This window comes from Nocardia sp. NPDC050718 (assembly GCF_040654235.1).
GTDB lineage: Bacteria > Actinomycetota > Actinomycetes > Mycobacteriales > Mycobacteriaceae > Nocardia.
This window is the reverse complement of sequence record NZ_JBFAHQ010000003.1, coordinates 36,541-92,897: the sequence shown is the minus strand read 5'-3', so window position 1 is coordinate 92,897 and position 56,357 is coordinate 36,541. Positions and strand designations below refer to the sequence as shown.

The window sequence follows — 56,357 nt, the reverse complement described above, 5'->3', positions numbered from 1 at the left end:
GCGACGGAACGCCTGCACCGCGCGCATGCCGCTCATCGACTCGACGAACTGCACGACGACCCGCGCGATCGCGCCGCGCGTGCGCCGGTAGCCCGCGCGCTGCCGCCGCTGCGCCCACCGGGTCACCAGGACCAGCGGCACGAAGCCGAGCAGCACGATCGAGGCCAGCATCGGATCCAGCCAGACCAGCAGCACCGCGATGGTGACCACCGAGAGCACCGCGCTGAACGCCTGGTTGAGCGCGCCTTCCAGCAGTTCCTGGAGGGTCTCGATATCGCTGGTGAGCCGGGTGACGACCTTGCCCGAGGTGTACTTCTCGTGGAACGACACGCTCAGCCGCTGGGTGTGCCGGAACGCGCGCACCCGCAGGTCGAACAGCACCCGCTGACTCAGCGAACCGGAGGCCCGCAGGAAGAAGTACGTGGTCAGGCCCGCGAGCACGGTGACCGCGACGAACCCGGCCACCGTGGCCAGCATCGGCGTCCAATTGCCCTGCCTGCCCTGGCTGATGCCGTGATCGAGGCCGTAGGCGATGAACAGCGGCATCGACACCTTGGCCGCGTTGTCGAGCAGGATCAGCACGAAGGTGAGCACCGCCTGCTTGCGGTAGGGCCGCACCAGGTCGAGCAGCAGCCGCCGGGATCGCCCGGCCAGCACCAGGTTTCCGGTGCCGGTGACGGCGTCGTCCTCCTTGGCGATGCCGCGCCAGTCCGCCGCCCGATCGGCCTGCTCGGGCGGGGTCTGGATCTCGGTGTCGGTGGTCATGATTCACCTCCCATCAGTTCGCGGTAGCGGCTGTTGGTGCGCAGCAGCTTCTCGTGGCTGCCCTCGGCGACGATCCGGCCGTCGGCCAGCAGGGCGACGCGGTCGGCCAGTGCCGCCGTCGACGGCCGGTGCGCGACCAGCAGCGTGGTGGCGCCCGCGAGCACCGTGCGCAGCCGATCCTGCACGCGCTCTTCGGTTTCCACGTCCAGCGCCGAGAGCGGATCGTCGAGCACCATGATCCGGCCCTGCTCGGCCGCGGCCTCGCCGATCAGCACCGCCCTGGCCAGCGCGAGCCGCTGCCGCTGCCCACCGGACAGGCTCATGCCCTGCTCACCGATCCTGGTGTCCAGGCCCCAGGGCAGCGCGTCGACGAACTCACTCGCCTGGGCGATATCGAGCGCCTGGCGCACATCGGCGTCGGTGGCACGCGGATCGCCCAGCGCCACGTTCTCGCGCACGCTGGCCGAGAACAGCACCGGCTCCTCGAACGCCACCGTCACCACCCGGCGCAGGTCGGCCAGGCGCAGGGTCGAGATGTCGACGCCGTCGATGGTGATGCTGCCGTCGTCAACGTCGTAGAGGCGCGGGATCAGTTCGAGCAGCGCGGTCTTGCCGCTGCCCGTCGCGCCGACGAGCGCGACCGTCTCCCCCGGCCGGACCCGCAGCGAGATGTCTTCCAGCACCGCCTTGTCCGCGCCGTCGGCCCCGGTCGGGTAGGCGAAGCGCACGTGGTCGATGACCAGCTCGCCACGCAACCCGGTGGGCAGACTCACCGGCCGCGCCGGGTCGGTGATGTCGAGCGGGGTGTCGATGATCTCCCAGTACCGGTCGGCGGCGGTGCGCGCCTCGAACAGCTCCGAGAGCAGGAAACCCAGCCAGATGATCGGCCACTGCAAGAAGGTCGCCAGCGTGATGCTCGCGATCAGTGTGCCCATCGTCATCGAGCCGTGCACCACCGAGTACCCACCGACACCGAGCGACACGGCGATCGCGACCGTCGGCAGGGTGACCAGCGCGGCCCACAGGGTCGCGTCCAGGCGCACCTTCTCCAGCTCGGTCTTCTGCAGCTCGCGTGAGAGCGCGGTGAAGCGGGCGCCGAAGAACCCGCCGCGACCGAGCGCCTTGAGCACGCGCACGCCCTGCGCGGATTCCTGGGCGATGGTCGCCAGGTCACCGGACTGGTCCTGCGAGCGCCGCGAGGCCACCTCGAACCGGCGCACGAAGCGCACGCAGAACAGCGTCAGCGGCAGCGAGATCACCGTGAAGATCAGTCCCACTTGCCAGTTCATCGCGAACAGCGCGATCAACCCGATCGGCAGCAGGATGCTGTTGACGATCAGGAACGGTCCGGCGAACGCGACGAAGCGCCGCAGCACCGACAGATCGTCGATGGCGCGCGAGAGCAGCTGACCCGATTGCCAGCCGTCGTGGCGCCCGATCGAGAGCGCCTGGAGCTGGGCGAAAAGCTTGGCCCGCATCCGGATCTCGAACAGCGTCGACGGCTTGGACACCAGCCAGCGGCGGCCCCACATGCCGAAGGACTCGAGCCCGCCGAGGACGAAGATCAGCGCGACGGGCAGCAGCAGCCCGACGAAATCGCGCCGCGCGATCGGCCCGTCGATGACCCGCGCGATCACCAGCGGGATCACGATGGCGGTGCTGGCGGTGACGATCGCGAGCACGTTGGCCACGATCAGCGGCACCCGGTAGGGCCGCAGGTACGGCAGAAATCGGCGCAGCGACCGCAATCTACCGCTCGGCGACGGCGACGGCCGCCCCGATCTGTCGGCCTCCGATTCGGTGGCCGCCAGCTCCAAAGTGACAGACAAGACTCTCCCCCTTGATGTCCGGTTGGATGGTTGGTTTCCGGAACGGACGCCTGGTGATGTTCGCACCGGGGTCCGACAAGTCGGCCTATCAAGAGTGGCACCGGAGCACCGTCGCGAGCCACTGATTTTCCGCCGGAGCTCGCGCTTCGCCCGGCCCGATACAATGCGCCGCAGGCGCGAGCACGGGTCGTCGGACGGCGAGCCCGCCAGACACAGGGAGGGTCGTTGACGCGGATGGTCGGGCTGTTCGCCGGGATCGGCGGGCTCGAACTCGGCCTCGGCAGCAACGGCTGGTCGACCGAGTTGCTCTGTGAGATCGATCCCGGCGCGCAGGGCGTGCTCGCGGCCCGCTTCCCCGACACTCCCCTGCACGGCGACATCACCCGGCTGCGCTCCCTGCCCGCCCGCACCGAACTGGTCGCCGCGGGTTTCCCGTGCCAGGACCTCTCGCAGGCCGGGCGCACAGCGGGCATCACCGGCCGCCGTTCCGGCCTGGTCGACGAGGTGTTCCGGCTGGTCCGGCGGCAACGCGGACCGCGCTGGCTGCTGATCGAGAACGTCCCGTTCATGCTGCAACTGGGCCGGGGCGCGGCGATGCGGCACATCACCGGCGCGCTGGAGGAGCTCGGCTACACCTGGGCCTATCGCGTCGTCGACGGCCGCGCGTTCGGGTTGCCGCAGCGGCGTCAGCGGGTGCTGATGCTGGCCTCGCGCACCGAGGACCCGCGCGAGGTGCTCTTCGGCGACGACGCGGGCCCGCGCGAATACGGCGACCCCGACCGCGATCCGTGCGGCTTCTACTGGACCGAGGGTGTGCGCGGTCTCGGCTGGGCGGTGAACGCCGTGCCGACGCTCAAGGGTGGTTCGGGTCTGGGCATCGCGAGTCCGCCCGCGGTCCGGCTGCCCGCGGGCGAGATCGTCACGCCGGGCATCGTCGACGGTGAGCGGTTGCAGGGCTTCGACGCCGACTGGACCGCGCCCGCGCTCGATGTGCCGGGCGTGCGGCAGGGCCATCGCTGGAAGCTGGTGGGCAACGCGGTCAGCGTGCGGATGGCGAACTGGGTCGGTCAGCGGCTGGCCGCGCCCTCGGAGCCGCTGACCGTCGGCGAACCGCTGCGGCCCGGCGCACCGTGGCCGACCGCGGCGTGGGGCCGGGCCGGGGTCGTGCACCGGGTTCCGCTGTCGACGTGGCCGGTGCACGAACCGTACGAGGATCTGAAGAACTTCCTCACCGAGCCTCGGCTGCTGTCGCCGCGCGCCACGGCCGGTTTCCTGCGCCGTACCGAGATGGGCAACCTGCGCTTCCCGCCCGGCTTCCTCGACGATGTCCGCGATCATCTCGACCGGATGGGCGGCTGGGCGGCATGACCGGGCGGCGCGCGCGGACCGGGGACGATCCCGCCGCGCCGACGCCTGCCGGGAAACCGGTCACCGACGCGGCGACCAGTGCCCGCATGTCGCGCCAGCGGCGCGCGAACACCGCGCCGGAACTGGCCTTACGCCGCGAACTGCATCGCGCGGGACTGCGGTATTTCGTCGACCGCCCGCCGATCAAGGGCCAGCGGCGGCGCGCCGATGTGGTGTTCCCGCGCCTGCGGGTCGCCGTCTACGTGGACGGCTGCTTCTGGCATCGGTGCCCGGTCCACGCGACCGACCCGAAGAACAATGCCCAGTGGTGGGCCGACAAATTGGCGGGCAATGTGGCGCGCGATCGCGCCACCGACGCCGCGCTGCGGGCGGCGGGCTGGCAGGTCGTGCGGGTGTGGGAACACGAGGACCCGCACGTCGCGGCCCAGCGGATCTCTGCCCTGATCCGCGAGCGGACGCAGGACTGAACTACCAGGTCAGCGGCGACGCGGATCGCTGTGCACGCGCACCCGGACCAGCGATCGCGGCGCGTTGGCCGCGGCGAAACCGGAGACAGCCATCGCCAGGAACATGGCAAAACCCGCCAGCGCTATCACGTAGCTCATGGAAATCCTCCTGGTTGGTTACGACACCCACCCTGCCCGGTGAACCTGACAACAACCTGTGCGCGCTGTGATGAAACCACGTGCGCGGCGTGCGACGCGCCCGATCGAGTGGATGAACCAGGCGGTTTGTCCGGGGCAGCACAATGGTCGATGTGCCCGAGTCCACCCGGATACCCCGCGGCTACCCGCTGCTGATCGCCCTGGCGATCGCGGTCGCCGGACTCTGCTATTCGTCCTGGGTGCTGGAGTTCTTCCTGCCGATCGACGCCGATCCGGTCAACTCGTTCCTCAGCGAACTCGACGCGGAAGGCAAGCCCTATCGGGAGGTGTTCGCCACCGCGGACAAGCTGGTCGGCCTGCTGCTGATCCCCGCCGCGATCGGCGGCCTGCTGGTCTTCCACCGGCGCAGGCTGACCACCGTCGGCTGGGTGGCGCTGCTGTGCTTCGGCGCGGCGACGATCGCCGACGCCATGCTCCCGCTGCGCGACTGCGACCCGTCGGTCAGCGCGTGCGGTGGCAACAGCGAGCTGTTCCCGCAGCTGCATCAGCCGCACGCGCTGACCAGTTCCCTGGCGGTCACCTCGATCGCGGTGGCGGCGTTCGCGTTCAGCGCCGCCGCCTACCGCTATCACCGCTGGCGGATCCTGCGCGAGTTCGGCGTGGTCGTGCTCGTCGTCGGCTCGGTGGCGACCGTCTGGATGCTGATCGCCGACAACCTGTCCGGCTCCTACGCCCTCGGCATCGCCCAGCGCATCCAGGTCGGGTCGATGTCGCTGTGGCTGGTGGCGCTGGCCGCCGCCGTCCTCGTCGAGGCCCGCGAGTGGACTAGCTGACCGAGATCCGCACCGTGTAGCCGTCGACCTTCGCCGGCAGCTTGGTGGTGTCGACCGCGAGCACCTCACCGGTGTCCTGCACACCGTTGGGCAGCGTCTTGGGCTTCAGCCCGAACGGCGGCTGCTCCCCCTGGCTGGCGGCCAGGCCGAAGTCGCTGTCGTTGGCGATGTAGATCGTCTTGCCGCTGTCGGTGGTGGCGATGCCCTCGATCTTGTCGTGGCCGAAGAACCGGCCCTTCTCGTCCAGCCCGGCGACCAGGGCCGACAGGTCCAGATTGCTCTTCTTCGCGACCGGGGTGATGCCGGCCTTGGTCAGCGCGGCGACCGCGTCGGTGGTCGCGGTGACGCCGACGAAGGTCTCCAGCGGCTTGCCGTCGATCAGCAGGCCGCCCTTGTCCGCGTCGTAGGTCGCGCCGGGAACCGTCGACTGCGGGCCGACATCGGTGGCGCCGGCGATATCGATGGTCCAGATCTTCTTGTCCGCCTTGGGGGCCAGGTTGCCGTCGCGCTCGTCGACCAGGAAGGTGGTCGGGCTCAGCGCGGTGATCTCCGAGACGGCGACCTTGGTCTGCTTCGGGTTCTCCAGCGGGTACAGGAATTCCTTCTGCGCCTTGGTCTTCAGATCGACGGTGACGATCCGCGCGAACGGCACCTCCTTGGCCGAACCACTCAGGCCGGGGGTGTTGAGCGCGCTCTGCACGACGCCGACGAGGGTGCTGCCGTCGGGCGTGATGGTCAGGCCCTCCATGCCCTGGTTTGGCGTGCGCAGGGCGATCTCCTTCGGCAGCCCGCTGCCGGGCGCGAGCCGCTCGAGCTCGGTGCCCTTCGCGTCGAAATGCACCAGGAACGGGCCGTATTCGTCGGAGACCCAGAAGGTGCCGTCGGCGAGCGCGACCAGACCCTCGGGGTCGAGGCCGTGATCGGTGGGCGGCAGGACGGTGCCCTGCAGGTCCTTGATGGTCTCGCCGGTGCTGGCGGAGATGTCGACCTGACCGTTGAACGGCACGCCCGACTTGCTGCGCAGCTCGATGGTCGACTGGAGCACCGCCCTGTTGTCGACCCGCTTGAACCGGCCGATCTTGGGCACGAATGCCGGGGTGGGCGAGAGCTTTTCGTTCTTCGCCGGGCCGTCCACATTCGGGCCGCGGTCGGTCAGACCGTAGAACTCGTCGGTGCTGCCCGGCACCGCGGTCCACGCCGAACCGAAGCCGCTGCCCTGCACCGTGGCGCCGCCGTACTCGCCGAGCACCGGAATGTCGGTGGTGTACAACCGAACCGCGTCGGTGGTGGTGATCTTGAACTGGTCGAGGCCCTGGTAACCCGCGATCGGGGTGTAGACGTAGGAGCCGTCGGTGCGACGGGCCAGGTGGCCGTGCTCGGGTTCCAGATCCACCCCGAGCACCGCGCTCCCGCCAGACTTGGCGACCAGCTCGTCGAGCGTGATGACCACCGACTGGTCCTTGCCCACCGTGAAGTCGGCGTCGGACCCGGGCGTGGAGCAGCCGGCGGTGACGGCGGCCGCGCACAGGGCGGCGGTGAGCGGGAGGAGGCGGATACCTGGACGTGCGTTCATCTGCCATGCGTACCGCGTCGAGCCGACCGGCAGCCGACCGGCAAATGAATTGTCATCCACCAGGCGGTGGATCATTCTGGCTGCCATGACCACAACTCGGGTGAACATCTCTTCCGCCTCCGATTTCGAAGATGTCGTCGGTTACTCGCGGGCCGTACGCGTCGGCGACCACGTCGTGGTGAGCGGCACCACCGCCGCCGTGCCCGGTGGTGGTGCCGTCGGCGGCGACGACATCGGCGCGCAGACCACCGAGGTCCTCGCCCGCATCGCCACCGCGCTGGAACAGGCGGGCGCGAGCCTGCGGGATGTGGTGCGCACCCGCATCTTCGTCACCGATATCGCCCGCTGGTCCGAAGTCGCCGCCGCGCATTCGGCCGTCTTCGACACCATCCGCCCCGCCGCCTCGATGTACGAGGTGACCGCGCTGATCGCGCCCGAGCTCCTGATCGAGATCGAGGCCGACGCGATCGTCGCCGGCTGAATCGTGACACGCGGCGGTTCGCCGCCGCGGTCGTCGAGCGCGAAATCTCCCCAGTTGTCCACAGGCTCAGGGTTATCCACAGGGGTCGCCGACACCGCGATGAACGGCGGTGCGCGCGGACCCGGGCAACTACGCTCGGACCCGTGACCAGCGAAACGGCTACTCCCCTCGACCTGCTCACCCAGGTCGCCGCCTCCACCGCCCGCTTCGACGCGGCGATCGGCGCGCTCACCGATGCGCAGTTGAGCGAACCGTCCCGGCTCCCCGGCTGGACGCGCGGGCACGTCGTCGCGCACATGTCGCGCAATGCCGACAGTCTGCTGAACCTGCTGCTGTGGGCGCGCACCGGCATCGAGATCCCCCAGTACGCCAGTGTCGCGACCCGCGACGCCGACATCGAGGCGGGCGCGCCGCGGCACCTCGACGTCCAGCACGCCGACTTCACCGCCTCGGCGCATCGCTGGCAGGCCGTGGCCACCACGATGCCCGCTGAGGACTGGCAGGCCGTCGTCCGCAACCGGCAGGGCGGTTCGCTCACGGCCGACCAGATTCCGTGGATGCGCCTGCGCGAGACCGAGATCCATCACGTCGACCTCGGCGTCGACTACACCCCCGCCGACTGGCCAGCGGCCTTCGTGGCCCGCCTGCTCCCCGAAGCCGTCGCCGACGTGTCCGCCAACCTCCTCCCCGACGCGACCCCCACCTTCGACCTCCAGGCCACCGACTCCGACTTCATCGCCACCGTCGGCCCCGGCCGCCCCCACCACACGGTCCTCGGCCCCTCCTCGGCCCTGCTCGCCTGGCTCCTCGGCCGCTCCCCCGGCCACGACCTCACCGGCCCGCTGCCCCCACTGCCCGCCTGGAAGTAGCGGCCCCGCCCGAACACGAGAAAGGCCCCCGGCTGATGCCGGGGGCCTTTCTTTGTGCGCCCGAAGGGATTCGAACCCCTAACCTCTTGATCCGTAGTCAAGTGCTCTATCCGTTGAGCTACGGGCGCATGGTCTTCAGTTGTACCCGGCGAACCGGGTGTGGCGGAGGCGAGAGGATTTGAACCTCCGGTCCCCGTGAAGGGACAACTCATTAGCAGTGAGTCCCATTCGGCCGCTCTGGCACGCCTCCTGGAGCCTTCTCTTTCGAGGGCACCGGTCCTTGTCGAACCGCCGGGAATGAAGATTACACGAGCAGTTCATGTAGTCCAAAACGCCTGGTCAACTACCGTAAGTTGCTGTCGAACCAGTCGTAGATGCGGGTCTGGGAGTCGATCCGGATGGCGTTGGCAGCGTCGTCGTCCGGATCGGGGCGATCGGCGCGGTGGCTGAGGCCCGGATAGGTGATGGTGAGACTGGCCACATTCGCCCTGGCGGCCTCGTCGCGGAGCCGGTCGACCGCGTCGGGTGGGGTGGCCGGGTCGTCGGCGCCGAACAGGCCGAGCCACGGCGCCTGCAACGCGGCGGCGATCTCGACCAGGGCGGCGTCCTGATCCGGGAGCGGATCGGTGATGCCGGGGGCGGCCACGCTCACCGCGGCGCCGATCGGGCGGGTGGTGGCGACCAGGAAGGCGGCGGTGCCCGCGGTGTCGAAGCCGAGCACGCCGATGGTGTCGGGGAAGACGCCGCGCCGGGTGAGCCAGTCGAAGCCGGCGTCGAAGTCGTCGAAGAGTTCGTCGCCGAAGACCTCGTTGACCTGGTCGTCGGCGATCCGGTCGAACAGATGTGGCGCGACGACGATCCAGCCCTCGAAGGCCAGGGACCGCATCAGATCGAGCAGCTGCGGCGAGAACTCCCTGGATTCGTGCAGGACCACGATGCCGCCGCGGGCGATGCGCTCCGGCTCGACGACCGTGATGGGCACAGCGGTGCGCGTGGCGACGGCTGCCGTTTCGGCGCCACCCGCCACGGCGGTGGGCTCCACCGACCTGAGTGGGGCGACATCGTCGTAGGTCCCCGACATAAACCCAGCGTAGGCGGCGAAACTGCGGTTGGGTAGGCCTGACCGGCGGCGGCGCGCATCGATATGACGTGTCACCGTAGGGTGGAGGCGTGACAGCGCACATCCGGCCCGACCTCGCGACGATCCCGGCCTATGTTCCCGGCAAGAACCACCCCGATGCGGTGAAGCTCGCGTCGAACGAGACGACCTTCGGGCCGCTGCCGAGCGCGGCGAAGGCGATCGCGGAATCGGCCGAGCAGGCCAACCGGTACCCGGACAACCAGGTCACCGAGCTGCGGGCCGCGCTGGCCTACTTCCTCGGCGTCACGGTCGCGAATGTGGCCGTCGGCTGCGGCAGCGTCGCGCTGTGCCAGGAGCTCGTGCAGATCACCTGTGACGCGCCGACCGACGAGGTGGTCTTCGCCTGGCGCTCGTTCGAGGCGTACCCGATCGTCACCCAGGTGGGCAATGCCACCGCCGTGCCGGTGCCGCTCGCCGCGGGCCACCTGCACGACCTGGACGCGATGGCCGACGCGGTCACCGAGCGCACCAAGCTGATCTTCGTCTGCAACCCGAACAACCCCACCGGCACCGCGCACGGGCGCGCGGAGCTGGAGCGGTTCCTGGACCGGGTGCCCGCGCACGTGCTCGTCGTGCTGGACGAGGCCTACTACGAGTACCTCCGGCTGACCCCGGAGAACCGTCCCGACGGCGTCGAGATCGGGCGCACGCGGCCGAATGTGGTGGTGCTGCGGACCTTCTCGAAGGCCTACGGCCTGGCCGGGCTGCGCGTGGGCTACGCCGTCGGCGATCCCGAGGTGATCACCGCGCTGCTGAAGGTGCACATCCCGTTCAGCGTGAACCGGGTGGCGCAGGCGGCGGCGATCGCCTCGCTGGAGGCCCGTGGCGAACTCCTCGACCGGACCGATGTCCTGGTCGCGCAGCGCCACCAGGTGCGGGACGCGCTGCTGGCGGCCGGGTACGAGGTGCCGTCGAGCGAGGCCAACTTCGTCTGGCTGCCGCTGGGCGAGCGGACCACCGCCTTCGCCGAGGCGAGTGCCGCCGCCGGCGTGCTGGTGCGGCCGTTCGCCGGTGACGGCGTGCGCGTGACGATCGGCGATCCGCACGAGAACGAGCAATTCCTGGCGTTCGCCACGGCACCGGAGACCGCCGCCCGATTCCGTTAGGTCAGCGCACGGTCAGCATGTCTTGACGCCAGTCGCGGTGGGATTACCGCGATTTCGAGCACACCGCCAGCACACCGGTCGTAGGCTGGCTCGCAGCGAATCTCGGTGTTCGAACAGGACGACTATGCATGCGGCGACGCTCGACCGATTACCTGGTCGGCGCGCGCCACCGGTCGGGCAGTGTGTTCTCGGCGGGCGAATACCCCGCATCCCCGGGTACGCCCGCACGGCCCTGCACCCTGCTGCCCGACCGGAGATGTACCGTGAACCAACGTTCTCGCCCTGCTGTCTGCGAAAAAGGCTCCACCCCAGTCACTTCGGCCGGTGACATCGTCGTCGCCGCACCGCCCGCCACCGACCTCGATCGTCGGCTGCGCGAATGCGACGAGTTCTTCCGCAATCCCGAATTGGGTCATCTACCCACCCAGCGTCGTCTCGGCGCGCTCGCCGAACTACGCGAAACCGGCACCTATCGACAGACCGCCGAGGAGATCCTGATCGGCGCCAAACTGGCCTGGCGCAATCACGCGCGCTGCGTCGGCCGCAAACACTGGCGTTCGCTCAAACTCCTGGACGCCCGCCGAGTTACTTCCGCGCGAGAGCTTTCCGAGGCGTGCTGGCAGCATCTGCGCCTGGCCACCAACGGCGGCGCGATCCAGTCGATGATCACGGTCGGCCCGCAGCTCGAACCCGGCGGTGGCGAGTACCGGATCGTGAGTTCCCAGCTGATCCGCTACGCGGGCTATCCCAACGGCGACGGCACCGTCACCGGCGATCCGGCCAACATCGCCGCCACCGAGCAGGCGATGGCGCTGGGCTGGCGCGGCGCGCGCACCCCCTTCGACGTCCTGCCCGTCCTCATCAGCACGCCCGACGAGGATCTGCGGTACTTCGACGTGCCGCGCGAGCTGGTCCGCGAGGTCGATCTGACCCACCCCGACTACCCGTGGTTCGCCACCCTCGGGCTGAAATGGCATGCGCTACCGGCGGTGTCGAACATGGATCTGGAGGTGGGCGGCGTCACCTACCCGTTCGCCCCGTTCAACGGCTGGTACGTCGGCACCGAGATCGGCGCGCGCAATCTCAGCGACACCGATCGCTACAACATGCTGCCGCTGATCGCCGACATGATGGAACTCGACACCTCCTCGGTGCGCACGCTGTGGCGCGACAAGGCGCTTATCGAGCTGAATCACGCGGTGCTGCACAGCTTCCGGACCTCGGGTGTGCACATGGTCGATCACCACACGGTCGCCAAGCAGTTCTGCGATCACGTCCAGCGCGAGGAGGCGGCGGGCAGGCGCTGCCCCACCGACTGGAGCTGGATCAACCCGCCGATCTCCTCGGGCCTGACCCCCACCTTCCACCGCTACTACGACGAACCCGACCTGGACATCCGGCCCAACTTCGTCAAGCGCGCCGACAGCTGAACGGCGCCGGTGGCCCATAGCGCCACCGTGAGGAAGACGAGCTGTTCGGGAATCCGGAACCACAGCGGCGTGGGCGGTTCCCCGTTGAGCGGGATGTCCTCCAGTGCCGCGTACACATTGGCGGGCAGGAGCAGTACGAACAGCACGGCCAGGGCGATGCCGGTCGCGGCGCGGGTGGACGCGACGATCAGGCCGAGCGCGCCGAGCAGTTCCAGGACGCCGGTGAGGTAGACCATGGCGTGCGGGAACGGCACCGCCGACGGCACCATCGCGACGAGATCGTCGTGGCTCGGCATCACCGTCACGCTGTCGGGGACGAAATGCGCTGTGCCGGTGGCGACGAGCATGAACGCGAGCCCGTGCGCGGCGCACACCCGCCAGGTCGCGAACCGGGTGACGCCGACCGCCCCGAGCAGGCGCAGGAGCAGGGTGGGGACGAACAGCAGCAGCAGGGTGGTGAACATGGTGGGTCCTCAGGCGGTGAAGAAGAGACCGGCGCCGTAGGCGTCAGCGGCGGAGACGAAGAAGCCGTCGGCGGTCGCGACGGTCGGGGTGCCCGCGTCGTCGACGAGGTCGCGGGCCGCCATGACGTCGTCGACACGGATGGTCAGGGCGGCCGGGTAGGAGGCGGCGGGAGCGGGCTCGCCGGGCAGGAGCTGGTCGGTGTCGCTCGCCCGGACGAATTCGAGCCGCGCCGAGCCGACACCGAACATGACGAGCGGGCCTTCGTGCTCCGGCGCGCGGTCAAGGATGCGCTGGTAGCGGTCGACGACCGCGGCGAAGTCGGTGTCGGCGACGACGTACAGCACCGAGCCGAGGCCGCGGGCGCCGTTCGGGTGCCGCAGGTAGCGGGGCTGGTGGACGTATTCGCGGGTCAGGTGCTGGGCGACGCCGAGGTAGGTCTCGGGGGTGGCGCGCGGGTCGACGTGGACGGCGCGGGCCCGCAGGGTGCGTTGTCCGTCGACGGTGTCGACCGGGCGCTCGAGGTCGAGGACCCCGGAGGTCCGCAACCCGGCCTCGGTCAGCAGCCGGTCGGCCTTCTCCGCGTCCGAGGTTTCCAGATTGAGCAGGCGCAGCCCCTCGAACCGGTCGGCCATCGCCTTCGTATGCCACGGGTCGGGCGCGGCTTCGTCGACGATGCCGAGCAGCTCGAGATAGGAGTCCTGGAAGACCGCGCACAGATTGGCGGTGCAGCCGGCGACTGGCGGCTCCCCCGGTGCGGCGGCGAGGAGGTGGCGCGAGCGCGGGGTGAGGGTGAAGCCGAGGGAACGGTAGCGGCGCTCCAGGCCGTCGAGATCGCGGGTGAGGATGCCGACGTGGTGGATGCCGTCGATGTCTGCTGTCATGCCTCGATCGTTGGTCCGGCCTCGGTCGATGTCGCCGATCCGCGGCCGCTGCGCCGGAATCCGACACGTCCTACGCTGATCTGGTGGATTCGGTCAGGCTGGACGCGGTCGATCTGGGGTTGCTGCACGCCCTGCAGGTCGACGGCCGGGCCTCGTTCAGCCGGATCGGCGAGGTGCTCGACGTCGCCGATCGGACGGTGGCGCGCCGGTTCGCGCGGTTGCGCGAGCACGGGCTGGCGCGGGTCACCGGGATCGCCGCCAGCGGACTGGTCGGGCACGCGGAGTGGCTGGTCCGGATCCGGGTCCGGCCCGGCGGCGCGGCGACCCTCGCGCGAGCGCTGGCGCGCAGGCCGGACACGTCGTGGGTGAGCGTGCTCGCCGGTGGCGCCGAGATCAGCAGCTTCTTCCAGGTCGGCGCCGAGGCCGCGGTCCCGCTGGACGCGCTGGCCAGGCATCCCCAGGTCGAGACGGTGCAGGTGCAGCGGCTGCTGCGGCACCTGACCGATCGGCGCTGGCAGGGCCGCACGTCGGCGCTGTCGCCCGAGCAGGTCGACGCGCTGGCCCCGCCGCTGCTCGAACGCCCGGATCCGGTCACGATGACCGACCTCGACCGGCGGCTGCTGCCCGCCCTCGCCGTCGACGGCCGCGCCGACTACGCGCGGCTGGCGCGCGCGGTCGACTGGTCGGAGTCGGCGGTGCGGCGCCGGGTGGACGAACTGCGCAGGCAGCGCGTGCTGCGCTTCGATGTGGAGATCGATGCCGCGGTGCTCGGTTTCCCGGTGCAGGCCGCCCTGTGGCTGACGGTCGCGCCCGCTCGGCTCGTCGCCGTCGCCCGCGCCATGTCGGCGCACCCGGAGACCGCGTTCGTCGGCGGCACCACCGGCACCGCCAACCTGGTCGCGATCGTGGTGTGCCGCGACGCCGACGCCCTGTTCGACTACCTCACCGAGCGGATCGGCGCGCTCGACGGCATCGAACGCGTCGAGCCGGTCCCGATCACGGCCATCGCCAAACGGGCCGCTCCGGTCCGCTGAATTCGGGCGTTCCGTCGACGGGTTCGCGGGCGTAATGTGCTGGAGTACGGGCCGAATCGCCCTGGTCCGGCTCGTTGGGCGACGAGCGAGGGAGACCGAGATGAGCACCGCATCCAGTTCGGGATTCGATGCCGAAGCACTGCGCCGTGGCATCGAAGGCCGCGACGCGACCACACTGCTGGCACTGTACGGCGACGACGCCGAGATCCGGATGGTCGACCACAACGACCAGCCCAGCCATCCCCGTGTGCTGCACGGACGTTCGGCGATCGGCGAGATGTTCGACGACGTCTGCTCACGGGAGATGACCCACAAACTCGAGAGCGTCCTGATGGACGGCGACCACGTCGCCTTCGTCGAGTCCTGCCGCTACCCCGACGGAACCCGGGTCCTGGTCCACTCCATGGCCGACGTCCGCGACGGCCGCATAGTCGACCAGACCTCCATCCAAGCCTGGGACGAGGCCAACTGACCACGCGAGAACATGGGTAACTCCCCGACAACAGCCAAGGCAACCACCCGACAAACCCCCGGCCGCGTCCCCACCTCCCCACGCACCTAGGTCTGGCCAAGAATCGCGGGGAGGCGGAACAGCCTTGCGGAGACGGAGGGATTTGAACCCCCGGTCGCTCTCGCGACGCTCGCTTTCAAGGCGAGTGCATTCGGCCGCTCTGCCACGTCTCCCTAGAGTGAGATGTTAGCGGACGCATCCGTGACCGCGGCGACCCGGAGAGGCGGCCAGGCCTGATGCAGGCGATCGAATTGAACGGGTTCGGCGGGCCCGAGGTGATGGAGTGGACCGTCACGGTCGATCCCGAGCCGGGGCCGGGCGAGGTGTTGGTCGAGGTCGCCGCGGCCGGGGTGAACCGGGCGGATGTGTTGCAGCGGCGGGGGTTCTACCCGCCGCCCGCCGACGCGAGTTCGGTGCCGGGACTGGAGTGTTCGGGGACGATCGTCGCGCTCGGCGACGGCGTGCGGGACTGGCGGATCGGGGATCGGGTGTGCGCGCTGCTGTCCGGCGGCGGCTACGCCGAGCTGGTCGCGGTGCCCGCCACCCAGCTGCTGCCGGTTCCGGACGGGCTCGACCTGGTCGCGGCGGCGGGGTTGCCCGAGGTGGCGACGACGGTGTGGTCGAACCTGGTGCTGACGGCCGGGCTGCGGGCGGGGCAGCTGGTGCTGATCCACGGTGGCGGCGGTGGGATCGGGACGCACGCGATCCAGGTGGCGCGGCGACTCGGGGCGCGGGTGGCGGTGACGGCCGGATCGGCCGCGAAGCTGACCAAGTGCGCCGAGCTGGGCGCCGAACTGCTGATCGACTACAAGACGCAGGACTTCGTCGCTGTGGTCGCGGCCGAGCCGTCGCCCGCGGGCGGCTTCGGTGCGGATGTCATCCTCGACAACATGGGCGCGCTGTACCTGGAGCGCAATGTGGAGGCGCTGGCCCCGCACGGGCAGCTGGTCGTCATCGGGATGCAGGGCGGTGTCGCCGGGAAGCTGAATCTGGGCACGCTGCTGGGCAAGTGGGGCACGGTGCACGCGACGAACGTGCGCAACCGGCCGCGCGTCGGCGCGGGCAGCAAGGCCGAGGTCGTGGCGGCGGTGCGCGAACGGCTCTGGCCGCTGATCGCCGCGGGCGAGGTGGTGCCGGTGATCTCCGCCGAGCTGCCGATCACCGAGGCCGGGCGCGCGCACGAACTGCTCGATTCGCCGGAGACCTTCGGCAAGGTCGTGCTCCGCGTCCGGTGACTATTCGAGCGAGCTGAGGGCGCGCCCGAGCTGGTCGATCTCGTAGCGGGTCGTGTAGGGCGCCAGGCCGATGGTGACGGCGCCACCCTCGTCGTTGACGCCGAGCGCGTCGAGCAGCCTGCTGCCGCCGTGCACGCCGCTGACCGTGCCGATCCGGTTGTCGGCCAGCTTGGCCGCCACCTTCTCCGCCTGCATCCCGGCCATGGTGAAACTGACGGTGGGGATGCGGGTGGAGGCGCGGCCGATCACGGTGAGGTTGTCGATCTTGTCGAGCACCTGCATGAGGTGGTCGAAGAGCTGGTCGTGATAGTCCTGCAGCGAGGTGATCGACATCTCGAGCCGTTCGCGCCGGGTACCGCGCGCCCGCTCGTCGAGTCCGGCGAGGAAGTCGATCGACTGGGTGAGCCCGGCCAGCAGCGCGTACTGATGGCCGCCGACCTCGAGCCGTTCAGCACCCTTGGCATAGGGATTGAGCGACATCGACGGGATGCGGTCGAGGAAGGCCGGATCGCGGAACACCAGGGCGCCCACCTGCGGGCCGCCCCACGACGGCGCGCTCAGGGCGACCACGTCGGCGTTGAGTTCGTCGATGTCGATCAGGGCGTAGGGCGCCGCGCCGAACGCGTCGGCGACCAGCAGGCCACCCACGTCGTGCACCCGGTCGGCGGCCACCCGGACCGCGGGCGCCGAGCCGACGATCGGGGACGCCGCGGTGAGCGCCACCAGCCGCGCGGTCGGGCCGATCAGCTCCTCGAACTGCCAGGACGGCATCTCGCAGGTCTCGATCTCGACCTCGGCCCAGCGCACGTGCGCGCCGTAGCGGTTGGCGATGCGCAGCCAGGGGGCCACATTGGCCTCGTCGTCGAGCCGGGACAGCACGATGCCGGTACCGAGACCGAGCCGGGAACTCAGCGATTCCGCCAGCCAGGCCAGCAGGACCGCGCGATCGGGTCCGAGCACGACGCCGGCCGGATCTCCCCCGACCAGATCGGCGACCGCCTCACGCGCGGCGTCGAGGATCGCACCGCTGCGGGTCGCCGCACCGTGGCGGCCGATATGGGAAAACGAGGAGGTGCGGAAACCTGTTGAGACGGCACGCGATACCGAGTCGGGAACGAGCATCCCCGCCTGCGGGTCCAGGTGGATCCAGCCGTCGCCCAGGGACGGTATCAGGCCCCGAACCCTCGCGACGTCATAAGTCATGCCCGCCACTTTAAGGGCAGCGGGCGTCCCGGTGTAACCGCGTCGGGGTTTTAGCGCGAACCTGCCACACACGCAATGATGGGGATATGACGCACTCCGAGGATGTACCGGAATCCATCGTCGTGATCGGCCCCGACGGCCGTCCGCTCACCGTGCCCGCCGATCAGAACGGCGGCGCCACGTTCACCGGGCAGGTCGTGCCCGACGACGAGCGCAGCGCCACCGACGACGCCGATTCGGGTGAGTCGCTGGCCGACATGGTCGAGCAGCCCGCCAAGGTGATGCGCATCGGCACCATGATCAAACAGCTGCTCGAGGAGGTGCGGGCGGCTCCGCTCGACGACGCCAGCCGGTCCCGGCTCAAGGAGATCCACAAGTCCTCGGTGCGCGAGCTCGAGCAGGGCCTCGCGCCCGAGCTGCGGGAGGAGCTGGAGCGACTGACCCTCCCGTTCACCGACGAGTCGGTGCCGTCGGACGCCGAGCTGCGGATCGCCCAGGCCCAGCTGGTCGGCTGGCTCGAGGGCCTGTTCCACGGCATCCAGACCGCGCTGTTCGCCCAGCAGATGGCCGCCCGCGCCCAGCTGGAACAGATGCGTCAGGGCGCCTTGCCGCCGGGCATGCACGCGGGTGATCAAAAGGCCGGTGGCCACGTGGGCGGCGGGCAGTACCTGTAGCCCGGGACCGGCCGAACACGCCGTACCGGCCACCGATCCACCCTGTAAGGTCGGGGACCGTGCCCGCAGCTGCCGCTCGTCCCGATTCGGTCTCCGACCAGAGTGACGCGCGTACCGAAGAGAGCCCCGTGCATTCCGACGACAATCCCCCGGTGACCGAGGCCGAGATCGCCGAGATCGCCGACGCCGAGCACACCACGGATTCGCCCCTGCTGGTCGCGGAGCCGATGGTGTCGGACTCGCAGACCTTCCGGCGCGCGTTCAAGGACATGCGGGACGGCTTCGGACAACGCGAGCTATGGCTGTCGCTGGGCTGGCAGGACATCAAGCAGCGCTACCGCCGCTCGGTGCTCGGCCCGTTCTGGATCACCATCGCGACCGGCCTGCAGGCGCTGGCGATGGGTCTGCTGTATTCGACGCTGCTCGATCAGCCGATCAGCGAGTACCTGCCGTATGTGACGATCGGACTGATCGTCTGGAACGTCATCAGCGCCTCGATCCTCGAGGGCTCCGATGTCTTCATCGCCAACGAGGGCCTGATCAAACAGCTGCCGTCGGCGCTCAGCGTGCACGTGTATCGCCTGGTCTGGCGGCAGTTCCTGTTCTTCATCCACAACGCCGCGATCTACGCGGTCCTGCTGGTCGGGTTCGCGCTCTGGCGTGATCTGAACTGGTCGGTCCTGCTGGCCGTGCCCGCGATCGTGCTGCTGTTCCTCAACGCCATGTGGGTGTCGATCGTGTTCGGCATCTTCTCCACCCGCTACCGCGACATCGCCCCGATCCTCGGCTCGATGACGCTGATGCTGTTCGTGCTGACCCCGGTCATGTGGTCGACCAAGGCGCTGGAGAACTCGGTCGGCGGGATGAGCGACCGGGCCAAGCTGATCGAGATCGTGCCCACCTTCCACTACCTGGAGATCGTGCGCGCGCCACTGCTCGGCGAGCCGTCGGAATGGCACCACTGGGCGATCGTCGGCGCCATCACGGTGGTCGGCTGGATCGTCGCGATCCTGGCGCTCAAGCAGTACCGTGCCCGCGTCCCGTACTGGGTTTAGGAGCAGTCCCCGATGAGCCGTGTGAGTATCGAAACCCAGCAGGCGTGGGTCGAGTTCCCCATCTTCGACGCCAAGTCGCGGTCGCTGAAGAAGGCGTTCCTCGGTAAGGCGGGCGGCGCGATCGGGCGCAACAGCTCCGATGTGGTGGTCGTCGAGGCGCTGCGCGACATCAACCTCTCGCTCAAGGAAGGCGACCGGGTCGGCCTGGTCGGCCACAACGGCGCGGGCAAGTCGACCCTGCTGCGGCTGCTGTCGGGCATCTACGAGCCCTCGCGCGGCAGCGCGCGCATCCGCGGCCGGGTGGCGCCGGTGTTCGATCTCGGTGTCGGCATGGACCCGGAGATCTCCGGCTACGAGAACATCATCATCCGCGGCCTGTTCCTCGGTCAGACCCGCAAGCAGATGATGTCCAAGATCGACGAGATCGCCGACTTCACCGAGCTCGGCGAGTACCTGTCGATGCCGCTGCGCACCTACTCCACCGGCATGCGGGTCCGCCTGGCGATGGGCGTCGTCACCTCCATCGACCCCGAGATCCTGCTGCTGGACGAGGGCATCGGCGCGGTCGACGCGGAGTTCATGAAGAAGGCGCGCACGCGGCTGCAGTCGCTGGTGGCGCGCTCGGGCATCCTCGTCTTCGCCAGCCATTCCAACGAATTCCTCGCCCAGCTGTGCGACACCGCGATGTGGGTCGACCACGGTCAGATCCGCTTGCAGGGCGGCATCGAAGAAGTCGTGCGAGCGTACGAGGGTCCCGACGCGGGTAACCACGTGGCACAGGTGCTGCGTGAGCTGGAGACCGAGAGCGCGGACGGCGCGGACGGCGAACGAGAACTGGAGCAGAACAAGGCATGAGTGCGGACGACGGTAAACCGGCGGTGCCCGGCGGGTTCAGCATGACCGATCGGCTGGAGGCCGACACCACCGTGCTGCCCGACGACGCCGAGCTGCCGCCGGGGGCCGAGCCGGCCGACCTGCACACCGAGACCGGGCCGCAGGCGCGGATCATCGGCGTCGTCGTCACGCACAAGCGCCGCGAGCTGCTCGCCGAGTCGCTGAAGGTGCTGGCCTCGCAGTCGCGGCCGATCGATCATCTGATCGTCGTCGACAACGCCAACGAGGACGAGGTCGCCGAGCTGGTCGCCCAGCAGCCGATCGAGGCCACCTACCTGGGCTCGCGGCACAATCTCGGCGGCGCGGGCGGCTTCGCGCTCGGCATGCTGCACGCGCTCACCATGGGCGCGGACTGGGTGTGGCTGGCCGACGACGACGGCCGCCCGGACGGTCCCGAGGTGCTGGCGACACTGCTCGATTGCGCGCGCAGGCACAACCTCGTCGAGGTGTCGCCGGTGGTGTGCGATATCGACGAACCCGACCGGCTCGCCTTCCCGCTGCGTCGCGGCGTGGTGTGGCGGCGGCTGCGCTCGGAACTCGGTGACGAGGACTTCCTGCCCGGCATCGCCTCGCTGTTCAACGGCGCGCTGATCTCGGCCAAGGCCGTCGACCTGATCGGCGTGCCCGACCTGCGGCTGTTCGTGCGCGGCGACGAGGTGGAGGTGCATCGCCGCCTGGTCCGCTCGGGTCTGCCGTTCGGCACCTGTCTGCAGACGGCGTACCTGCACCCCAACGGCGCCGAGGAGTTCAAGCCGATCCTCGGCGGCCGGATGCACACCCAGTACCCGGACGACCCGGTCAAGCGCTACTTCACCTACCGCAACCGCGGCTATCTGATGTCGCAGCCGGGCATGCGCAAACTGCTGCCACAGGAGTGGATCCGGTTCTCCTGGTTCTTCCTGGTGACCCGGCGCGACCCGGCCGGCCTGCGCGAATGGTTCCGGCTGCGCTCGCTCGGGCGCAACGAGCAGTTCGGTAAGCCCGAGCCGAAATAAATCGGTTGCCGCGGTTCGCGGCGATGTGTCATCGTCTGGGGACCAGCGAGAAGAGACGAGGAGGTGGATGTCCGTGGTCGTGAGGATTGCCGTGCCCCGGCGGGCTGTGCGTGCGCACACCGCCGACGTGGACTCCACCCCGAACTCTTCTCGCTGAGCCCGCCGTCGGGCTCGGCCCCGACGAAGGACCTTCCCTCATGGTCGATCACGACCGTCTCGTCCCTTACGGCTGGACCGAAGCCGTAGCTTCCGAATACCTTCCCCTGCTCGGCGACCTGGTGCCCGCGCGCATCGTCCGGATGGACCGCAGCGAATGCGATGTGGTGACCCCGTTCGGGCCCGCCAGGGCCGCCTGCCCACGCGACCTGGCCGGGCTGTGCACCGGCGACTGGGTCGGTCTCGATGCCGACAACACGGTGCGGCGGCTGTTGCCGCGGCGTTCGGCGATCACCCGCTCCTCGGTGTCGGGGCGTTCGGTCGCCCAGGTGCTGGCGACCAATGTCGACACCGTGCTGATCTGCACGGCCGCCGACGGTGACGTCGATCTGGGCCGGATCGAGCGGATGCTCGCGCTGGCCTGGGAGAGCAATGCCCAGCCGATCGTGGTACTCACCAAAGCCGATGCGGCGGTGGATATCCCGCTCGACGAGGTGCGCGCGGTCGCACCGGGTGCGACGGTGCTCGCGGTGAGCTCCACCGCCGAGGTGGGGCTCGATGTGCTCACCGCGCTGCTGTCCGGCACGGTCGCGCTGATCGGGCCGTCCGGCGCGGGCAAGTCGACCCTCGCCAACGCCCTGCTCGGCGCGGAGGTGTTCGCCACCAACGCCGTTCGCGCGGTCGACGGCAAGGGCCGCCACACCACGGTGCATCGGGAGTTGCGTCCGCTGCCCGGCGGCGGCACCCTCATCGACACTCCGGGGCTGCGCGGCATCGGGCTGTTCGACGCGGCCGAGGGCATCGGCAAGACCTTCAGCGATATCGAATCGCTCGCCGCCGAATGCCGTTTCGCCGATTGCGTGCACGAGACCGAACCGGGGTGCGCGGTGCTGGCCGCGCTCGCCGACGGTTCGCTGCCCGAACGCCGCCTGGCGAGCTACCGCAAACTCGCCAAGGAGAACGAGTGGATCGCGGCCCGCACCGACAAGCGCCTGGCCGCCGAACGCGCCCAGGTCTGGCGCACCATCGCCAAGGAGCAACGTCGCCAGTATCGCGAACGCGGGCGACGCTGAGCTACCTGGACAAATGATCACTACGCTCCGGTGCGGGCCTCTGCCTGCACCGGAGCGCGGTGTCCTCGTCCGCGGATCCGGTCCGCCGACGAAGGCCGATCCGCCCGTCCTCGCCCGGCCGGGGACGCGACGCCGGGGTAGGGTTCGGGCGCACGGTTCGCTATCCGGGAGGGATAAATGAATAGCCCCGGCGACTTTCCACCACCAGCACACCGCCCCGACGAGCCGGGATCCACGGATTCCAGCGAATCCGGCAGCGGCACATCGCGGCCCGATCCGAGCCGCCCGCCGACCGGCGAGCCGTGGTCGGTGAGCGGGCCGGAGTTCCCCCAGCCCGGCCACGCCAGGCCCGGACCTCCCCCACCGGGTTTCGGTGGACCGGCAACTCCCCCACCTGGATTCGGTGGCCCCGGAACTCCGCCGCCGGGATTCGGTCAGCCGGGTGGGCCCGGCGCTCCCGGATTCGGCCAGCCGCCTGGCCCGGGTGCCCCGAACTTCGGCCAACCTTCCACGGGCCCAGGCACTCCCCACTTCGGCCAGCCTCCCGCCGGCCCCAGCCAACCTTCCGGTGGCCCCGGCTTCGGCCGACCACCCACAGGCCCCGGGAGCCAACCACCGTCGGGACCCGGAGTGCCCGGATTCGGCCCGGCACCCACCGGTCCCGGCGCCCCCGGCTTCGACCGATCTCCCGCCGATCCGCCCGCCGGATTCGGGCAGTCGTCGGCCACCGGTCCCAGCGCTTCGACACCTGGACACCCCTTGGTGCCCCCACCGGCCGGGTTCGGCGGACCGCCGCCGAGCTTCGGCGAACCGGCCGGTGCTGGGCGACCACACGATGCGGGCGTCGGGCACCCGCAGACGCCGCCCGGGTTCGGCGCGCTGCCGAGTCGAGCGCCCGGTGGAGCCAGGCAGCCGGAATTCCCACCGCCGCACCGCCCTTCGGCCACCGTCTCGTTCGACGGTTTCGCCAGCCCGCCCAATGATGAGCCGCCGGCCGGCGAAGCGAGCGGACCGCTGGGGGCACCGGGCCGATTCGGCCCCGGCGGCAACCCACCGCCGGGCGCACCCGGCCAGCTGGGCGGACCGCCGCCCCAGGGTGGACCCGGCCGGTTCGTCCCGGGTGCCCAGCCACCCCACGGCGCGCCCAGCCACTTCGCTCCGGGTGGTCCACCCCCACACAGCAGTCCGGGCCAGTTCGGTCCCGGTAGCCAGCCACCACCGCACGGCGGCCCCAGCCAACCCGGCCTCGGCGGCCAACCGCCACACGGTGAACCGGGCCAACCCGGCCCCGGCGGACAACCACCGCACGGCGCGCCCGGCTACTTCGGCCCCGCCGGCGGACAACCACCCGGTGAGGCTGGTCGATTCGGGACAGGTGATCACCAGGTCGCGGGAGCACCTGGGCTACTCGGCGGACCGTCACCGCATACGGCCGGCCCTTTCGGCACCGGCGACCATCAGTCCCCAGGAGCACCAGGGCAATTCGGCGGGACGCCACCGCACCCAGCCAGCCCTTTCGGCACCGGCGACCACCAGGTTGCGGGAGCACCCGGGCTACTCGGCGGCCCTGGCCAACCCAGCTTCGGTGGCCAACCACTCGGCGAACCCGGCCAACCTGGCCTCGGCAGCCAACCACACGGTGGCCCCGGCCAAGCCGGCCCAGGCGGCCAACCACCGCACGGCGCGCCCGGCCACTTCGGACCCGGTGGACAACCACCAGGTGAGCCTGGCCGATTCGGGACGGGTGATCACCAGGTCGCGGGAGCACCAGGGCAATTCGGCGGGACGCCACCGCACGGTGCCGCCCCGTTCGGTCCCGATGGTCAACCACCGCACGGGCATTCGCCTGAGGGAGCACCGGGTCGGTTCGGGCAGCCGCCGCAGGGCGGGCCGGGGCAGTTCGGTGGGCCTGCGGTGAGCGGGGCGCAGCAGGGGACGAATCCGCCTGGGCTGACGGTGGATTCGTCGTATGTGTGGGCCTCGTTCATGCTGGCGCTGGTGAAGCCGAAGATCTTCGTCAACGGGCAGCCGGTGCCGGATGCGCGGTGGGGGCAGACGCATGTGCCGGTGGGGCCGGGGCAGTATCACGTGCGGGTGGTGACGCCGTGGCTGTTCGATATGGGGCCCGCGGAGATCCAGGTGCCGGTCGGGCCGGGGCCGGGGAGCAAGGTGTACTACCGGTCGCCGGCGGCGGTGTTCTTCCAGGGCGCGATCGGGTGGGAGCCGCAGAAGACGCCGGGGGTGATCTTCCTGTGGCTGCCGTTCGCGGTGCTCGGGGTGTTCTTCCTGCTGACGTTGTTGCTGGTCCTGCTCGGCTGATCGAAGAAGCCACGCGCGAACAGCGCGGGTGCTGTGCCCGGGCTGTCCGCGCTTTCCAGCCAGGAGAGCTGTATGCGACCATCGCAGCCATGCGGGGGATGCTAGAAGCTCGGTCCATGAACGCCTCATGGACCGAACCAATCAAGACCTGCTCTTCCGCATCTCAAGGCAGCACGCCGGATCAGCGCCAACGATTTCGCCGCAACGACTCTGATCGACCTCAGACATAGCCTGGCCGAGATGGCGCCACCATGGGTGCCGACTCCTATCCAGGCGATTGCCACACGAGCGCGCCCTTTAGCGTTCTCCGCCGCGGCCTAACGGCGACCAGCACACACGTCGCCCTGCGCCTCTGATCGCCAACACAGCTTGCACAGGCGGGGCGGTAGCGGACATCCGCCTCAGCCAGAAGAATCTAGGTATGGCGGCCGGTCCAACCAGGCCAGAGCGGCTACATGGTCGTCAACCCCACGCTGCAACCATGACCGACCTACAGCACGACTACTCGAATCATCCTTGAGAGGCCGTCAAAGCCACGCCAACGCCAAGACACGATGACGCGACACACCGTCATCAGTTGATCTTCGACGACCTGCTGCCACCGCCTCGATCATGACAACGACCTGCGGTAATGCAGTCGCCGTATCGCTCGGTGGCGCATCAACCCGCCCGTCACGTCATCGGAGGCGTGTTGCAGATGGATTCGAACCGGTGTCAACCTAGATTCGGATAGCACAAACCAACTAAGTTGGCATCAGGGCCTTCGGGGGAAGTGGTGGACGAATCATCAAACCGCAACAGGGTCACTTGGTTGCGATCCGAAATGCGCACTGTAGCCATGGATGTAACCCCACAGCAGGCCGAAACTTGGCTCGCCAAGAACGTATCCAACCGGCCGATCAGCCGTGGATTCGTTGCGCTGCTTGCGAATGCCATAGCTAGAGGAGAGTGGCAATACACCCATCAGGGTATCGCGTTCGATGTCCATGGCAATCTGATCGACGGACAGCATCGCCTCGCCGCGATCGTAAAGGCCGGTGTCCCCGTCCGAATTCAGGTCAGTTTCGACGTCGACCCTGCGGCATTCTCAGTTGTCGACACCGGGCGGAAGCGAAATGCTAGGGATGTTCTCGCCTTGCGTGGCGAGGCTAACTCCTCTTACCTCGCATCAGCCCTCCGAGTTCACCACCTCTACACCCACAGTCCAAATTCAGTGTGGAGTGGCGCATCATCGATGATCACAAACGAGCAGATCGTCAGCTTCCTGGAAGCACACCCCGATATGAGGACGTCCGTCGAGCTGGGGCGTGCCTTCAACAAGTCTTTCCGCATACTCGTTCCAGCTGCAGCAGTCGGGCACTACCTGACAACCACACAGCGCCGTGACATCGATCAGAACGAATGGGTCGAAGGACTGATAACCGGAGCAAATCTCGAGCCATTCGACCCGCGGTTGATGCTCCGCAATGTCATGCTCCGCTTCGGAACGCGGCGGTCCCGTGTACGCGCAGATGGTTCACGCAATCAGCTACATCTGTATCTCAAGGCTTGGAACGGATGGGTACACGGGGCAGAGTTCCGCCAACTCAACATAAAGGCCGGGGAGTCCATGCCCACCGTTACCAACCGAACGTCGGTGCAACGAGGATCGTCAACAGCCTAGGCACCTCCAATTCAGCGACTTAGATTACAGGTCGACCGTCAGCAAATCGATCTTCTAGCGGGACGAGATCCTATGGACGCGGACACGGTGCTGAATGCCGTCGCAGTCCTGACCGCGGGAACCGCGACGACTAGGATTGTCCTCTACTGGCTCGCACTCCAGGGCGCAGCACCTGAAAAGCGCGCCGAAATACTTCGTGCACTTTCGGGGCTATTTCGTACGTTACCCCCAGGACCACCACAGAGCGCTGACGGCAACCAACCGGGCGGGAACAAAGACGACGAGCGGAGGACTTGAAGCCCGCCTCCAACAGAGAAGCCCTCCGCTCGACGCCCGGTTTCACCTCAGCTGGGATCGATCCCGTAGAGCCTGGCCCAGTTCTCGCGGCTGGTGAGCTCGGGCACCGCGTTCCGGTACGCGGCCTGCAGCGCGGGCAGTTCCTTGCGGAGCTTGCGCAGGGTGCGGTAGGTGCGGATGAGCAGGGCGCGGGCGCGCGCCTTGTCGCGGCGGCGCACGCGCACGCCGGACTGGGAGGCGTCGGTGACGACCACGTGGTCGAACAAGCCGACGTGCCACCAGTGCGCGTCCTCGCGGGTGACGCCGATCAGGCCGGGCTGGGTGCGCCCGGTCCACTGCGTGATCGCGCGCTTGATCAGCACCAGGGTGACCCGGCTCGGCTCACCGCTGGCGCGGCGGACCTGGATGTCGGCGGAGTTCACCGGCGGGGTCGCGGCGGGGTGCTTGATGGTCTCGGGGTAGTCGCCGCGGGTGCCGCGAGCCGCCGCCAGGGCGTCGATGCCGCCGTCGCGCAGCACCTGCGGACCCTTCATGAAGTCTTCGATGCCCTGCAGCGTGGTGTGCACCAGGCCGTACTGCATGCCGACCAGGTGCTCGGCGATGTAGCGGAAGAAGTCCTTGGTGATCGCCTTGGCGTCGAGATCGGTGTGCAGGGCGCCGACGATGAGCGAGTTACGGGTGGAGAAGTAGCGCGCCCAGTCGTCGTAGTCCTTCCAGTAGAAGTCGGCGTGCCAGACGGCGGCGTTGGGCAGGGTGACGGTGACGAAACCGTGCTCGCGCGCGCGGATGCCGTACTCGACGTCGTCCCACTGGAAGAAGATCGGCACCGGCAGACCGATCTTGGCGACCACCTCGGCCGGGATCAGGCAGGTCCACCAGGCGTTGTAGCCCGCGTCGACGCGGCGCTCCTGGTTCTTCTTGAGCATGGAGGTGTTGCGCAGCGCCTTGGGCACCTTCTGCCCGTGCTTGAGCTCGTGCAGGTGCACCTCCTCCGCGCCGACGTTGAGGTAGTCGGGGTTGAGCAGGAACAGCATCTGCGCGCCGACCAGCGTCGGTTCGACGGTCAGGTTGGCGAAGGCCTGCAGCCGCAGCACGGTCTCGGGCTCGCAGAGGATGTCGTCGTCCATCAGGATGACGTCGGCGTGCTCGTTGGCCGCCGACACCTCGTAGAGGCCGCGGGTGAAGCCGCCCGCGCCGCCGAGGTTGGGCTGGCGGATATAGCGCAGCTTGTCGCCGAAGTCGGGGCGCACCTGCTGGAACAGCGGGCGGTTCTCGACCAGGTCGGTGCCCTGGTCGACGACGTAGACGGCGTCGATCGCGGCCAGCACGGTCGCGTCGGAGGCCAGCGCGGCCACGGTGTGCGCGCAGTCCTCGGCGCGGTTGAAGGTGCAGATCGCGATCGCGACCGGGCGGACCTTCTCCGGCGCCTGCGTGGTCCAGGCGAGATCGGTGATGTCGACGGCGCCGCCGATGGCGTCGAACTCGAGCCACAGCGCGCCACCGTCGACGTACTGGTCGAGCGGGGCGCTCAGGCTGACCCGGCCGCTGCTGGTCGCCACCAGCGAGGCGATGATGCGGCGGTGGCCCGCGATGTCGGAGGCGACCAGGCGCACGTTGGCCTTGTCACCGACCTCGAGGGTCGCGTTCACGGTCACCTCGGTGACGGTGGTCCAGCGCTGCCAGTAGCTGGCCGCGAAACGGCCGAAGTAGGTATTGGTGTGCGCGGTGGCGCCCTTGGGCAGGTGCAGTGCCAGGCGCTCGCGGACCGCGGCGCCGCCCTTGACGACGGCGTAGAGCTCGTCGCTCACCCGCGCCGACGGGCCGGTGAAGATGCCCCTGGCCAGCACCAGCCGCTCCGGCGCCGCGTGTTCGCCACGCAGCGATTCCGGCGCGGCCTCGCGCCGATCGTTCGATTCGGTCACGGCTCCCGAAGCCGACTGTTCCATGAAGTCCTCGAAATTCTCGGTATCGACTGCGCCGACGCAAGCAGTCAGGTGAAGAAAAGGGGCGGCGCGGCAGGCGGGGGTGAGGATATCAATCACCCGCCGACGTCGCGCCGTCAGTGAGGCGTCGCCGCACCCCGCGCGTGTTGCTCCTCGGTTGCCGAGGAGCCGGTGAAGACGAATTTGTCGTAGGCCCAATAGCGGAAGACGACCGCGACGATCTGCCCGATCAGCGTGCCGGAAATGTTGTCCGACAGCGGGCTGGACAGTTCGAGCACATAGCGGGAAAAGCCGAGGCAGCCGAGTTGCAGCCCGATCGCGACGACATTGAAGACCGCGTACAAAAGGTATTCGCGACCCGGGTTGTCGGTCTTCTTGTGGGAGAAGGTCCACCACTTGTTGCCGAAGTAGGTAACCACCGTCGCCACCGCGATCGCGATGATCTTGGCGAGCAGCGGCGAGTGATACAGCACACCTTCGGTGAAGGTGATTCCGCCACCCCAGAAGACCAGCAGGTTGTAGGTGCCCGCGTCGACCAGGAAACCGATCGCGCCGACGACGAGGAACGCGGCGCCCTGCCGCAGCGCCGTCACCACCTTCGACATCAACGACGTGGGAACCGGCTCGGACAACTCGGGGTGGGACACGGGCCGACCGTACACCGATGGCCCGTTCGGTCCCGCGTTAAGCTCGCTGAACCGGGTGAGCGGATCGGACGTGCGCTGTGTACCCTCCCGGTGTCCCACTGCTGCCTACATCGAGGATTGACCCGGGTGGACTCCACCGAGCTTCGCATTGCCGCCGTGGTCCCCTGCCACAACGAAGAGGCCGCGGTCGCCAAGGTCGTCGCCGACCTGAAGGCCGCCGTGCCGGGGATCGTCGTCTACGTCTACGACAACCTGAGCACCGACCGCACCGCCGAATGCGCCCGCGAGGCCGGGGCGATCGTGCGCTACGAGAACACCAAGGGCAAGGGCAACGTGGTGCGCCGCGCCTTCGCCGACATCGAGGCCGACGTCTACCTGATGATCGACGGTGACGACACCTACGAGGCGTCCGCGGCGCCGCTGATGATCAAGACGCTGCTCGACGGCCCCTACGATCACGTGCTCGGTGTGCGCAAGCAGGACGACAGCGACACCAGCGCCTACCGCTCCGGCCACGAGACCGGCAACAAGGTGCTCAACGGCGTCGTCGGCAAGGTCTTCGGCGAGAACGTCGAGGACATGCTGAGCGGCTTCCGGGTGTTCTCGCGCCGCTTCGTCAAGAGCTTCCCGGCCGTGTCCCGCGAGTTCGAGATCGAGACCGAGCTGACCGTGCACTCGCTGCACCTGCGGGTGCCGCAGACCGCGGTGCAGGTCGGTTTCCGTGACCGCCCGGCGGGCAGCGAGTCCAAGCTGCGCACCTACCGCGACGGCACCAAGATCCTGGCGCTGATCCTCGGCCTGGCCCGGCACGAGCGCCCGGTGGCGTTCTACGGCCTGTTCGGCACGCTGGCCTGGCTGGTGTCGCTGATCCTGACCGTCCCGATCGTGGTCGAGTTCTACGACACCCACGAGGTGGCGCGGTTCCCGACGCTGTTCTTCGCGTTCACCCTGATGCTGCTCGGCAGCCTCGCGTGGACCGCGGGCATGATCCTCGACGGCATCCGCCGGTCCCGCCACGAGGCGGCACGCCTGGTCTACCTGCGGTATTCGGCCGCCGGTGCGCACGACGACGTCGCCGCCGGAGACCGTCGGTGACGACTTCCACCGAGCCGGACACCGCCGTCGAGCTCAGCAAGACCGCACCGCCCGCACCGAGCGCCAAGGATCGCGTCCTCGCGCCGGTCCGCACCCTGACCGCCAGGCTGGGCGCGGCCACGGTCGCCTTCGCGGTGGTCGCCACCGTGTTCGGCGCCCTGTTCGCCGTGCTCACGCCGCCGTTCTGGGGTCACGACGAGCTGACCCAGTTCGGCCGGGCCTACCAGGTTGCGCACGGCGGGGTGCTCCCGCAGCGCATCGCCGACGACCGCGGGGTCGCCTACGGCGGCCAGATCCCGGTCAGCGTGGACGCGCTGATGGGCTACGCCTTCCGCGACTACAACGACAACCCCGACGAGCCCGACGCGATGGTGGCCGACCCCGGCGCCTACGACCAGCTCGGCGCGGCCGAGATCGGCTCGGCCACCAAGCAGATGTGGTTCACCAACACCGCCGCGTACTCGCCGGTGCCGTACGTGCCCGCCGCCGTCGGCATCCGGCTCGGTGAGGCGCTCGGCCTGAACGTCGGCGGGATGTACCTGCTGACCAGGCTGGCCGGGCTGGTGGCCTACCTGGCCGTGGTCGGCTTCGCGCTGTACGCGCTGCGCGAGCGGCGCAGTCAGTGGCTGGTGTTCACCGTCGCGGTGCTGCCGATCGCGCTGTTCCAGGCGGGGACCGTCACCGCGGACACGCTCACCAACGCGCTCGCGATCATGGTGTCGGCGCTGTTGCTGAAGGCGCTGTTCATCGGTGACCGGCTGCGACCGGTGGAAACCGGCGCGCTGCTGGCCGCCACGATCGCGCTGCCGCTGAGCAAGCCGACTTATGTGCTGCTGGCGATGCTCGTCGTGGTCGTCCCGGCCGACCGGCTCGGTTTCACCGGGAAACTCAAGCTGATTCCGTGGGCATTCGCGGCGACGGGCGGCGCGCTTTTCCTCGCGTGGACCAAGATCGCCGCGCCGACTGGCGAGGGAATGGGCCTGATGCGGCCGCCGCACCAGTGGTACGAGGTGCGCCCGGGTGATCAGCTGAAGGGAATCCTCAGCGACCCGGCGCAATTCGTGCACACCTTCGGTGAGAGTATCGCGTTGCGGGATCACCGCTGGTTCAACCAGTTCTTCGGGGAACTCGGATTCGCGTATGTCGACGTGCCCGCCGTCTCCATGCTGGCGTGCCTGATCGCGTTCGCGGTGAGTTTCGGTATCGCCGACCGGATGAACACCGCGACAGCCACTTTCCGGCGCACGCTGATCGTGGCGCTGACCGTACTGGCGAGCGTCGCGATGATCTACGTGACGTTGTACATGTCTTTCACGCCGGTCGATTTCTACATCATCGACGGTGTGCAGGGCCGGTATTTCGTGCCGCTGGCGATCATGGGGCTGGCCGTCGTCGCCCGCTGGGTGCCCCTGCGGCTCACCGATTCCGAGGGTGTGATTCCCACGCGCGCGACGGCGATCACCGTCACCTGCGCGTCGGTTTTCGCGCTGATCGGCGCGGCCGCGACGTATTACACCGTCGTCTGGGGATAACTCCCCGGACGACGGCGCGGACTCAGAGCGTCTTTTCGCCCGCCGCCGCGTAGGCGCTTTCGGTGGCGGCCTTCTTGGGCCGCCACCAGTCCTCGTTCTCGCGGTACCAGGCGATGGTGTCGGCGAGCCCGGCCCGGAAGTCCGCGTACCGCGGTGACCAGCCCAGTTCCTCGCGCAGCAGGCTCGCGTCGATGGCGTAGCGCTGGTCGTGGCCGGGGCGATCGGTCACGTGGTCGAAGTCGGTGGGTTCGCGATCGAAGGCCCGCAGGATGAGCTGGACGACGCTGAGATTGTCGAGTTCGCCGTCGGCGCCGATGAGGTAGGTCTGCCCGGTCCGGCCGCGGTCGAGAATGTCCCAGACCGCGCGATTGTGGTCGTCGACGTGGATCCAATCGCGCACCTGGTGACCGGCGCCGTAGAGCCGGGGCCGCACGCCGTCGATCAGATTGGTGATCTGGCGCGGGATGAATTTCTCGACGTGCTGATACGGCCCGTAATTGTTGGAGCAGTTCGACAGGGTCGCGCGGACACCGAACGAGCGGGTCCAGGCGCGGACCAGCAGATCGCTGCCCGCTTTCGTCGCCGAATACGGGCTCGACGGGTTGTAGGCGGTGGATTCGGTGAAGGCCGGGTCGTCCGGGGTGAGATCGCCGTACACCTCGTCGGTGGAGACGTGGTGGTAGCGCACGTCGTGCCTGCGCACGGCCTGCAGCAGCGAGTAGGTGCCGACGATATTGGTCTGCACGAACGGCCACGGCTCGGCCAGCGAGTTGTCGTTGTGCGATTCGGCCGCGAAATGCACGACCGCGTCGACGCCGCTGACCAGATTGTCGACCAGGTCCAGATCGGCGATGTCGCCGTGCACGAATTCGATCCGGTCGGCGACCGAATCCAGCGACGCGCGGTTACCCGCGTAGGTGAGGGCGTCGAGGACGGTCACGTGCACATCCGGGCGCGTGGCCACGGTCTGCTGGACGAAATTCGCACCGATGAACCCGGCCCCGCCGGTTACGAGCACTCGCACCCGGCCAACGATACGTGCTCGCCGGCGCTCTTCAGGACAGGAGGTGGGCCGGAATGCGATGCTGTACAGCGTCCGACCTGTGACGTCCCAGATATATTCACTGTGACGTCCATCACTGTGGAGCGCGCCAGGTTACGACTTCGGGTCTGGTTTCCTGAGAAAAACCCCGGTCATCGCTCAGGTTTCGAGCAGCGCACTGGTACTGGGGTATCAACGGTGAACGGAATTTGAATAGACGGTCACACCGGGTTCACCGCTCGTTAGCTGCGAGGGATTTTGATCAGCGGGTCCCCTCCGAACGCTCCAACATCGAGGTTCCACAAAATGCTGATGAGGAAATTCGCCGCCACCTCGGCGCTGCTGATCGCTGCCATGGGCGTCACCGCCGGCACCGTCAACGCCGCGCCGGTCGAAGAGGCCGCTCCGATCAACTACTCCGCCGAGGTCGTCGACGAGAAGGCCGTCATCACCACCGATGCGGGCTCGCTCGTCGTCGAGGACGGCATCTTCAAGATCAAGGCCGCCAACGGCACCACCGTCGCCGGTAGCCCGCTGTCCTTCCGCCTCGACGAGTTCGAGTTCCCGATCGCGGCCGAAATCTCGGGCAACAAGGCCGTCCTGGCTCCGCAGCTGGACCCGGCTCAGGCCGTCTACAAGCCCGTCGCCCTGCCGTTCGAGAACCAGGCTCCCTGGAAGAACGAGTACGAGCGCGAGCAGGCCGCCTGGAGCCGCATGACCTCCACCATCTCCATGGGCGCCACCATCGGCACCCTGGTCGGTGGCCTCGGCGGCGCAGCCCTCGGTTGCATCGCCGGCGCCGGCGCCGGCCTGGTCGCCGGTGGCGTCCTGGGCGCGATCTTCGGTGCCGTCCCCGGCGGTATCGGTGGCTGCGTCGTCGGCGCGACCACGATCGGCGCCTTGGGCGTCATCCTGGGCCAGATCTTCGTGACTGCCCCGTTCGCGATCGGTGCCGCGATCCAGTACTTCATCACCATCACCCAGCCGGTTCCCACCCCGGCTCCCTCGCCGGCCAAGTAATTCGGCCAGCACCCCATCAGCAAGGGGCCCCGGTTCGGAGAAATCCGAACCGGGGCCCCTTGTTTCGTTTCCCGGGAGGCTCGGCCGGCCGACCGTGGTCAAGACCGTCCGAGCCGTACTCAGGCCGTGCGAGCCCGCTGCGCGGGCTCCAGCGCCACCCGCACGAACTTGGCGACCCGGCCGAGCGCCGAACGGCTCTCCGGCATGCTCGGCAGGATGCTCATGAAGGCGTGCACCTGGCCGCGCCACAGCTCGAGGATGACCGGCACGCCCGCGGCGGTCAGCCGGTGGGCCATCAGCTCGCAGTCGTAGCGCAGCAGCTCGTCCTCGGCGGCGATGAGCAGCACCGGCGGCATCCCGGTGAGCTCGGCGTTGACCGGGGACAGCGCCGGGTCGAGCGGACCGGTGGCCTCCGCGCCCAGCCGGACGACGGCCTCCAGACCCGACAGCGGGATGTAGGCGTCACGCGTGACGTTGACGTATCCCTCCTTGGCCCGGTAGTCGAGATCGAGCAGCGGGCTCAGCCCGACCAGCGCCGCGGGCAGCGGCAGGCCGATTTCCCTGGAGCGCAGCGCGGTGGCGAAGGTGAGGAAGCCACCGGCGGAGTCGCCCGCGAAGACGATCTTGGCCGGGTCGGCGCCGTGGCGCAGCAGCCAACGGTAGGCGAGCACGCAGTCGTCGATCGACTCGGTGATCGCGCGACCGGGCAGCTGCCGGTATTCGACATTGAGCACGGCCAGCCCGGTCCGCCGCGCGATCCCGGCGACGATCGCCCGGTGCGACTCCAGGCCGCCGACGGCGAAACCGCCGCCGTGCATGTACAGCACCGCGCCGTGGCGCAGCGCGCGCGATCCGCCCGCGGGCCGGACCATCTCCATCCGGAAGCCGTCCAGCTGGATCTGCTCGCGCTCGATGCCGTGCGGTTCCGGCCGCAGCCGCGACAGCAGGTCGACGGCGACGGCGCCGATCGGGATGGTCGCCCGGTTGATCGGCACGGTCCGCAGCAGCGGCCCGATGACGCCGACGCACGCGCCCATCAGCACGCGCGACGAGGTACTCGTTCGCCCGGAATTGACGATGATGCCCTGTTCGGGCCCCCGCGCCGGCTTCTTCCCCACGACAGCGGCGGCGATCCCGCCCACCACACCCGGCCCGGCGATCTTCGACGATCCCATCGCGCACCTACCTCACAGCTGGCGCGTCACCCCCCACCAGGCTGGCCCGGTACGGATGTCCACGCTGACATCTAACATAGTGATGTTTCACACATCGACGCTCACATAATCAGATAAGCGCCTTGCCTGTCCCAGTTATCGCCCGACACACCCGGATACGAAACGTTCGTGACCAATTCGTCGACGTGTCGGAACCTCCCCGACTCCGCGGCGAGGAGAGCTGGCACACTTCCCCCATGCGCGGAATCATCCTGGCGGGCGGCACCGGTTCGCGGCTGCACCCCATCACGCGCGGGGTGAGCAAGCAGCTCGTCCCGGTCTACGACAAGCCCATGGTCTACTACCCGTTGTCCACCCTCATGTTGGCAGGGATCGACGACATTCTGGTGATCACCACGCCGGAGGACGCCGACGCGTTCGCCCGGCTGCTCGGTGACGGCAGTCAGTTCGGCGTCGCCATCAGCTACGTGGTCCAGCCCGAACCCGACGGACTCGCGCGCGCGTTCGTGCTGGGTGCCGACCACATCGGCAGCGAGCCCGCGGCCCTGGTGCTCGGCGACAACATCTTCCACGGCCCCGGCCTCGGCGCCAGCCTGGAACGCTTCCACGACATCGACGGCGGCGCGGTGTTCGCCTACTGGGTCAAGGACCCGACCGCCTACGGCGTGGTGGAGTTCGAGCAGGGCCGCGCGGTCTCCATCGAGGAGAAGCCGAAGAAGCCGCGCTCGAACTACGCGATCCCCGGCCTCTACTTCTACGACAACGACGTGGTGCAGATCGCCCGCGAGCTGCGGCCGTCGGCGCGCGGCGAGTACGAGATCACCGATATCAACCGCGCCTACCTGGAGCAGGGCAAGCTCAGCGTCGACGTGCTCGCCCGCGGCACCGCCTGGCTCGACACCGGCACCTTCGACTCGCTGCTCGACGCCGCCAACTACGTGCGCACGATCGAGGAACGGCAGGGCCTCAAGATCGGCGTGCCCGAGGAGGTCGCCTGGCGACGCGGGCTGATCGGCGACGACCAGCTGTGCGAGCTGGCCGAACCGATGGTGCGCTCCGGCTACGGCCGCTATCTGCTCGATCTGATCGACCGCGGGAAAGACTGGTAACTACAGGCATGCAGATCCGTGAACTGGCCATCCCCGGCGCGTGGGAGGTGACGCCCCGCCTGCTCGGCGACGACCGCGGGATGTTCTGTGAGTCGTTCAAGGCCTCGGAGTTCGAGAAGGCCACCGGCCGTCCGTTCGAACTGCACCAGGTGAACACCTCGGTCTCGGCGGCGGGCGTGCTGCGCGGCATCCACTACACCGAGGACCCGCCCGGGCAGGCCAAGTACGTGACCTGCGTGCGCGGCGCGTTCCTGGACGTGGTGGTCGACCTGCGGCCCGGCTCGCCGACCTACGGCCGCTGGGACAGCGTCCTGCTCGACGACGTGCACCGCCGCTCGGTGTTCCTGTCCGAGGGCCTCGGCCACGCCATCCTCTCGCTGGAGGACCGCTCGACGGTCACCTACCTGTGCTCGCTCGAGTACACCCCCGAATTCGACCGGGACATGGACGCCTTCGACGCCCGCCTCGGCATCGACTGGCCGACCGAGGGCCGCGACGGCACCCCGCTCACCTATATCCGCTCCGCCAAAGACGAAGTGGCTCCGCCTTTTTCCTGATCCACGTGAAACGTCGAACGGCCCCACCTGGGAAAAGGTGGGGCCGTTCGGCGTTGTGCGGTCAGGCGACCGGCTCGAGCAGCTTCTCCTCGGCGGCGGGCGCGTCGACGACCGACGACCGGCGACGCGGCAGGAAGACCGTCAGGGCGACCAGCGCGCCGACGATGGTGACGCCCGCGGCGAACTCGAGGCCCGGCCGGTAGGTGTCGAGCATCTGCTGCGGCGTCGCGCCCGCGCCGTGCGCGCCGGAGGTGACGATCGCGGTGGTCACCGCGAGCACGATCGCCGCGCCGACCTGCATGGAGGTCTGCAGCACACCGGCCGCCAGACCCTGCTCGTCGTCGTCGATACCGCTGGTGGCCTGCACGTTGATCGCCGGGAAGCCGACCCAGCCGATGCCGATCAGCAGGATGGCGGGCAGCAGCACGGTCAGGTAGTCCGGCGCGGTGTCGACCCGCAGGAACAGCAGGTAGCCAACGGCCATCACGGACATGGTGACGGCGATGACCGGCCCGGTGCCGAAGCGGTCGATCAGCTTCTCCGAGAAGAACGCCGACCCGACGACCAGGATGCCGACCGGCAGCAGTGCCATCGCCAGCTTCAGCGCGGACCAGTCCAGCGAGTCCTGCAGGTACAGGGTGACGATGAACTGCCAGCTGAAGTACGAGCCGGCGACCGCGATGATGGCCAGGCTGGCCCGCACCAGCGACACCTTGCGCAGGATGCCCAGCCGCACCAGCGGGTGCTTCACCCGCTGCTCGGTGATCACGAACGCGGCGAACAGGGCGATGACGGCGAGGAACGAGCCCAGCGTGCGGACCGAGGCCCAGCCGACCTCCGGCGCGGTGACCACGGTGTAGACCAGCAGCAGCATGCCCGCGGTGGACAGCAGCGCGCCGAGCAGATCGTGTCCGCCCTCCTCGGCCTTACCGTCCTTGGGCACCAGCACGAAGGCGGCGACCAGCGCGGCCAGGGCGATCGGGACCGGGAGCAGGAAGGTCCAGCGCCAGCCGACGCCGGTCATCAGGCCGCCGAACAGCAGGCCCATCGAGTAGCCGCCCGCGCCGAACACGGTGTAGATGGACAGCGCCTTGTTGCGCGCCTTTCCTTCGGCGAAGGTCGTGGTGATGATCGACAGGCCGGTGGGCGCGGTGAACGCGGCGGCCAGGCCCTTGATGAAGCGGGTGACGATCAGCAGCGTCGGATCGCTGACCAGGCCACCGATCAGGGAGGCGATCGCGAACACCGCCAGGGCGATGAGGAAGACCTTGCGGCGCCCGAGCAGGTCGGCCGTGCGGCCGCCGAGCAGCAGCAGGCCGCCGTAACCGAGGACGTAGCCGCTGACGAGCCACTGCAGGGTGGAGGTGGACAGATCGAGCTCGGCGCCGATGGACGGCAGCGCCACGCCGATCATCGAAACGTCGAGACCGTCGAGGAACAGGACGATGCACAGGGTGATCAGCATGCCCCAGAGCCGGGCGGACCATCTGGTCGGATCGGTCGCCTGATCTGCGGCCGAGAGCGTTGCTGGCGAAGTCATGCGAGGGACATTACATGCGTACGCATTAAATGCCAACACATTAAATGCGGTTGCATGGAGATGTCGGGACCACTAAGATGGGGCCATGTCGAACCCGGCCACAGCATCAGCTCGGCGCAATGGAGCGCCCACCGAGCTGGTCGGCCAGTGGCGCGAACTGCTCGGACGGCACGCCGCCGTGAGTTGCGCACTGGAGAAGGCGCTTCAGCACGAACACCGCATCGGACTCAGCGAGTTCGAGACCCTCGATCGACTGGTCGACGCGGACTGTCAGAAGTACCGGATGACCGAGCTGGCCGGTGACATCTACCTGAGTCAGAGCGCGCTCTCGCGCGCGGTGGCCAGACTGGAACGCGACGGCCTGGTCGAGCGCACCATGTGCGCCGAGGACCGCCGCGCCATCTTCGTCCGGCTCACGGAAAAGGGCAGGGCGGTCTACGACCGTGCCCTGCCCACGCACCGTTCGGTGCTCGCCGACTCCTGGTGAGTTACAGCGCGCCGGACGCCGCCGCGCTGATGTCGGTGAACGCGCCGCGATAGCGGTCGTAGTCGTTCGGCTTGTCCAGGTAGGCCGAGCCGGCGAAGGTCTCCACGAAGACCACCGGCGGCTCCGGCCGGTCCAGCGAACCGTCGATGCCGAAGTCGAGGATCACGAACCGGCCCGACTCCAGCCCCGCGTGGTACCCGGTATCGCCGGGGACCACCTGGATTCGCACCGAGTCCAGCTCGGCCAGCTCGCGCAACCACGCGCGCTGGCCAGCGAGCACCCGGTCGTCACCGATGCGCCTGGTCAGCACCGCTTCGGCGAGCACGACCTGGAGCCGCAGCGGCGCCTGCGCGCGGGTGATCAGCGCCTGCCGGGCAGCGCGGACGCGCAGCCTGCGCTCCAGCTCCTCCTCGGTCAGGCCGGGAACGGTCTGCTCGAGCAGCGCCCTGGTGTAGTCCTCGGTCTGCAGCAGCGCCGGGACCAGGCCGTCCTCGTAGATCGACAGGCCGGTCGCGGCTTCCTCGAGGCCGATGTAGACCTCGAAGCCCTCCGGGATCACATCGCCGTAGCTCGTCCACCAACCCCGTGCCTTGGTTTCGCGAGCCAGCGCGGCCAGCGGCTCGACGAGCTCGGCCGGCGCGCCGTACACCTTGCACATGGCCTCGACGTCGAGGCTGCGCAACGACGTCTGCCCCGTCTCGATCCGCCAGATCTTCGCTTCCGACCACTCGAGTTGCGCCGCCGCGGTCCTGGTCGTCATCCGCGCCTGATTGCGCAGGTCACGTAAGTGCCTGCCCAGCTGCCTGCGCGGCATCGTCGAACCGGTGACGCCCTGTGGTGAAGCCATACTGCCCCCCTGTATCCAAATCCGGTCTCCCCCATCTCTTTCGGAGACCGCCCTACGCAGCCGACAATAGGCGTCGGATCTGCGTACGGATTGTTTCACAATGAATCGGACAACGCGCACCACATACTTCGGGGCTACTTCTTCTTGCGGAACCGCCAGAACTGCACGGCGCGGACATCCTCGGAGAGCTGGTTCACCGGCTCGGCGACATCGGAGAGCGCCTGGAACAGTCCGTCGGCCAGGTCACTGATGTGCTCGACCCGCCCGGCCAGCCGGGCCGCGTTGTCGGCGAACTCGAGCATCAGGCGCACCGAGGCCGCGATGGTCAGCCCCAGCGGGACGGCGACCAGCGCGGCGAGGATGCCGAGCAGCACCGAGGCCTTCCACATCAGCACGGTGAGGGCCACCGGGACGCCGATACCGAAGGAGACGACGCCGAGGATGTAGGCCAGCGGCAGCAAGGTCCTGGTCGCGGGCCTGCGGAACTGGACATCGAGCAGCGAGCGCAGGACTTCGGCGGCCCATTGCTTGGCGGATCCGGTGCTCCGGAACGGGTCGTCGAAGCCCGCGTCGCGCGGCATGTCCGAATCGTCCGGAAATTCGCCGCCGTCGGCGGTCGGCGCCTGCCGCGCCCCCGCGCGCTTCACGTCGGTCTCTTTCCAAGAGAGCCACCGTGATTCGGCTTCGAACTCCTCGGGTTCCTCGCCGGGAGACGAGGTGGTGCCCGGTGCGTCGGTCATGGTCGAAATCCTGCCCGTTTTCGGGCCGCACGCCAAGCCGGTTCGCATCCCTTCGCCGATAGCGAAGGTGTGCGAACTGAGACGAAGCAGACACTCTCGAATATTTTTCGGCAACGGCGTAACGAGACTGCCACCCCCGGCCGATACGACCCATGAACGCAGGAACAGAGCTCTTCGGGGAATGGAGAACACAGTGCGCACGACGTTTCCGACCACCACCACGGGCACCGAGAAGGGTGCCGCCGCGCAGGAGTACGCCGCGCGGGGCTGGACGGTTGCCGAAACGGCCAACGGCCTGTGCTTGATCACCGACGATGACATCTCGGCCATCGAGGTCACCGGTGAGATGGCGGGCGAGGTCCGCCGCTTCCTGCGCGCCAACAACCTGTCCGGCCCCGTGATCGAGATCCCGGGCCAGGAGCGTCGCGAGATCCACCTGGTCACCGGCATCCGCAAGGCCGCCATGGCGATCGAGGCCATGCGCGAGGCCGGTGTCGTCGTGCACACCGACGGTGCCAGCATCCCGCTGCCCCCGACCCAGCTCGCCGCCGGCTCCGCCGCCTGGGGCGTCGCCCCGTCCGAGGCCCGCTGGGTGCCGCCGGTCGTCGCCCTCGGTGCCGCCGTGCGCGCCGCCGCGACCCGCAAGCGCGCCACGCTGACCACCACGTCCGCGCTGACCCTGGCCAGCTGAGGCAGCAAAGCACCGCAGACCCGCTACCGCGACGCCTCCCCGACGTCGCGGTAGCGGGTTTTCGGCGTTTCCGGACCCGGGCGCACCGGACGGCGTAAGGATGGAGTCATGGCTCCGCGAACGCTGCTGCGCACCTGTCCGCTGTGTGAGGCCGTCTGCGGCCTGACCATCACCCTCGACGAGGCCGACCGGGTGCTCTCGGTCCGCGGCGACCGCGACGACCCGTTCAGCAAGGGCTTCCTCTGCCCGAAGGGCGCCAGCTTCGGCAAGCTCGACGACGACCCCGACCTCGTCACCACCCCGCTCATCCGCGACGGCGACGCGTTCCGCCCCGCGAGCTGGGACGAGGCCTTCGACCTGATCGCGACCGGGTTCGCCGCGGTGAACGCCGCGCACGGCAGCGGCGCGACCGGGATCTACCTGGGCAATCCCAACGCGCACACCGTCGCGGGGGCGCTGTATCTGCCCGCGCTGATCCGCGCGCTGAGCACCCGCCACATCTACACCGCCAGCACCGCCGATCAGATGCCCAAGCAGGTCGCCGCAGGCCTCATGTTCGGCGACCCGCTGACGGTGCCGGTCCCCGACCTGGACCGCACCGACTTCCTGCTGATGCTCGGCGCGAACCCGCTCGAATCCAACGGCTCGCTATGCACCGCGCCGGACTTCCCCGGCCGGTTGAAGGCGCTGCGGGCGCGCGGCGGCAAGCTGGTCGTCGTCGACCCGAGGGCGACCAGGACCGCCGACCTCGCCGACGAACACCTGTTCATCCGGCCCGGCGCCGACGCGTACCTGCTCTTCGCGGTGATCCACACGCTGTTCGCCGAGAACCTGGTCGACCTGCGGATCGAGGTCGACGGCCTCGACGAACTGCGCGCCGCGGCCGCGGAGTTCGGCCCGGACGCGGTGGTCGAGCGCACCGGCATCCCCGCCGACACCATCCGCGCGCTGGCCCGCGACCTCGCCGCCGCGCCGACCGCCGCCGTCTACGCCAGGATCGGCACCTGCACCGCCGAGTTCGGCACCCTCACCCAGTGGCTGGTCGACGCGCTCAACGCGCTCACCGGCAATCTCGACGCCCCCGGCGGCGCCATGTTCGCCACCGCCGCCGCGGGCGGCATCGCGCGCAGCAAGCCGTTCCGCCCCGGCCGCTGGACCAGCCGGGTGCGCGGGCTGCCCGAGACGATGGGCGAACTGCCCGTCGCCACCCTCGCCGACGAGATCGAAACGCCGGGTCAGGGACAGATCAGGGCCCTGGTCACGGTCGCGGGCAACCCGGTGCTGTCCGCCCCGAGCGGCGCCCGGCTGGACCGGGGGCTGGCCGGGCTCGACTTCATGGTCAGCGTGGACAGGTACGTGAACGAGACGACCCGGCACGCGACGGTGATCCTGCCGCCGCCGCGCTCGGTGCAGTCGCCGCACTACGACTTCGCGCTGCTGCAGTTCGCGGTGCGCAACTACGCGCGCTACTCGCCGCCGCTCGTCCCGCTCGACGGGCGCCCGTCCGAATCGGCGGTCATCGCCCGGCTGGCCGCCGCCGTCAGCGGGCAGCCGCACGACGGCACCGGCGCGGCGAGCCCGATCGCCGTCGTCGACGAACTCGTCATCGCGGGCATGCTGCACAAGGCGGGGATGAGCGACCGGCGCGACGAACTGGAGGGCGTCGACACCACCGAACAGCGCATCGACCTGATGCTCAAGCTCGGCCCCTACGGCGCCTGGAACGGCGGCGAGCTGAGCCTGCGCACCCTGCTCGACAACCCGCACGGCCTCGACCTCGGCCCGCTGCGGCCGCGCCTGCCCGGTGTCCTACGTACGGCATCCGGCCGCGTCGACCTGGCGCCGCGACAGCTGCTCGACGATGTGCCGCGGCTGCGGGCCGGGCTGACGGCGCGCGCGCCGGAGATGGTGCTGATCGGGCGCAGGCAGCTGCGCTCCAACAACAGCTGGATGCACAACATCGCCGGCCTGGTCGGCGGATCGAACCGCTGCACCCTGCAGATCCACCCCGACGACGCGACCAGGCTCGGCCTCGGCGAGCAGGCCGCGATCAGCTCGGCGGCGGGCTCGCTGACCGTCCAGGTCGAGCAGACGCCGACGATCATGTCCGGCGTCGTGAGTTTGCCGCACGGCTGGGGACACGGCGCGAGCACCACCCAATCGGTGGCCAGCGCGCACGCGGGCGTGAACGCCAATGTGCTGACCGATGATTCGGTGGTCGACGTGATCTCCGGCACCGCGGTGTTCAACGGGGTGCCGGTGCGGGTAGAACCGGTCTGATCGGTCTACCTCGGGAAACCCTTGCGCAAACAGGACTTTCGTACCATTCGCAACAATGGACTCGCCCCACGGCTTGTGATAGTCCCCTACACTGGGTGAGATTGCGGTCACAAGCGGGGGTTTCAGCGCGAAACCCGCATCACCCGGTTCGGCTAGCAGAGGGGGCCCCGATGCCCGAGAAACACGTCGGCAGCGACGGAGAGCACGAGCTTCAGGACACGTTGGGCACGACCGAAAGGGCCGAACGCTTCTACGACGACCAGGTGATCGACTACCTGAACCCGTCGATGGTCGAATTCGTCGCGCGGATGGACATGGCCTTCATCTCCACCGCCGACGCGCACGGCGAATGCGACGCCAGTTTCCGGGCGGGAACACCGGGGTTCCTGCACGTGATCGACGAACGCACGATTGCGTACCCCGAGTATCGAGGTAACGGAGTAATGGCCAGCCTCGGCAACATCCTCGAGAACCCGCACGTCGGGATCTTGATGATCGACTTCGTGCGCGATCTGATCGGGCTGCACATCAATGGCAAGGCCCGCATGGTTGCCGACAGTGAGCTACGCGAGTCCGTCGACGATCTGCCCGCACCGGAGCGGGGCAGGGCGTCGCAGGTGTGGGTCGTCGTCGATGTGGAAGAGGCCTACATCCACTGCCGCAAGCACATTCCGCAGATGGTGCCCGTCGCGCGGGACCGGCGGGAGTGGGGCACCGACAACGTCAGGGCCAAGGGCGGCGACTACTTCGGCGTCAAGGCGGGCAAGCAGCCCGCGCCGGCCGCCGCCAAGGCCAGCTGACTACTTGATCTTGAAGATCACCGCGCGCTGCACGACGAAGTTGATGACGGTGGCGGTGCCCTGCGCGACGACGAACGCCAGCGGCTGCCGCCACCACTCGCCGGGCAGCGCGAAGTACAGCGCCGCGTTGATGCCGACCTGCACGGCGAAGGTCACCGCGTAGAGCACGACGACCGCGATGAAGCGCGCCCTGCTCGGCTCGGCCTTGAAGGTCCAGCGCCGGTTGATCAGGTACGCGGTGGTGGTTCCGCAGACGAAGCTGACCGCCTTGGCCAGGCTCACCGGCAGGCCGAGCAGGTTCAGCAGCAGGCTGTAGATGCCGTAGTCGACGATCGCCGAGAGGCCGCCGGTCAGCGTGAACCGCACGATCTGCGTCTTCAGGTCTACGTCGGTTCCACCAGGCTCGTCGACCAGCGGAATCTCGGCGGGAAGCGGCAGATGCGGTTGGGCTTGCACGTGAGGAAGACTACGAGACCGGCCGCGTGTCCCGCCATGCATGTAGCCTCTTAGCCGATGTCCGAGAACATTCCGACCGCCACCGGCGAGGCGTTTGCGCTGCCTACGCGCACTCGCAAGCTCACCGGATGGGGTCGCACCGCACCCACCTCCGCCGAAGTGCTCTCGACCAGCGATCCCGAGTTGATCGTCAAGGCCGTGAGCATGGTCGCCGAGGACAACGACTCCAAGCCGGCGCACCTGCGACGCGGCGTGATCGCGCGTGGCCTCGGCCGCTCCTACGGGGACAACTCGCAGAACGCGGGCGGCCTCGTGATCGACATGCCCGCGCTGAACAAGATCCACCGCATCGACGCCGCGACCCGTCTGGTCGACGTCGACGGCGGCGTCGATCTGGATCAGCTGATGAAGGCGGCGCTGCCGTTCGGCCTCTGGGTGCCCGTCCTACCCGGTACCAGGCAGGTCACCATCGGTGGCGCGATCGGTTCCGATATCCACGGCAAGAACCATCACAGCGCGGGCAGCTTCGGCAACCACGTGCGCTCGATGGATCTGCTGACCGCCGACGGCGTGGTCCGCACGATCACCGCCGAGTCCGACCCCGAGCTGTTCTGGGCGACCATCGGCGGCTGCGGCCTGACCGGCATCATCCTGCGCGCGACCATCGAGATGACGCCGACCGAGACGGCGTACTTCATCGCCGACGGCGACGTCACCGCCACCCTCGACGAGACCATCGCCTTCCACAGCGACGGCTCCGAGGGAAACTACGAGTACAGCTCGGCCTGGTTCGACGCGATCAGCCCGCTGCCCAAGCTGGGCCGCGCCGCCATCTCGCGCGGCAACCTGGCCAAGCTCGACCAGCTGCCGAAGAAGCTGCAGAAGGACCCGCTGCGGTTCAACGGCAAGACCTTCTTCACCCTGCCCGACGTGTTCCCCAACGGCCTGGCCAACAAGTACACCTTCGGCCCGATCGGCGAGGTCTGGTACCGCAAGTCGGGCACCTACCGGGGCAAGGTCCAGAATCTGACGCAGTTCTACCACCCGCTCGACATGCTGGGTGAATGGAACCGCGGCTACGGCTCCAACGGCTTCCTGCAGTACCAGTTCGTGGTGCCGCCGGAGTCGGTCGAGGAGTTCAAGCGGATCATCATCGACATCCAGGGCTCCGGCTTCTATTCCTTCCTCAATGTGTTCAAGCTGTTCGGTCCGGGTAACCAGGCGCCGTTGAGCTTCCCCATGGAGGGCTGGAACATCTGCGTCGACTTCCCGATCTCGCGCGGGCTCAACGAGTTCGTCAGCGATCTGGACCGGCGGGTGCTCGAGTTCGGCGGCCGGCTCTACACCGCCAAGGACTCGCGGACCAGCGCCGAGTCGTTCCACAAGATGTACCCGCGGATCGACGAGTGGATCAAGGTCCGCCGCAGCGTCGACCCGACCGGCGTGTTCATGTCCGATATGGCCAGGAGGCTGGAGCTCCAGTGATCAACGCAGTTGGCAACCCGCAGACCATTCTGCTGTTCGGCGGCACCTCCGAGATCGGTCTCGCGATCTGCGCCGAGTACCTGCGCAAGAGCCCGGCCCGGGTCGTGCTGGCCAACCTGCCCGGCGATCCGCTGCTCGAGGGCGCGGTCGCCACGCTGAAGGCGGCAGGCGCGACCCAGGTCGACGTCATCGACTTCGACGCGCTCGACACCGAGTCGCACCCGAAGGTCGTCGACCAGGCGTTCGCCGCGGGTGACGTCGACGTCGCGATCGTGGCGTTCGGTGTGCTCGGCGACGCCGAGGAGCTGTGGCAGAACCAGCGCAAGGCGGTCATGACCGTCGGCATCAACTACACCGCCGGTGTCTCGGTGGGCGTGCTGGTCGGCGACAAGTTCAAGGCGCAGGGCCACGGCCGGTTCATCGTGATGTCCTCGGTGGCCGGTGAGCGCGTGCGTCGCTCGAACTTCGTCTACGGCTCCACCAAGGCCGGCCTGGACGGCTTCTACCTCGGCCTCGGCGAGGCGCTGCGGCCGCACGGTCCGCGCGTCACCGTGGTGCGGCCGATGCAGGTGCGCACCTCGGCGACGAAGGCGCACTGGGAGGCCACCGGCTCCAAGGAAGCCCCGCTCACCGTCGATCCCGAGGACGTGGCCCGGCTCGCCGTCGCCGCCTCCGAGAAGGGCACCGAGATCGTCTGGGCACCCGGCGAGGCCCGCTTCCTGATGTCGGCGCTGCGCCACGTGCCGCGCCCGATCTTCCGCAAGCTGCCGATCTGATCGACCGCTTGTCGCGTACTGCCGCATCGTCCTGTGACGGTGCGGCAGTTCGTGTTTCCGCAGGCGGGAACCCGTGCGGAGCGACCGGACGCTTCGGCCTCCGCCGGTCGGCACCGGCTCCACTAGGCTGACCCGGACCGTGAGAGCCGACACCGAGCCGGAGGGCAGCGCGCCGATGACGACCAACGACGAGGTGCGGCCGCTGCGCAGGATCGGGGCGGGGGTCGGCGAGGCCGCCGGGGCCGCCGCGGTGGCGCTGGCGGTCGCCGTGGTCGGGCTCTACGCGTTCTCCGCGGTGCAGTGGCCGGCGTTCAACTCCTCGAACGTGACCAAGGCGCTGACCACCGTCGGCCAGTTCGCCGCCATCGCGCTGCTGGTCGTCGCGGTGCTGCTGATCCGGCTGCGCAAGTGGCCGGTGGTGGCGAAACTGGCGTCCTGGATCGGTATTTCGGGCTTCGTCACTGTCACGCTCGGCATGCCGCTGGCCGCGACGAAGCTGTATCTGTTCGGTGTCTCGGTGGATCAGGAGTTCCGCACCGAGTACCTCACCCGGCTCACCGACAGCGCCGCGCTGCGGGACATGACCTATGTGGACATCCCGCCGTTCTATCCGGCCGGCTGGTTCTGGCTCGGCGGCCGGGTGGGCAATGTGCTCGGCATGGACGGCTGGGAAGTGTTCAAGCCGTACGCGATCGGGCTGCTCGCGATCGCCGCGGCGGTGGCCCTGGTGTTGTGGACCCAGTTGGTGCGCGCCGATCTCGCGGTGGGTGCCGCCGCGGCCGTGACCGCGATGACGCTGGCCTACGCCTCGCCCGAGGCGTACGGGGCGGTGCTGGTGGTGTTCCTCCCGCCGGTGCTGGTGCTGGCCTGGGGTGCGCTGCACCGGTCGTCGGGCGGCTGGGGCGCGGTACTCGGCACCGGGCTGTTCCTCGGGGTGGCCGCCTGTTTCTACACGCTGTACCTGGCGATCGCGGCGTTCACCGTGGTGCTGATGGCCGTGGTGGCGGCGGGTGTCGCGGTGTACACGCGGCGCGAAGACCTGCGTCCCCGGGTCGGCGGTCCGCGCGCGGTCGGCGGCCCGGCGCCGTGGCGGGCGGCGATCGCGCCGCTGACCAAGCTGGTCGCCATCGGCGCGATCGCCGGGGTGCTCGCACTGGTGGTGTGGGCGCCCTACCTGCTGAAGATGCTGTCGGGAGCGAAACTGCCGTCCGGCAACGCCTTCCACTATCTGCCCCAGTCGGGCGCCGAGCTGGCGTTCCCCATGCTGGAGTTCTCGCTGCGGGGTGCGCTGTGCCTGCTCGGGACGCTGTGGCTGGTGCTGCGGGCCGGTTCGTCGCGGCGGGCGCAGGCGCTGGGGCTCGGCGTGCTGGCGATCTACCTGTGGACGCTGCTGTCGATGGCGGCGACCGCGGCGGGGACGACGCTGCTGTCGTTCCGGCTGGAGCCGGTGCTGCTCGCGGTGCTCGCCGCGGCGGGCGTCTTCGGGTTCGTCGAGCTCGCCGGGGTGATCTACCGGGGGCTGCACGAGCAGGCGCCGGTGCGGGTCGCGGCCGGTGTGCTCGCCGTGCTGGGCGCGCTGGCCTTCGCGCAGCACATCCCGACCGTGCTCACCCACGAGATCGACACCGCCTACACCGATACCGTGCCCACCGAGACGCCCAACGCCGAGGGCACTTTCGGCGAGCGGGCCGACAAGCGCAAGCCATCGGCCGTGGCCTATTACCACGCGGTGGACGAAGCCCTGCTGGCCCAGACCGGCCGTCCCAGGGACGAATCCGTCGTCCTCACCGCCGACACCAGCTTCCTCGCCTTCTACCCCTACTTCGGCTTCCAGGCCCTCACCTCGCACTACGCGAACCCGCTGTCGGACTTCAAGGCCCGCGCCGCCACCATTGCCGCCTGGAGCAAACTCGACTCGTCCCCCGCCCTCCTCGACGCCATGGCCACCGCCCCCTGGCGCGCCCCCGACGCCTTCCTCTTCCGCCGCGACGGCGACACCTACACCCTGCGCCTCGCCGAAGACGTCTACCCCAACGACCCGAACGTCAAGCGCTACACGGTCGCCTTCCCGAAGACCCTCTTCACCGACCCCGCCTTCACCACCACCGATATCGGCCCCTTCACCCTGATCACCGTCCGCCGCTGAGGCCTGGCTCGATCCGCCGCACGGTGCCGACCTTGCCGATGCCCTTGTCGAACGAAGCGATCGCCGATCCGGGATCCGCCTCGGCGAGGGCAACCAGGTAGGCATCGGCGAACGACAGCCGGTCGTGCTCGTAGACGTCTACCGCCCGGATCAGCACGGCAGGGTCGTCCGTGGCTACGTTGCGGGATCCGATGATCGCGCGGGTCAGCGCGGCTACCTGTGGACGGGGCACCTGGTACACGCTCTGCAGCACGTACACCGTTTCCGCCACGATGAGATCGGGCAGATAGAGGTCGTCGGATTCCGCCAGCAGCGCAGACGCGCCTCTACCCATCTCTGGCGGATCCTGCGTGAAGTGACGGACCAGGATGTTCGTATCCAGGTAGACGGTCACGACTCCCCGTCCTGCCACTGCTGTGCCCACGCGGCGTCGCGGATTTCTTCCCACGAGCGGCCTCGTACCTGCGGCGGAACCGGCACGCTCCCGGCGAGGTCGAGCAGGTCCGGAGTCTTGGCCAGCACCACGACCTCACCCTCGACTCGGAAGTGCACGTTGTCGCCGGTGTGTAGCTCCAGAGCGTCCCGGACCGCTTTGGGGACCGTGATCTGACCCTTCGAGGTCAGCCGAGCCAATGCGTCCATGCCTTCTCCTTACCTAGGTAACAAAGTAAGGATACCGCTCGGCGCTCAGGCCGCGGTGCGGCCGAGGTAGTGCAGGAGGTCGTCGATCGGGCCGGTCGACGTGGTGACGACGACCGGGGCGTAGGCGCCCCACTGACGCAGGGGTTCGACGATCTCGGCGTCGGTGCCGCTGCCGGGGGCCGGGTGGAAAGTGCGCGCCGCGGTCAGCAGGTGGGTGGCCAGGTCGGCGGTGAGGGGGGACGGCTGGCCGGTGGCGACGGCGATGTCCCAGGCGTGGACGGCGGCGTCGAGCGCGGCCAGTGTCGCGGCGACCGGGGTGGGCAGATCGCCGTGTGGGAGCGGGGTGGGGACGGTCGCGGTGTCGTCGGCGACGGTGGACCAGGCGGCGGCGGTCTGCTCGACGGCCGCCTCGACCAGGGCGACGGCGGACCCGTCGATGGTCCCGGAGGGGTCGAAGGGGTTGTAGCTCGGGCCAGGGCCTACGCCCAGCGCGGCGGCGTAGGCGAGCTGGTCGCCCGCCGCGTGCTGGACGACCTGGGTGACGGTCCATTCCGAGCACGGCGTCGGCAGGTCCCACTGGTCCGCGCCGACGCCGGCGACGACATCGCGCAGGGCCGCGTAGGAGGTGGCGACCACGTCGCGCCAGACGGTCTCGAGGGCTGCGGTGCTGTTCATTTTGGAGCCTTCCTTCTCGGTGATGACTCCAGCCTAGAAACCTATTAGGCTCGTTTCTTTCCTAATTTCCGCACGACTTTCGACGAGGTGGGACATGGCCGCGACGACACCCCGCGTCCTGCGGCTGCTCGCCCTGCTCCAGGACCGCGCCTACACCGGACGCGAGCTCGCCGACCGCCTCGGGATCACCGAACGCACTGTCCGCAACGACATCTCGCGACTGCGCGACCTCGGCTACCCCGTGCACGCCGAACGCGGCGCGATCGGCGGCTACCGGCTCGGCCGCGGCGCCACCATGCCGCCGCTGCTGCTCGACGACGACGAGGCGGTGGCCGTCGCGCTGTCCATCGCCGTGGCCGCCGACGGCGCGCTCGCCGTCTCCGACCTGGGCGACCAGCTCACCAGGGCGCTGCGCAAGATCGAGCAGATCCTGCCGAAACGATTGCAGCGCAAGGTCTCCGCACTGCACGACGCCACCGAGATCGGCCCGGCCACCACCGGCTCGCGCGAACCCGACGCCCCGGTCGCCGCCGGCATCCTCACCACCCTGGCCGACGCGGTCCGGCGCACCACCGCGGTCACCGTCGACGACGGCGTCGAACTGGAGCCCTACCGGCTGATCAACTGGCAGCGCCGCTGGTACCTGGTCGCCTACAACATGCGCAGCCACGCCTGGGAAGCGATTCCGGCCGCGCGGATCACCACCGCCACCGCGGGCAGCCGGGTGTTCGCCCCGCGCAGGCTGCCCGACGACGATCTGGTCGCCTTCGTCATGCGCCACATCGCGACCACCGGCTGGCGGGTGCACGCCCGCGTCACCGTGCTCGCGCCCGCCGAGACCGTCATCGCGCGGATCAACCCGGCCGTCGGGGTGGTGGAACCGGTCGACGCGCACACCTGCCTGCTGCACACCGGCGCCGACGCGATGGAGACGATCGCGATCTACCTGAGCATGCTGATGATGGATTTCCGCGTCGACGGCCCGCCCGAACTGGTGGCCCACCTGCGCACCCTGGCGCGCCGCTACACCGAGTCCACACCGCCGTGACCGGCCCGGCGGATCGTGTCCGTTCCGTGCCGCATCCCCCTGTCGAGGCCGCTCGACAGCACTACACTGACGGGTGCGGCACGGTCGCCGCCGGCGGGCGAGCACCACGGCGGATGGCGTTGGAATCTTCGATCCTGCACGTCACGGGTCTCGGCGACCCGCTACCGGAGGAGGACTTATGTCCGATCCGTTGCACACGAGGGTGTGCCTCACCGGCCTGAACTGCTCCTGCCCGAGCATCAGCGTCTTCGTGGTGCCCGAGCCGCTGGTCCGCGGCGGGCAGGTGCTGCACCTGCTCGAACAGGCGCCGGTCGCGGGACGAAGACCGGAACCGAAACCCGACACCGAACTGATCGAGCTGATCGAAGCCGTCCGCACGCCGCTGAGCACCCGCGGGCTCGCCCATCTCGAGCGCGTCGCCTTCGCGGGCCCTCGGCACGATCCGCCGACCGCGCGCACCGTCCTGCACGACCATCTGATCGAGGAACCGGAGCCGTGGGGCCTGGACGTGGACGATCCGGCCGAGCTGGTCCGGCTGGAGATGCTGCCCGAGCACCGCATCGGCCCGCGCCGCATCGACGATTTCCAGGCGCATTCGGTGCGCCAGACGATGGCGGCGGTCTACCAGTACTTCGGGATCGATCAGCGCATACCGCTCGTCTATCACGGATTCGCGGACCCTCTCGACGGCTGGTTCGCGCTGCGCGCCGCGGCGGCCTGAACGCCCTGGTCAGGAGCACACAACCAACTGTTGTGTTGATCGACACCCGGTAGCTACTGGTATGCGGGAGCGCGATAGACCACAATATGTCCGGTCAGTGTCAACAAACCGCACGGTTCGTGTCGCGGTGCGGGTACGCTGCGAAATGTTGGATGTTCGGCCGACCGAAATCAGTTTTGGTAGTGCTGATCGGTACGGATGCAGAGGTATAGCTATGACGCTCAGCAGACCCGAGCGAATCGATCTCCTGCTCACCCGCCCGCACCGTCAGGAACCTGAACCGGCGCCGCGCGAAGAGCTGGCCACACTCGGCGCGATCGAGCAGACGGTCGTCGACGCCGCGATCGCGATGCTCGCGCCGGGCCAGAAGTTCGCGCTGCTGTGGTCGCTGCAGGTCGGCGAGCAGGCCGTGGCCGGCGTGCAGGTCAAGGAGCGCGACGGATCGGTCACCAACATGGTGCCGCCCGCCGAGGTGCTCGAGTACCTGATCGACCACAAGCGGATGTCCTACGACCCGGCCGTCGGCACCTGGCTCAGCGCCGAGATCTTCATCGCCGGGCCCACCCGCTACAAGGCCACCTTCGCCACCGGCACCGTCGCGGACTGGATGCCCGAGGTCTCCGAGGACGACCTGCGCGCCGAGTTCGACGCCTACCCGCGCCCCGCCGGCGAAATCCCCGATTGGGCCCGCACGCAGCTCGATTGGAGCAACCGCCGGACGGGCTGACCACCCGTTGTGCCGCGGCGCCGAGTCGCGCACAGGTTCGATGGCTAGCATCAACCCCCGTGCTGCGATCCGAACGAGCGTTCACCCGATACCGCATGGTCGCCCTCGTCTGTGGGCTCCTCGGTTTCGTGCTTGCCCTGCTGACGCCACTGCTGCCGGTGCGCCAGGACCGCGCGAGCCTGGACTGGCCACAGCCGGGCGCGACCAGCGTCGAGGCACCGCTCGTGTCGTATGTGCCGCAGCAGCTCGACGCGCAGCTGCCGTGCGCCATGCTGCGCGATCTCCCCGAGACCGGGACCACCACGCTGGTCGGCACCATCCCGGCGGCCTCCGGCCAGACCTCGCGGGGCCTCACCGTCGCCGTACGTGACGGCGTGCTCGGTGTGCAGGCGCGCGATGTGCCGATGCTCTCGGCACCGGTCGCCGAGATCGCGAACTGCGACCGGATCACCATCACCTCCACCATCGCGGCCACCACGGTCGAGTTCACCGGGGTGACGCGCCAGGACGGCAGCCCGTTCCGCAACACCGTCACCACCGACAAGCGGCCCCAGATCGTCGGCGTCTTCACCGATCTCGACGCCGCCGCGCTCACCGGCGCCCGCCTGCACGCCGACATCGATTCCCGCTTCACCTCGACGCCGACCACGCTGAAGCTGGTGACGATGATCGCCGCCGCGGTCTTCACCGTCCTCGCGCTGATCGCGCTGCACCTGCTCGACACCGCCGACGGGCGCCGCGCGCGCCGGTTCCTGCCGCGGCACTGGTGGCGGATCACGCCGACCGACGTCGTCGTGGTGGTGACGCTGCTCGGCTGGCATGTCATCGGCGCCAACACCTCCGACGACGGCTACATCCTCAACATGGCCCGCGCCTCCGGCCCGTCGGGCTACATGGCCAACTACTACCGCTGGTTCGGCGTCCCCGAGGCACCGTTCGGCTGGTCCTACGAGCTGCTGGCCTGGATGACCAAGATCTCCGACGCCAGCCCCTGGATGCGGCTGCCCGCCCTCGCCGCGGGCCTGGTGTGCTGGGCGGTGATCAGCCGGGAAGTACTGCCCCGCTTGGGCGCCCGGGTGCGCCGCGACAAGGTGGCGCTGTGGACGGCCGGGCTCGTGTTCCTGGCGTTCTGGCTGCCCTACGACAACGGCCTGCGCCCCGAGCCGCTGATCGCGGCGGGCGCGCTGCTCACCTGGTGCCTGATCGAGCGCGCCATCGCCACCGCCCGGCTGCTGCCCGCGGCGCTGGCGATCCTGGTCGCCGCCTTCTCGCTGGCCGCCGGTCCGACCGGATTGATCTGCATCGCCGCGCTGATCGCGGGGACCAGGCCGGTCATGCAGGTCATCATCAAGCGCGCCAAGGGCACCAAGTTCTTCGGCTACGCCGCGCTGCTCGCACCGGGCCTGGCGGCGGGCACCCTGGTGCTCATCGTGGTCTTCGCCGACCAGACGCTGGCCACCGTCATGGAGGCCACCCGGGTCCGCACCCTGGTCGGCCCCAATGTCGCCTGGTTCGACGAGCGCACCCGCTGGGACTCGCTGTTCATGCTCTCCCCCGACGGCTCGCTGGCACGGCGGTTCGGCGTGCTGGTGATGCTGCTGTGCCTGCTCGTGTGCGTCCTGCAGGTGCTGCGTAAGGGCCGCATCCCCGGTACCTCGCGCGGGCCGTCGGTGCGCATCCTCGGCATCGTCTTCGGCGCGCTGCTGCTGATGATGTGGACGCCGACCAAGTGGACCCACCACTTCGGCGTGTACGCCGGGCTGGCCGGGTCGCTGGCCGCGCTGGCCGCGGTCGCGGTGGGCGCCAACGGCATCCGCGCGCCACGCAACCGCGCGCTGTTCACCGCGGCGGTGCTGTTCCTGCTCGCGATGACCTTCACCGGGTCCAACGGGTGGTGGTACGTGTCCAGCTACGGCGTGCCGTTCTGGGACAAGGCGCCGCTGGTGGCCGGCAAGGGCATCTCGACGCTGTTCCTCGGGCTGGCCGTGCTGGCGCTGCTGGTCGCGCTGTACTTCCACCTGCGCGATCCGTACCGCACGCCGTCGGCGCCGAACCGGTTCGACCGCTTCGCCACCATGCCGCTGACCATCGCGGCCGCGCTGCTGGTGCTGTTCGAGGTGGCCTCGATGGCCAAGGGCGCGATCACCCAGTACCCCGCGTTCTCGATCGCCAAGTCGAACATCGAGTCGCTGACCGGTGACACCTGCGGGCTCGCCAACGACGTGCTGGTGGAGACGAACACCGCCGATTCGCTGCTCACCCCCTACACCGGCGCCCCCGCCGACGGACTTAGCGCCGAATCCACCGGCTTCACCCCCAACGGCGTCGCCGCCGACCTCACCGCCGACGCCGACGAGACCGTGGTCGGCGGGGCCAACTCGGTCGACAAGGACTCCGCGAACAAGACCACCAACACCACCGGCGCAGGCACCGGCGGCGGGACGAGCACCGAATCCGGCATCAACGGCAGCACCGTCGCTCTGCCGTTCGGCCTCGATCCCGCGCGCACGCCCGTCCTGGGCTCCTACCAGGACGGTGTGCAGCAGCAGGCCAAGCTGACCTCGCAGTGGTACCGCCTCGATCTCGACGCCGTCCGCGACGACCCGGCCTACCAGGCGCTCATCGTCACCGCGGCCGGGCGCATCCGCTACGTCGACACCGACGGCGTCGTGCACTACGGCCAGGACCTGCGCCTGGAATACGGCACGCACGCCGCCGACGGCACCGTCGCGGCGACCGGCTCGGTCGCGCCGATGGACATCGGCCCCGCGCCGTCCTGGCGCAACCTGCGGGTGCCGCTGGATCAGCTGCCCGCGGGCGTGAACGCGGTGCGCCTGGTCGCCGCCGACAACGACATCACCCAGAAGCAGTGGCTGGCCGTGACGCCGCCGCGCCTGCCGAAGCTGGCCACGCTGCAGTCGGTCGTCGGCGAGACCGACCCGGTGCTGCTGGACTGGCACGTCGGCCTGGCTTTTCCCTGCCAGCGCCCGTTCGACCACCACGACGGCGTCGCCGAGGCGCCGCAGTGGCGGATCCTGCCCGACCGGGTCGGCTCCGACGCGTCCAACGCCTGGCAGGACGACATCGGCGGTGGCCCGCTCGGGTGGACAGGATTGCTGCTGAAGGCCGAGACTGTCCCCACCTATCTCGATCACGACCTCGGCCGGGACTGGGGCGCACTGGAGCGCTTCACCCCCTACCAGCCCGCGCCGCCCGCCGACATCACGGTGACGGTCGTGAACCAGTCGGGGCGGGCGAAGGAGCCTGCTATCCGGGCGCAGTAGGGACTCCGGCAGCGGAAGGGCAGTGACCGGGCGTATACGCGTGTACGGCGCGAAAAGCGTAGCGGCCGTTAGCGTTTCATGTACGTGAAACGCCTGTAAATGCCTGCCGAATGGCCTCCGCCTGCTGGTTTGAGCACGTACCCTGATGGGTATGACAGGAGCCTTCGATGACATGGATCTGCGAGATCTCGTCGAGCTGCTCAGCGACGACGAGAAAAAGGAACTACGACCGGCTGTGATGCGGGTGCTGGATAGATTGCCTTCGCAAGAGGTATTACGTCGCGACCTCAACCGTCGCATGCTCAACGTCTGACTCCTGCTACCCCGCCAACGACAGAAGGCGCGGACCCACCGAGGTGGGGCCCCGCCCAGAAACAAAACGGCGGGGGGGCCTAAAAACCCCCCCGGCCCCCCCGGCACAACCCCGCGCGGGGGGC

Annotated in this window: 54 protein-coding genes and 3 tRNA genes (1 of these 57 running past the window's edge); 34 read left to right on the top strand and 23 right to left on the bottom strand. The window is 69.1% G+C overall.

The genetic code is table 11. From position 1 onward, the window contains the following. Together AB0H54_RS14795 and AB0H54_RS14790 are read right to left on the bottom strand one after the other, a co-directional pair. Positions 1-765 carry the start of an ABC transporter ATP-binding protein gene (locus AB0H54_RS14795; protein ID WP_357345874.1) on the bottom strand. 1,089 nt of this gene lie to the left of the window's left edge, so the window shows 765 of its 1,854 coding nt (coding positions 1-765); it begins with the start codon at positions 763-765; its stop codon lies beyond the left edge, outside the window. Continuing rightward, entirely contained in the window at positions 762-2,513 is a 1,752-nt protein-coding gene (locus AB0H54_RS14790; protein ID WP_357345873.1) for an ABC transporter ATP-binding protein, read from the bottom strand. The genes AB0H54_RS14795 and AB0H54_RS14790 overlap by 4 nt, the downstream gene beginning before the upstream one ends. 315 nt (positions 2,514-2,828) lie before the next feature. On the opposite strand from AB0H54_RS14790, the gene dcm reads away from it, so the two are divergent. Both dcm and AB0H54_RS14780 read left to right on the top strand, forming a co-directional pair. Further along, positions 2,829-3,962, top strand: a complete 1,134-nt coding sequence (dcm, locus tag AB0H54_RS14785; protein WP_357346599.1) for a DNA (cytosine-5-)-methyltransferase — start codon at positions 2,829-2,831, stop codon at positions 3,960-3,962. Beyond that, complete coding sequence (locus tag AB0H54_RS14780; RefSeq protein ID WP_357345871.1) at positions 3,959-4,429, top strand: very short patch repair endonuclease; 471 nt, start codon at positions 3,959-3,961, stop codon at positions 4,427-4,429. Before dcm ends, AB0H54_RS14780 begins: the two co-directional genes overlap by 4 nt. Before the next feature lie 9 nt (positions 4,430-4,438). Here the strand turns inward: AB0H54_RS14780 and AB0H54_RS14775 are convergent, their stop codons facing one another. Continuing rightward, a complete protein-coding gene (locus tag AB0H54_RS14775) occupies positions 4,439-4,567 on the bottom strand; it encodes a hypothetical protein (protein WP_355284033.1) in 129 nt (42 codons plus the stop codon). 143 nt (positions 4,568-4,710) lie between these two features. On the opposite strand from AB0H54_RS14775, the gene AB0H54_RS14770 reads away from it, so the two are divergent. Further along, a complete protein-coding gene (locus AB0H54_RS14770) occupies positions 4,711-5,400 on the top strand; it encodes a DUF998 domain-containing protein (protein ID WP_357345868.1) in 690 nt (229 codons plus the stop codon). Here the strand turns inward: AB0H54_RS14770 and AB0H54_RS14765 are convergent. Then, positions 5,393-6,973 (bottom strand): esterase-like activity of phytase family protein, encoded by a 1,581-nt coding sequence (locus AB0H54_RS14765; protein WP_357345866.1) that lies wholly within the window; start codon positions 6,971-6,973, stop codon positions 5,393-5,395. The genes AB0H54_RS14770 and AB0H54_RS14765 overlap by 8 nt on opposite strands. A gap of 85 nt (positions 6,974-7,058) precedes the next feature. Here AB0H54_RS14765 and AB0H54_RS14760 point away from each other — a divergent pair, with 85 nt between their 5' ends. Continuing rightward, positions 7,059-7,454, top strand: coding sequence for a RidA family protein (locus AB0H54_RS14760; RefSeq protein WP_357345864.1), 396 nt, complete (start codon positions 7,059-7,061; stop codon positions 7,452-7,454). 143 nt (positions 7,455-7,597) lie between these two features. Next, positions 7,598-8,323: a maleylpyruvate isomerase family mycothiol-dependent enzyme gene (locus AB0H54_RS14755; RefSeq protein WP_357345862.1), complete on the top strand. Its 726-nt coding sequence runs from the start codon at positions 7,598-7,600 to the stop codon at positions 8,321-8,323. A 55-nt stretch (positions 8,324-8,378) separates the two neighbouring features. Here AB0H54_RS14755 and AB0H54_RS14750 read toward each other — a convergent pair. The 3 genes from AB0H54_RS14750 to AB0H54_RS14740 form a co-directional block, all read right to left on the bottom strand. After that, positions 8,379-8,451, bottom strand: a tRNA-Arg gene (locus AB0H54_RS14750). A gap of 32 nt (positions 8,452-8,483) precedes the next feature. Further along, positions 8,484-8,573, bottom strand: a tRNA-Ser gene (locus tag AB0H54_RS14745). Between the two features lie 93 nt (positions 8,574-8,666). Next, the gene (locus AB0H54_RS14740; protein WP_357345860.1) at positions 8,667-9,404 is read right to left on the bottom strand and encodes a dienelactone hydrolase family protein; all 738 of its coding nucleotides are present in this window, start codon (positions 9,402-9,404) and stop codon (positions 8,667-8,669) included. An 89-nt stretch (positions 9,405-9,493) separates the two neighbouring features. Here AB0H54_RS14740 and hisC point away from each other — a divergent pair, with 89 nt between their 5' ends. Next, positions 9,494-10,570, top strand: a complete 1,077-nt coding sequence (hisC, locus tag AB0H54_RS14735; protein WP_357345859.1) for a histidinol-phosphate transaminase — start codon at positions 9,494-9,496, stop codon at positions 10,568-10,570. 329 nt (positions 10,571-10,899) lie between these two features. Continuing rightward, the gene (locus AB0H54_RS14730) at positions 10,900-12,000 is read left to right on the top strand and encodes a nitric oxide synthase oxygenase (protein WP_357346598.1); all 1,101 of its coding nucleotides are present in this window, start codon (positions 10,900-10,902) and stop codon (positions 11,998-12,000) included. Here the strand turns inward: AB0H54_RS14730 and AB0H54_RS14725 are convergent. Further along, the gene (locus AB0H54_RS14725) at positions 11,943-12,464 is read right to left on the bottom strand and encodes a hypothetical protein (protein ID WP_357345857.1); all 522 of its coding nucleotides are present in this window, start codon (positions 12,462-12,464) and stop codon (positions 11,943-11,945) included. The two genes, AB0H54_RS14730 and AB0H54_RS14725, sit on opposite strands and share 58 nt — an antisense overlap. Before the next feature lie 9 nt (positions 12,465-12,473). Then, positions 12,474-13,346 (bottom strand): VOC family protein, encoded by an 873-nt coding sequence (locus AB0H54_RS14720; protein WP_357345855.1) that lies wholly within the window; start codon positions 13,344-13,346, stop codon positions 12,474-12,476. A gap of 83 nt (positions 13,347-13,429) precedes the next feature. Between AB0H54_RS14720 and AB0H54_RS14715 the strand changes: the two genes are divergently transcribed. Both AB0H54_RS14715 and AB0H54_RS14710 read left to right on the top strand, forming a co-directional pair. Further along, entirely contained in the window at positions 13,430-14,380 is a 951-nt protein-coding gene (locus tag AB0H54_RS14715; protein WP_357345853.1) for an AsnC family transcriptional regulator, read from the top strand. 100 nt (positions 14,381-14,480) lie between these two features. After that, the gene (locus tag AB0H54_RS14710; RefSeq protein ID WP_357345851.1) at positions 14,481-14,852 is read left to right on the top strand and encodes a nuclear transport factor 2 family protein; all 372 of its coding nucleotides are present in this window, start codon (positions 14,481-14,483) and stop codon (positions 14,850-14,852) included. Positions 14,853-14,979: 127 nt separating this feature from the next. Here AB0H54_RS14710 and AB0H54_RS14705 read toward each other — a convergent pair. Then, a tRNA-Ser gene (locus AB0H54_RS14705) sits at positions 14,980-15,064 on the bottom strand. A 63-nt stretch (positions 15,065-15,127) separates the two neighbouring features. On the opposite strand from AB0H54_RS14705, the gene AB0H54_RS14700 reads away from it, so the two are divergent. Continuing rightward, entirely contained in the window at positions 15,128-16,126 is a 999-nt protein-coding gene (locus tag AB0H54_RS14700; RefSeq protein ID WP_357345849.1) for an NAD(P)H-quinone oxidoreductase, read from the top strand. Here AB0H54_RS14700 and AB0H54_RS14695 read toward each other — a convergent pair whose 3' ends face one another. Beyond that, a complete protein-coding gene (locus AB0H54_RS14695; protein ID WP_355284063.1) occupies positions 16,127-17,329 on the bottom strand; it encodes a cysteine desulfurase-like protein in 1,203 nt (400 codons plus the stop codon). Between the two features lie 86 nt (positions 17,330-17,415). On the opposite strand from AB0H54_RS14695, the gene AB0H54_RS14690 reads away from it, so the two are divergent. The 5 genes from AB0H54_RS14690 (at position 17,416) to rsgA (ending at position 22,176) form a co-directional block, all read left to right on the top strand. Further along, the gene (locus AB0H54_RS14690; RefSeq protein ID WP_357345847.1) at positions 17,416-18,003 is read left to right on the top strand and encodes a bacterial proteasome activator family protein; all 588 of its coding nucleotides are present in this window, start codon (positions 17,416-17,418) and stop codon (positions 18,001-18,003) included. Between the two features lie 227 nt (positions 18,004-18,230). Then, entirely contained in the window at positions 18,231-19,058 is an 828-nt protein-coding gene (locus tag AB0H54_RS14685) for an ABC transporter permease (protein ID WP_357346597.1), read from the top strand. A gap of 12 nt (positions 19,059-19,070) precedes the next feature. Further along, positions 19,071-19,913, top strand: a complete 843-nt coding sequence (locus AB0H54_RS14680; protein ID WP_355284068.1) for an ABC transporter ATP-binding protein — start codon at positions 19,071-19,073, stop codon at positions 19,911-19,913. Then, positions 19,910-20,947 (top strand): glycosyltransferase family 2 protein, encoded by a 1,038-nt coding sequence (locus AB0H54_RS14675; protein WP_355284070.1) that lies wholly within the window; start codon positions 19,910-19,912, stop codon positions 20,945-20,947. Before AB0H54_RS14680 ends, AB0H54_RS14675 begins: the two co-directional genes overlap by 4 nt. Positions 20,948-21,144: 197 nt before the next feature. Next, positions 21,145-22,176, top strand: coding sequence for a ribosome small subunit-dependent GTPase A (gene rsgA, locus AB0H54_RS14670; protein ID WP_357345845.1), 1,032 nt, complete (start codon positions 21,145-21,147; stop codon positions 22,174-22,176). A 1,554-nt stretch (positions 22,177-23,730) separates the two neighbouring features. Here rsgA and AB0H54_RS14665 read toward each other — a convergent pair. Continuing rightward, complete coding sequence (locus tag AB0H54_RS14665) at positions 23,731-24,012, bottom strand: hypothetical protein (RefSeq protein ID WP_357345843.1); 282 nt, start codon at positions 24,010-24,012, stop codon at positions 23,731-23,733. Between the two features lie 78 nt (positions 24,013-24,090). Here AB0H54_RS14665 and AB0H54_RS14660 point away from each other — a divergent pair, with 78 nt between their 5' ends. Continuing rightward, a complete protein-coding gene (locus AB0H54_RS14660; RefSeq protein ID WP_357345841.1) occupies positions 24,091-24,495 on the top strand; it encodes a hypothetical protein in 405 nt (134 codons plus the stop codon). An 838-nt stretch (positions 24,496-25,333) separates the two neighbouring features. After that, a complete protein-coding gene (locus AB0H54_RS14655; protein WP_357345839.1) occupies positions 25,334-26,158 on the top strand; it encodes a hypothetical protein in 825 nt (274 codons plus the stop codon). Positions 26,159-26,502: 344 nt separating this feature from the next. On the opposite strand, the gene AB0H54_RS14650 is transcribed toward AB0H54_RS14655, so the two are convergent. Beyond that, complete coding sequence (locus AB0H54_RS14650; RefSeq protein ID WP_357345837.1) at positions 26,503-28,401, bottom strand: glycosyltransferase; 1,899 nt, start codon at positions 28,399-28,401, stop codon at positions 26,503-26,505. Positions 28,402-28,514: 113 nt separating this feature from the next. After that, positions 28,515-29,045 carry a GtrA family protein gene (locus AB0H54_RS14645; RefSeq protein WP_357345835.1) on the bottom strand — a complete coding sequence of 177 codons (531 nt, stop codon included), beginning with the start codon at positions 29,043-29,045 and terminating at the stop codon, positions 28,515-28,517. A gap of 126 nt (positions 29,046-29,171) precedes the next feature. Between AB0H54_RS14645 and AB0H54_RS14640 the strand changes: the two genes are divergently transcribed. After that, positions 29,172-30,140 carry a glycosyltransferase gene (locus AB0H54_RS14640; protein ID WP_355284084.1) on the top strand — a complete coding sequence of 323 codons (969 nt, stop codon included), beginning with the start codon at positions 29,172-29,174 and terminating at the stop codon, positions 30,138-30,140. Then, entirely contained in the window at positions 30,137-31,672 is a 1,536-nt protein-coding gene (locus AB0H54_RS14635) for a DUF2142 domain-containing protein (RefSeq protein ID WP_357345833.1), read from the top strand. Before AB0H54_RS14640 ends, AB0H54_RS14635 begins: the two co-directional genes overlap by 4 nt. 22 nt (positions 31,673-31,694) lie before the next feature. Here AB0H54_RS14635 and rfbB read toward each other — a convergent pair whose 3' ends face one another. Next, a complete protein-coding gene (rfbB, locus tag AB0H54_RS14630; protein ID WP_357345831.1) occupies positions 31,695-32,696 on the bottom strand; it encodes a dTDP-glucose 4,6-dehydratase in 1,002 nt (333 codons plus the stop codon). Between the two features lie 324 nt (positions 32,697-33,020). On the opposite strand from rfbB, the gene AB0H54_RS14625 reads away from it, so the two are divergent. Continuing rightward, positions 33,021-33,734 carry a hypothetical protein gene (locus tag AB0H54_RS14625; protein WP_357345829.1) on the top strand — a complete coding sequence of 238 codons (714 nt, stop codon included), beginning with the start codon at positions 33,021-33,023 and terminating at the stop codon, positions 33,732-33,734. Between the two features lie 119 nt (positions 33,735-33,853). Here AB0H54_RS14625 and AB0H54_RS14620 read toward each other — a convergent pair whose 3' ends face one another. Beyond that, a complete protein-coding gene (locus AB0H54_RS14620) occupies positions 33,854-34,909 on the bottom strand; it encodes an alpha/beta hydrolase (protein WP_357345827.1) in 1,056 nt (351 codons plus the stop codon). 236 nt (positions 34,910-35,145) lie between these two features. Here AB0H54_RS14620 and rfbA point away from each other — a divergent pair, with 236 nt between their 5' ends. Both rfbA and rfbC read left to right on the top strand, forming a co-directional pair. After that, positions 35,146-36,018, top strand: a complete 873-nt coding sequence (gene rfbA, locus AB0H54_RS14615; protein WP_355284764.1) for a glucose-1-phosphate thymidylyltransferase RfbA — start codon at positions 35,146-35,148, stop codon at positions 36,016-36,018. 8 nt (positions 36,019-36,026) lie between these two features. Then, positions 36,027-36,575 (top strand): dTDP-4-dehydrorhamnose 3,5-epimerase, encoded by a 549-nt coding sequence (gene rfbC / locus AB0H54_RS14610; RefSeq protein WP_357345825.1) that lies wholly within the window; start codon positions 36,027-36,029, stop codon positions 36,573-36,575. Positions 36,576-36,636: 61 nt separating this feature from the next. Here the strand turns inward: rfbC and AB0H54_RS14605 are convergent, their stop codons facing one another. Continuing rightward, positions 36,637-38,115 carry an MFS transporter gene (locus AB0H54_RS14605; protein WP_357345823.1) on the bottom strand — a complete coding sequence of 493 codons (1,479 nt, stop codon included), beginning with the start codon at positions 38,113-38,115 and terminating at the stop codon, positions 36,637-36,639. Positions 38,116-38,200: 85 nt separating this feature from the next. Here AB0H54_RS14605 and AB0H54_RS14600 point away from each other — a divergent pair, with 85 nt between their 5' ends. After that, positions 38,201-38,602 (top strand): MarR family transcriptional regulator, encoded by a 402-nt coding sequence (locus tag AB0H54_RS14600; RefSeq protein ID WP_355284772.1) that lies wholly within the window; start codon positions 38,201-38,203, stop codon positions 38,600-38,602. Position 38,603: 1 nt separating this feature from the next. On the opposite strand, the gene AB0H54_RS14595 is transcribed toward AB0H54_RS14600, so the two are convergent. Both AB0H54_RS14595 and AB0H54_RS14590 read right to left on the bottom strand, forming a co-directional pair. Next, positions 38,604-39,449 (bottom strand): helix-turn-helix transcriptional regulator, encoded by an 846-nt coding sequence (locus tag AB0H54_RS14595; protein ID WP_357345821.1) that lies wholly within the window; start codon positions 39,447-39,449, stop codon positions 38,604-38,606. A gap of 134 nt (positions 39,450-39,583) precedes the next feature. After that, positions 39,584-40,189 (bottom strand): DUF4282 domain-containing protein, encoded by a 606-nt coding sequence (locus AB0H54_RS14590; RefSeq protein WP_357345819.1) that lies wholly within the window; start codon positions 40,187-40,189, stop codon positions 39,584-39,586. 193 nt (positions 40,190-40,382) lie between these two features. On the opposite strand from AB0H54_RS14590, the gene AB0H54_RS14585 reads away from it, so the two are divergent. The 3 genes from AB0H54_RS14585 (at position 40,383) to AB0H54_RS14575 (ending at position 43,960) form a co-directional block, all read left to right on the top strand. Continuing rightward, on the top strand, positions 40,383-40,880 hold the full coding sequence (locus AB0H54_RS14585; RefSeq protein WP_357345817.1) for a hypothetical protein: 498 nt from the start codon (positions 40,383-40,385) through the stop codon (positions 40,878-40,880). Between the two features lie 108 nt (positions 40,881-40,988). Then, positions 40,989-43,160, top strand: a complete 2,172-nt coding sequence (locus tag AB0H54_RS14580; RefSeq protein WP_357345815.1) for a molybdopterin-dependent oxidoreductase — start codon at positions 40,989-40,991, stop codon at positions 43,158-43,160. Positions 43,161-43,330: 170 nt separating this feature from the next. Further along, complete coding sequence (locus tag AB0H54_RS14575) at positions 43,331-43,960, top strand: pyridoxamine 5'-phosphate oxidase family protein (protein ID WP_355284783.1); 630 nt, start codon at positions 43,331-43,333, stop codon at positions 43,958-43,960. Here AB0H54_RS14575 and AB0H54_RS14570 read toward each other — a convergent pair whose 3' ends face one another. Then, positions 43,961-44,458 (bottom strand): GtrA family protein, encoded by a 498-nt coding sequence (locus AB0H54_RS14570; RefSeq protein WP_357345813.1) that lies wholly within the window; start codon positions 44,456-44,458, stop codon positions 43,961-43,963. It lies immediately after the preceding gene. 15 nt (positions 44,459-44,473) lie between these two features. Here AB0H54_RS14570 and AB0H54_RS14565 point away from each other — a divergent pair, with 15 nt between their 5' ends. From AB0H54_RS14565 to AB0H54_RS14555, 3 genes are all read left to right on the top strand, one after another. Continuing rightward, entirely contained in the window at positions 44,474-45,901 is a 1,428-nt protein-coding gene (locus AB0H54_RS14565) for an FAD-binding oxidoreductase (protein WP_357345811.1), read from the top strand. Continuing rightward, the gene (locus tag AB0H54_RS14560) at positions 45,898-46,677 is read left to right on the top strand and encodes a decaprenylphospho-beta-D-erythro-pentofuranosid-2-ulose 2-reductase (protein WP_357345809.1); all 780 of its coding nucleotides are present in this window, start codon (positions 45,898-45,900) and stop codon (positions 46,675-46,677) included. The genes AB0H54_RS14565 and AB0H54_RS14560 overlap by 4 nt, the downstream gene beginning before the upstream one ends. 175 nt (positions 46,678-46,852) lie before the next feature. After that, positions 46,853-48,823 carry a galactan 5-O-arabinofuranosyltransferase gene (locus AB0H54_RS14555; protein ID WP_357346596.1) on the top strand — a complete coding sequence of 657 codons (1,971 nt, stop codon included), beginning with the start codon at positions 46,853-46,855 and terminating at the stop codon, positions 48,821-48,823. Here AB0H54_RS14555 and AB0H54_RS14550 read toward each other — a convergent pair. Genes AB0H54_RS14550 through AB0H54_RS14540 form a run of 3 tightly spaced genes read right to left on the bottom strand, consistent with a single transcriptional unit; the run spans position 48,807 to position 50,140 of the window. Next, positions 48,807-49,217 carry a type II toxin-antitoxin system VapC family toxin gene (locus AB0H54_RS14550; protein ID WP_357345807.1) on the bottom strand — a complete coding sequence of 137 codons (411 nt, stop codon included), beginning with the start codon at positions 49,215-49,217 and terminating at the stop codon, positions 48,807-48,809. The genes AB0H54_RS14555 and AB0H54_RS14550 overlap by 17 nt on opposite strands. After that, a complete protein-coding gene (locus AB0H54_RS14545; protein ID WP_357345805.1) occupies positions 49,214-49,465 on the bottom strand; it encodes an AbrB/MazE/SpoVT family DNA-binding domain-containing protein in 252 nt (83 codons plus the stop codon). The genes AB0H54_RS14550 and AB0H54_RS14545 overlap by 4 nt, the downstream gene beginning before the upstream one ends. Positions 49,466-49,510: 45 nt before the next feature. Further along, the gene (locus tag AB0H54_RS14540; protein ID WP_357345803.1) at positions 49,511-50,140 is read right to left on the bottom strand and encodes a TIGR03086 family metal-binding protein; all 630 of its coding nucleotides are present in this window, start codon (positions 50,138-50,140) and stop codon (positions 49,511-49,513) included. A 94-nt stretch (positions 50,141-50,234) separates the two neighbouring features. Between AB0H54_RS14540 and AB0H54_RS14535 the strand changes: the two genes are divergently transcribed. The 5 genes from AB0H54_RS14535 to AB0H54_RS14515 all read left to right on the top strand — a co-directional run bounded on the left by AB0H54_RS14535 (position 50,235) and on the right by AB0H54_RS14515 (position 56,233). Then, positions 50,235-51,188 carry a WYL domain-containing protein gene (locus tag AB0H54_RS14535; RefSeq protein ID WP_357345801.1) on the top strand — a complete coding sequence of 318 codons (954 nt, stop codon included), beginning with the start codon at positions 50,235-50,237 and terminating at the stop codon, positions 51,186-51,188. Between the two features lie 178 nt (positions 51,189-51,366). After that, complete coding sequence (locus AB0H54_RS14530) at positions 51,367-51,909, top strand: hypothetical protein (protein ID WP_357345799.1); 543 nt, start codon at positions 51,367-51,369, stop codon at positions 51,907-51,909. A 214-nt stretch (positions 51,910-52,123) separates the two neighbouring features. After that, entirely contained in the window at positions 52,124-52,636 is a 513-nt protein-coding gene (locus tag AB0H54_RS14525) for a hypothetical protein (protein ID WP_357345797.1), read from the top strand. Between the two features lie 95 nt (positions 52,637-52,731). Continuing rightward, positions 52,732-55,920, top strand: a complete 3,189-nt coding sequence (locus tag AB0H54_RS14520) for an arabinosyltransferase domain-containing protein (protein ID WP_357346595.1) — start codon at positions 52,732-52,734, stop codon at positions 55,918-55,920. Positions 55,921-56,071: 151 nt separating this feature from the next. Beyond that, positions 56,072-56,233, top strand: coding sequence for a hypothetical protein (locus AB0H54_RS14515; protein WP_218721237.1), 162 nt, complete (start codon positions 56,072-56,074; stop codon positions 56,231-56,233). The last annotated feature ends 124 nt before the right edge of the window (positions 56,234-56,357 follow it).

Coding starts and splice junctions, on each gene's coding strand:
- dcm (WP_357346599.1), top strand. CDS start 2,829: ATGGTCGGGCTGTTCGCCGGGATCGGCGGGCTCGAACTCGGCCTCGGC.
- AB0H54_RS14780 (WP_357345871.1), top strand. CDS start 3,959: ATGACCGGGCGGCGCGCGCGGACCGGGGACGATCCCGCCGCGCCGACG.
- AB0H54_RS14775 (WP_355284033.1), bottom strand. CDS start 4,567: ATGAGCTACGTGATAGCGCTGGCGGGTTTTGCCATGTTCCTGGCGATG.
- AB0H54_RS14770 (WP_357345868.1), top strand. CDS start 4,711: ATGGTCGATGTGCCCGAGTCCACCCGGATACCCCGCGGCTACCCGCTG.
- AB0H54_RS14765 (WP_357345866.1), bottom strand. CDS start 6,973: ATGAACGCACGTCCAGGTATCCGCCTCCTCCCGCTCACCGCCGCCCTG.
- AB0H54_RS14760 (WP_357345864.1), top strand. CDS start 7,059: ATGACCACAACTCGGGTGAACATCTCTTCCGCCTCCGATTTCGAAGAT.
- AB0H54_RS14740 (WP_357345860.1), bottom strand. CDS start 9,404: ATGTCGGGGACCTACGACGATGTCGCCCCACTCAGGTCGGTGGAGCCC.
- AB0H54_RS14725 (WP_357345857.1), bottom strand. CDS start 12,464: ATGTTCACCACCCTGCTGCTGCTGTTCGTCCCCACCCTGCTCCTGCGC.
- AB0H54_RS14720 (WP_357345855.1), bottom strand. CDS start 13,346: ATGACAGCAGACATCGACGGCATCCACCACGTCGGCATCCTCACCCGC.
- AB0H54_RS14710 (WP_357345851.1), top strand. CDS start 14,481: ATGAGCACCGCATCCAGTTCGGGATTCGATGCCGAAGCACTGCGCCGT.
- AB0H54_RS14700 (WP_357345849.1), top strand. CDS start 15,128: ATGCAGGCGATCGAATTGAACGGGTTCGGCGGGCCCGAGGTGATGGAG.
- AB0H54_RS14695 (WP_355284063.1), bottom strand. CDS start 17,329: ATGACTTATGACGTCGCGAGGGTTCGGGGCCTGATACCGTCCCTGGGC.
- AB0H54_RS14690 (WP_357345847.1), top strand. CDS start 17,416: ATGACGCACTCCGAGGATGTACCGGAATCCATCGTCGTGATCGGCCCC.
- AB0H54_RS14685 (WP_357346597.1), top strand. CDS start 18,231: ATGGTGTCGGACTCGCAGACCTTCCGGCGCGCGTTCAAGGACATGCGG.
- AB0H54_RS14680 (WP_355284068.1), top strand. CDS start 19,071: ATGAGCCGTGTGAGTATCGAAACCCAGCAGGCGTGGGTCGAGTTCCCC.
- AB0H54_RS14675 (WP_355284070.1), top strand. CDS start 19,910: ATGAGTGCGGACGACGGTAAACCGGCGGTGCCCGGCGGGTTCAGCATG.
- rsgA (WP_357345845.1), top strand. CDS start 21,145: ATGGTCGATCACGACCGTCTCGTCCCTTACGGCTGGACCGAAGCCGTA.
- AB0H54_RS14655 (WP_357345839.1), top strand. CDS start 25,334: ATGGATGTAACCCCACAGCAGGCCGAAACTTGGCTCGCCAAGAACGTA.
- AB0H54_RS14650 (WP_357345837.1), bottom strand. CDS start 28,401: ATGGAACAGTCGGCTTCGGGAGCCGTGACCGAATCGAACGATCGGCGC.
- AB0H54_RS14625 (WP_357345829.1), top strand. CDS start 33,021: ATGCTGATGAGGAAATTCGCCGCCACCTCGGCGCTGCTGATCGCTGCC.
- AB0H54_RS14620 (WP_357345827.1), bottom strand. CDS start 34,909: ATGGGATCGTCGAAGATCGCCGGGCCGGGTGTGGTGGGCGGGATCGCC.
- rfbA (WP_355284764.1), top strand. CDS start 35,146: ATGCGCGGAATCATCCTGGCGGGCGGCACCGGTTCGCGGCTGCACCCC.
- rfbC (WP_357345825.1), top strand. CDS start 36,027: ATGCAGATCCGTGAACTGGCCATCCCCGGCGCGTGGGAGGTGACGCCC.
- AB0H54_RS14605 (WP_357345823.1), bottom strand. CDS start 38,115: ATGACTTCGCCAGCAACGCTCTCGGCCGCAGATCAGGCGACCGATCCG.
- AB0H54_RS14600 (WP_355284772.1), top strand. CDS start 38,201: ATGTCGAACCCGGCCACAGCATCAGCTCGGCGCAATGGAGCGCCCACC.
- AB0H54_RS14595 (WP_357345821.1), bottom strand. CDS start 39,449: ATGGCTTCACCACAGGGCGTCACCGGTTCGACGATGCCGCGCAGGCAG.
- AB0H54_RS14590 (WP_357345819.1), bottom strand. CDS start 40,189: ATGACCGACGCACCGGGCACCACCTCGTCTCCCGGCGAGGAACCCGAG.
- AB0H54_RS14580 (WP_357345815.1), top strand. CDS start 40,989: ATGGCTCCGCGAACGCTGCTGCGCACCTGTCCGCTGTGTGAGGCCGTC.
- AB0H54_RS14575 (WP_355284783.1), top strand. CDS start 43,331: ATGCCCGAGAAACACGTCGGCAGCGACGGAGAGCACGAGCTTCAGGAC.
- AB0H54_RS14570 (WP_357345813.1), bottom strand. CDS start 44,458: ATGCATGGCGGGACACGCGGCCGGTCTCGTAGTCTTCCTCACGTGCAA.
- AB0H54_RS14565 (WP_357345811.1), top strand. CDS start 44,474: ATGTCCGAGAACATTCCGACCGCCACCGGCGAGGCGTTTGCGCTGCCT.
- AB0H54_RS14555 (WP_357346596.1), top strand. CDS start 46,853: ATGACGACCAACGACGAGGTGCGGCCGCTGCGCAGGATCGGGGCGGGG.
- AB0H54_RS14545 (WP_357345805.1), bottom strand. CDS start 49,465: ATGGACGCATTGGCTCGGCTGACCTCGAAGGGTCAGATCACGGTCCCC.
- AB0H54_RS14540 (WP_357345803.1), bottom strand. CDS start 50,140: ATGAACAGCACCGCAGCCCTCGAGACCGTCTGGCGCGACGTGGTCGCC.
- AB0H54_RS14535 (WP_357345801.1), top strand. CDS start 50,235: ATGGCCGCGACGACACCCCGCGTCCTGCGGCTGCTCGCCCTGCTCCAG.
- AB0H54_RS14530 (WP_357345799.1), top strand. CDS start 51,367: ATGTCCGATCCGTTGCACACGAGGGTGTGCCTCACCGGCCTGAACTGC.
- AB0H54_RS14525 (WP_357345797.1), top strand. CDS start 52,124: ATGACGCTCAGCAGACCCGAGCGAATCGATCTCCTGCTCACCCGCCCG.
- AB0H54_RS14520 (WP_357346595.1), top strand. CDS start 52,732: ATGGTCGCCCTCGTCTGTGGGCTCCTCGGTTTCGTGCTTGCCCTGCTG.
- AB0H54_RS14515 (WP_218721237.1), top strand. CDS start 56,072: ATGACAGGAGCCTTCGATGACATGGATCTGCGAGATCTCGTCGAGCTG.